This window comes from Candidatus Tisiphia endosymbiont of Stenodema calcarata (genome assembly GCF_964030695.1).
GTDB lineage: Bacteria > Pseudomonadota > Alphaproteobacteria > Rickettsiales > Rickettsiaceae > Tisiphia.
In genome coordinates this window covers 922,740-980,410 of the sequence record NZ_OZ034911.1, presented here as the reverse complement: position 1 = coordinate 980,410, position 57,671 = coordinate 922,740, and the positions used below count along the sequence as shown (strand labels likewise).

Here is a 57,671-nt window from a genome sequence, read left to right as displayed (position 1 = left end):
TTATAAGGCTTAAGCCGTCTATTAGCGAGCGAACGTATGTGAGCGTGGCAATCCATGAAGCTTGTCAATTGCTTCGTCGACCTACGGTCTTCTTGCTAATAGACGGTTTATTTCTTTCCTTTAAAGGGACGATTTTAACTTATCTCCCTAGCTATTAGTCTTCCTATTACCATAAATGTCAAGAAAAACTTATGGGTAATAGTAAGCTGCTTACGCAGGGATTGACACCCTAGGCTATTAAACCGATGTCTTATACCAATTCCCGAGATTAATTTCTTTTGGTAATTTGTACGTGATACCGGTACTCAAATCCTCACGTACGTCTTTGTACGCTGCGGTTTTGTGCTTCCTTTGTCTCCTTCAAATTCCTCAGAATAAATTAATTTTGGGAATTGGTATTACATCAACACTTGAGGTTAGGTAGCGAAATTTCAACCAATAAACCACCTAAAATTTTACTATCCTGCAAGGATATTGTTCCATTATGATCAATGATTATTTCTTTAGTAATAGCAAGACCAAGTCCAACATTACCTGAATTATTAAGTGGGCGTGACTTATCTGAACGATAAAATGCTTTAAACACTAATAATTTCTCTGCATCCTTTATGCCAATACCATTATCTTCAATTTTTATTATGGCATTAGTAGAACTAGAATATACAGTAATTCTTATTTTTGTAGAATATTTTATAGCATTACTTATTACGTTAGATATTGCACGTTCAAAGTTGATAGGCTTGATTTGTGCTATTATCTGCTCTGTTGCAAGCAGCTCAATATTGGCAACAGACCATTTATTTATGATAGTAGACAGCCAAGAAGATAACTCAATTATTTGAGCTTCTTCACCATTTTCACCCTTAGCAAAGTCAAGGTATGATTTTATCATTTGTTGCATGGTAAGTATATCTTCCTTAAGACCTTCTGTTTCTTCAGATTTGTTCATTAACTCCAGTTGTAATTTCATTCTAGTTAAAGGAGTACATAAATCATGTGAAATCATAGCTAACATTCTAGTTCTTTTAGTGATTTGTTTTTCAATTCTTTCTTTCATTTTAAGAAAAGCAATACCAGCCTTTTTAATTTCTTTTGCACCAGAAGGTTTAAATGTTGGTAATCTTGTAATTCCTTGTCCGAATTGATCAGCAGCATCTGCAAGAGTTAAAATGGAGTTAATTTGCTTTTTAGAGAAGATTAAGGAAACAGAAAGTAGTAAAATAGTTAAGAAGATTAACCATAGAACAAAAATGTAAGCAGTTGGATTCATCAATAATTTTGCGGGGAAAGTTATTTTTAGTAAACCATCGGTTAATTGGAGTAATACTTCAATTCTTTTTGAATCATTAATCTTTACTATATTTTTCTTATTAATTTTTACGTTAATAATATTTTTAAAAATCTCTAATTCTTCACTAATTCTAGGTTGTTTGCGTGGCAAGTTTAATTCTTGATGAAACTGATACGACAAATTTAAATAATTTGTCTCTGTTGTGTTTTTTTCTAATAGATTATTGTCGTTTTGTTCAAGAAGGGAAATAATTTCATTAGCAATAATATTGCTAGTATAATAAGAAACATTATACCAGTGACGATCATAGAACAAAAACACTGCTAGAATTTGTCCTATTAATGTTGGAACAATAATAATGAGAACAAATCTAGCCAGTAAAGTTTGTGGTATAAGTTTATGTATAAATAGCATAACCGCTATTCCGTATGGTTTTTAGATATTTTGGTTCTTTAGGGTCATCTTCAATCTTACTTCTTATTCTGACAATTTGTACGTCAATAGAACGAGGGCTAAGCCCTCCCATTATTTTTGACAACTCATCACGTTTCATTTCTTGTCCATTGTGTTTTAATAATACTTCTAGCAATTTTTGTTCTGTAGAACTCAATTGTACAGGTTGATTATTTTTTATAAATTCCTTTGATTCTAAATTATAATAATTATTGCCGAATCGCTTGATTTTATCTTGTTTTTTATAATTATTGTAGCTATTTAATAGGTTATTAATCCTGAGTAATAATTCTTTCGGTTCGAAAGGTTTGGTCAGATAATCAGATGCACCGGATTCTAATCCCTTGATACGATCACTTGGTTGTGATAGTGCAGTTAGCATAACAATTGGTATAAGGTTTTTACTTGATCTTATAGTATGGGCAAAATCAAGTCCTGTAACATTCGGCAACATAACGTCTAGAATAATTAAGTCATAGATAGAGGATTTTAATAGTTCCTCAGCTTCTTGGACAGAAGCTGCTGTTGATACTAAAAAGTCGTTTTTATACAAAAACTGTTTTAAAAGTTTTTGTATTCTAGTATCATCATCGACTACAAGAATGTGAGGCTTAGGGCTTTGCATAAATAAAATTTCGGTATTTATAAGTAGTGAAAATATATTAACTTAATAATGGAAGGTTGACAATGATAATAACACAAGAAAATATAATTGTAGAAGAGCGACCTAGAAACCTTAAACAATTATCAAGTTATATTTGGATTAATGGTAATTTTATTGCTTGGCAAGAAGCTAACATACATGTTCTTACTCATAGTTTACATTATTCTGGTGGAGTTTTTGAGGGAGAAAAAGCCTATGATGGAAAAATTTTTAAATTAGAAGAACATACACAGCGTTTGATAGAATCGGCACAAACTTTAGCTATGGAAATACCATATAGTTTTGAAGATATTATAAAAGCTCATCACTTACTTATAGAAAAAAATAATATTAAAGATGCGTATGTTCGTCCTTTAATTTGGTATGGTAGTGAATCTCTTAATCTAACTAATGTAAATTTATCGGTTAATTTATTAATTGCTGCTGTTCCATCAACTCCTAGACCTTCTGATGATTTAAGTTTGCATATTGCACGTTGGCGGAAATGCCATCCAAACTCACTACCGCCACAGTGTAAATCATCAGGACATTACAATATGATGATAGTATGCCAAAAAGAAGCTAAGTCTTTGGGTTATAGTGATGCAGTTCTATTAGATTGGCGAGGATTTATTGCTGAATGTACTACTACAAATATCTTTTTTGTAAAAGGAGAGCAATTATTTACACCGATAGCTGATAGTTTTTTAAATGGCATAACGCGTCAAACAGTTATAAAACTTGCTAAAGAGTTAAATCTTGAGGTCAAGGAAGAGTACATAACTCTAGATAGGTTAGGGGAGTTTAATGAATGTTTTATGACTGGTACAGCTGCAGAAGTTAAGGGGATTAAATCGATTAACCGGGGTGATCAAAATATTATCTTTGAAGATAGTAAAATTACTAATTTGTTAAAAAAAGAATATAATAGCTTAGTGCGTAAATAAATAGTGATATAATGGAATTGATGCGATGAACAATAATATATTTAAAGGTCTTATTACAGCCATTATAACCCCGTTTAAGGATAATAAATTAGATTTTGTTTCTTTGGAGAAAATACTTAACTATCAAATTGATAATAAAGTTGATGGAGTAGTGATTGCTGGTTCTACTGGTGAGGGGCCTAGCTTAAGTTTACAGGAATATCAATCTTTGTTAGAAATAGCTGTAGAAATTACTAAAAACCGTACCCAAATAATAGCAGGTTGTTCCGCTATTACTACCAGTATAGCTATAGATATGATAAAAATATGTACAAAAATTCCTGTTGATGGGCTTATGTGTAGTATTCCTTCTTACGTAAAACCCATGCAAGAAGGAATTTATTTACATTTTGAAGCTATACATAATGCTTCTATAGATAGGGCAAGTAATTTGCCCATAATGCTGTATTCAGTACCTAGTAGAACTGTGGTTGACTTTTCAGATGACACGATAGTTAGGCTCAGTAAACTACCACGTATTGTAGCTTTTAAAGATGCAGGTAATGATTTAGAACGTCCTTTGAGAATTAAGGCTGCTGTAAGCAAAGATTTTAACTTATTGTGTGGTAATGATGGAATAGCGTTATCTTATAATGCTCAATCAGGAGTAGGGTGCGTTTCTGTTGCCTCTAATATAGCACCTAGTTTGTGCAAGAAATTACAGGATAATTGTCATGCTGGTAATTATAAAGAAGCTCTGCGAATAGAGCAGCAGTTACTACCCTTATATAAAGCATTATTTGCAGAAACAAACCCTATACCAGTGAAATATGCAGCGTGCAGATTAGGATTATGTTCTAACGAGTTAAGGCTTCCTTTAACTTCAGCGTTGAAAGTTACTGAGGAAAAAGTAAATAAAGCTATGGACTATGTCGGAATATAAGAAAATAATAGCACAAAATAAAAAAGCATATTTCAATTACTTTATTGAAGAAAAAATTGAAGCTGGCATAATATTAACCGGAAGTGAAGTTAAATCGCTGCGTCAAGGAAAAGCTAGTATAGAAGATAGTCATGCAGAAAATTCTGCAAATGAAGTGTTTTTATATAATTGCCATATTGCGGAATATGACAAAGCTAACAGATTTAATCATTCGACTAGAAGGACTCGTAAGTTGCTTCTTAATTCTAGTGAAATAAAGAAAATAATTGGTAAAATTCGCCTAAAAGGCTACACTCTTGTTGCTCTTTCTTTATATTTCAATAAAAAAAATAAAGTAAAAGTTGAGTTAGGCATAGCAAAAGGTAAAAAATTACATGATAAAAGACAGTCTATTAAAGAACAAGATTGGAAGAGGGATCAGGGGCGGATTATGCGTGCGAAGTAGGGTGTAATATATTTTTATGCAACACTATAGTTTTATTAACAAATTAGCCAAGTTAGATTTTATAGATGAGATTTGGCTCTTTGGCTCACGTATGCGAGGTGATAATCAAGAGAGGTCTGATATTGATATTGCGATCTTATGCCCAAATGCGAGTAGGCAAGATTGGGATATTGTTCTTGAAATAGTAGATAATGCCAATACTTTACTCAAAATTGATTGCATAAGATTTAATACACTTAATGAAAACGATGCACTTAGAAATAACATTTTGAAATTTAAAAAACTGTTATATAGCAAAAATGGGAATTTTATGGACAAAATATTATGGGCAGATTATTTTTATTCCCTAAGAGATGCACTTTTACGACTAAACGATGTATTAACGCATCAAGATTTAGAGAAAATAGAATATATGCAAGATGCTGCAATTCAAAGATTTGAGTTTGTAATAGAGCTGTATTGGAAAGTATTGAAGAAAATTTTAGCATATGAAAAAATTGAAAGTACTACTCCTCGTGATGTTCTACGTAAATCATTTCAGTTCAAATTAATAGACCAAGAAGAATTGTGGCTATCTATGCTGGGTGATCGAAATAATACATCGCATGTTTACAAATGGCAAGATGCAAGAAAAGTTTTTGAGAATATCAAAATTTATTACCCAGTTCTTTGGGAGACTTACCAAAAACTAGCACAGCACCTTAACTTCTTAGAGCCTAAAGCACCCATTATACTTCCATATAAACAAATAGGTAAAGTTAATGACAATAACTCCTGACTACATAATTGAAAGAAAGCAAAATAAATTAAAATTAAGGCTGTGGAAGTTAGCAACAATTTTAATGTTTATAGTTTTAATTGTTGTGATGATTAAGAAATTTGATTTGTCAAGTTCTGAATATGTAACTACTAATAGTAACTATATAGCTGCAGTTTCAATAGAAGATATAATTTTTGAGGATACAAAACGTGATAAAAGATTGGAAAAAATCATTGATGATGATAAGATTAATGCTCTAATTGTTAATGTCAATTCTCCTGGTGGAACTGTGGTTGGATCAGAGAAAATTTACAATATACTCAGAAAAATATCAGCAAAAAAACCGGTAGTGATTGTTATGGGTACATTGGCAGCGAGTGGAGGATATTTGATATCATTAGGAGGGGATTACATAATTAGTCATAATGGAACGATTACTGGCTCAATTGGTGTGATTCTCCAAACTCTAGAAGTCACAGATTTAGCAAAGACACTAGGTATTACCTTCAATAATTTTAAATCCGGGGAATTAAAAGCCGCTCCTAATCCTACTGAGAAAGTTACAGAAGCTGTTCGTCAGGCTATAATGTCTAATGTACAGGATACTTATGATTATTTTATTGAACTCGTTGCTTTAAGAAGGGGATTAGCAATTGAAGAAGTTAAAAAAATAGCTGATGGTCGGATATATTCTGGTCGCCAAGCTTTGAAACTAAAACTTGTTGATGCTGTGGGTTCTGAGGATGATGCGATTAAATGGTTACAGGAAGTCAAAAAAATTGATAAAGATTTGAAGGTAAAAGAATTTAAAATAAAACCGAAATCAAAATTTCTTGAAATTATTATGGAGGATTTTGATAGTGTTTTACCAAGTTTTTTTAAAAATAAATTTCAAGGGATAAAAGCAATTTTTTAATTTATGGCAAGAAAGTCTGATTTAGTGGATAAAATATCTAAGGAACTTAATTATCTTTCTAAGGAAGATATAAAAGATTCTATAGATTTGGTATTTGATTATTTACAGTCTAGCCTCGCTGAGCAAAATCGTATTGAAATTAGAGGCTTCGGTAGCTTCTCAATTAGGGAGCGGAAATTTCCCAATAGTGAGCGGTCATATAAAACTGTCTATTATCGTGGACATCGCTAGGCTTTTGGAAAAGGGAGGGAATAATTCTTATCCCGAATTCGCGTTCTCATGTTATACTATGAGCCAAAGCCAACTTCCTAGCCTCTGCTGATTTACCAGTATAAACTATATTTTGGTAATTAAGTTTGATAGCGGTAAATAAAGCTGCGTGATCGTTTCCTACATTAACAATAATTTTTACGATTTGGGGAAATTCTTCAATTAGTTTTTTAAAAATATAATCCCACACTAGCATACCATAATATCTCGTGCTACCACTTTTGTTAGTTAAAATAACCGGATTATGGAATTTGGATAAGAACTCTCGTGCATCGCTTAAGTTTTCTATTGTGTAAGTTATTGGGTTTGGCATATTTTTTGACTTTTTACTTACTCAAATTAGACTGTAATCAACGTCTACATCTAATTCTTTAACCCAAGTTGCCAATTAATTTAACGTTTGAGGTTAATTTGTAACATTAAAACACTCAATAAAAACTATATTTTTTAGAAATATGTTTGTATTGAAAATGTTTTAGTATCGCGTCTCACATGGCATAGCACCCTACATTTTTTGTATAACCGTCATCGCAAGACACCGTTAGATGCCGTGGCGATCTAGGAACAGCGAAGCTGTTTTTTTAGAGTAACACTTCGCGTATCCTAGATTGCTGCGTCGCCGCTTTTTCGCGACTCCTCACAATGACGTTGAAGAATTTTGTGTGTATTACCTAGCCCATTAACTTAGCAATAGTTTTATTAGCTTCTTCTAGCTCCTGTTTAGTATTTACTCCAAGCACTATGTCGTGGTCTGAAGATAGCAAATATGATACTTTTTCTCCACTATCCTTAGCTATTTTTACAAGGGCGGTCAAATATAACTCTTTTGATCTATCAACCTTACCTAAAAAAATAGTAGGTAGATATTTTTTTAATATACCAGCTTCAAAAGCCATAATACCAGAATTACAAATTGTTATAGCTTGTTCTTCACTCGTTGCTTCTTTAAATTCCACAATTTTTAAAAAATTTCCTAGTTCATCAGTAACTATTCGTCCATATTGCCCCGGGTTATCACGTCTAAAGCATAACGTTGTAATGGCTGAATTTGTAGAAATTAGGTGGTCTAATAAATCGTTAATAATATTTGCGGTGATTAAAGGATTATCTCCGTAAAGCACTGCTACAATTTTATTGTCATCAACTAAGTCTAAAGCCGTATATACCGCATGAGCAGTACCCAATCGTTCTAGCTGCAATGCAAATTTACAAACCTCTTTATAAGAAGAAATATATTTTTCTAATTGCAATGAGTGAACTAAGATAACATCGTTAGTCACTTTTTTGGCATTTGTTAGCACCCTATCAAGCATAGGTCTACCACCAACTTCATGCATTACTTTTGGTAACGAAGATTCCATTCTTCTACCATTACCAGCAGCTAGAACAATAATTTGGCAATCCATATTAAATATCCTTCATAGCTTGATAAATTGCATCAGATAATTCATAATTACCAAAAACTTTTTGTACGTCATCGCTTTCTTCTAAAAGATCCACTAATTTTAATAGCTTCTCTGCCTTATCTTTATCTTCTATAATCATGATATTCTGAGGAATCCAACCGATATAGGATTCCTCAGGAGGTCCATATTTATTAGTCAAAGATTCAAGAGTTTGTACAAAATCCTCAATATCTGTATAGATTAAATACGCATCTTCTTCAGAAATCACATCTTTTGCCCCAGCCTCTAGGCTACTTTCCAATATAGATTCTGCCGATGTTAATTCCACTGGGTATTGTATTACTCCAAGATGGTCAAACATATAACTGCTACTTCCAGTCTCACCTAAATTACCACCAAATTTAGTAAAAGCCGACCTAATTTCAGCAGCTGTGCGATTTTTATTGTCAGTTAAAGCCTCTACTATTATTGCAATACCACCCGGAGCAAAGCCTTCATATCTAATCTCTGTATAATGTTCGTTATTATTCGAATCACTTGCTGCACTTATTGCCTTATCTATTCGATCCTTTGGCAAATTCTGACTGCGTGCTGCAGCTATGCTACTCCGCAGGCGTGGATTATTGCTTACATCAATTCCCATTTTAGCAGCAGTGATAATTTCTCTAATTAGCTTAGTAAAAACTTTCGCCCTTTTCTTATCTTGCGTACCTTTTCGATGCTGAATATTTTTAAATTTTGAATGACCTGCCATATTGTAATCTTAAATCATTTGAGTATATACTCGATGAAAATCAAGAATTGCGTTGTCGTCTTCAGGGTTCTTCGGTGCTCACGTACTAAATGTACGCTCCGCTCCTCGACCCTTTGACTCCTAGCACTTCATGATTTTGATCTTCGTCTATTAACTCTTCATTTACGAGTAGTATACTTATTAGTAGGTCGAATCGTATCAGAAGGCAGCTTAAAGTCAATGATAAATTCCTCAAGTTTTTGCACTATACCCTATTTTTTACTTTAATAAAACTATATATCGTCTTATATTGTCTAACTATAGCATATAGAATCAAACCCACTAATACCAAATATGAAAAAATTTGTAATTTTATATCTTTTATTTGCTCACAATTGCTTAGCCTCAGAACCTCAGGCGTGGCAAATGTTGTTACAAACTCCAGCAAGCCCTCTGATGGAAGAGCTTCACGGATTTCACAATTTCCTACTGTTAATATCAGGAGGAATAGTTGTCTTTATTACCATTTTACTAGTCTATGTTTGTATTAGATTTAATGCAAAAGCCAACCCTATTCCAGCAAAATTTTCTCATAATATCTTAATTGAAGTTATTTGGACGATAATCCCTATAATAATTTTAGTTATTATTGCCATACCATCATTTCGTATTTTACGTTTTGCAGAAAAAATTCCTGAAATAGATATGACTGTTAAGGTCGTGGGCTATCAGTGGTATTGGCATTATATATACCCTGATCACGATAATATCGAATTTGATAGTTATTTAATTACCGATGAAAAATTAAAACTTGGTCAAAAACGCTTATTAGATGTCGATAACCGTATTATCATACCAGAAAATACTACTGTGAAATTTCTAATTACGGCGGGAGACGTCATACATAGTTTTGCAGTACCAGCGTTAGGTATAAAGATCGATGCGGTTCCTGGAAGAATCAATGAAACTTGGACTAAAATTAGCAAAAAAGGCGTGTATTATGGTCAATGTTCAGAACTTTGCGGTGTTAATCACGGTTTTATGCCGATTGCCATTGAAGTGGTAAGTAAGGAAGAATTTCAAAACTGGTTGATTATGGCAAAATCAAAATTTTCTATGGATATGAAGACTAACAAAAAATTAGCCTTAAAATCAATTAAATAAAGGAGTTACTATGGTACATTTCAACAAGCATTATCCACATCTTTACGCAAAACAGGTTAAAGAAACCGTATTTTTAAAACATTTTATTCACAATCCTAACATAATGGTAGGTGATTATACTTACTATCATGATAACCAGCACCCCGAATATTTTGAGCGTAATAATATCATAGGATGCCATGAGTGTAAATTAATTATAGGTAAGTTTTGTTCTATCGCCATGAGAACCATTTTCATCATGGATGATGTGAATCACCCAATGGATGGCTTTTCTACTTATCCATTTTTTATTTTCGAGAATTGGAACAATTATACGCCAACTCTTGATAAAAGAAGAAATACCGTAGTTGGTAATGATGTGTGGTTTGGTACGAATGCAGTCATTATGCCAGGAGTAACAATAGGAGATGGAGCAATTATCGGAGCATATGCAGTGGTTACCAAGGATGTACCCCCCTACTCTATCGTTGCAGGTAATCCTAGTAAAATTATTAGAAAAAGATTCTCCGATGATATAATCAATGAGTTAGTACAAATAAAATGGTGGGATTGGGATTATGATAAAATTACTAGAAATATCAAGGTCATAGTAGGGGCAGATATTAATCAACTTAAAGAATGTAAATAGTACCCATTATGACACTTAAAGATCAAGCCTCTACTAGACCTCTTGCAGAAGTAATATCTGATCATCACGAAACCCCTACGGGTTTACAAAGATGGATTTTTTCCACTAATCACAAAGATATTGGCGTAATGTATATTATATTTGCCATATTTGCTGGGCTTGTTGGTGGATTATTTTCTGTTATTTTTAGGTTAGAACTAGCAGTACCCGGCGGGCATCTACTAGGTGGTAATTATCAGCTATACAATGTATTAATTACCGCTCATGCTATAATTATGGTATTTTTCATGATTATGCCAGCTTTATTTGGCGGATTTGGTAATTACTTCATACCAATTTTAATAGATGCCCCGGATATGGCTTTTCCCAGGCTAAATAATATAAGTTTTTGGCTACTTGTCCCTGCTTTTATATTATTAATGCTGTCAGGTTTGGTTGATGGAGGAGCTGGTACTGGTTGGACATTTTATCCTCCTCTAAGTAGTCTAGTAGGACATCCTGGGGCTGCTGTGGATATGGCTATTTTAAGCTTACATCTTACAGGGCTTTCCTCCATTCTTGGTTCAATTAATATGATTGTCACTATCTTTAATATGAGAACTGATGGTATGGGGTTATTTGAAATGCCCTTATTTGTTTGGTCAATTTTGGTTACTGCCTTCTTGTTGATACTGGCAATTCCTGTGTTAGGGGGTGCAATAACCATGTTACTGACTGATCGAAATTTTGGTACTACTTTTTTTAAGCCTGATGGTGGCGGAGATCCAGTATTATTTCAGCATTTATTTTGGTTCTTTGGTCATCCAGAAGTATATATTGTAGTATTGCCGGGATTTGGTATAGTCAGTCAGGTCATCTCTACTTTCTCCCGTAAGCCAATATTCGGTTATTTTGGTATGGTGGTAGCTATGGTAATTATCGGATTTGTTGGTTTTATAGTTTGGGCTCATCATATGTTTACGGTTGGGCTTTCGTACAATGCATTAATCTATTTTACTGCTGGTACGATGATTATTGCTGTACCTACTGGTATCAAAATCTTTAGCTGGATTGCCACAATGTGGGGAGGATCAATTACTTTTGAAACTCCTATGTTATTTTCCATAGGGTTTATCTTGCTATTTACTATTGGCGGAGTTACTGGCATAATATTATCAAATTCAGCAATCGACAGAATTTTACATGATACATATTATGTGGTAGCACATTTCCATTACACTATGTCGCTTGGGGCGTTATTTACTGCATTTGCTGGGTTCTATTATTGGTTTGGTAAAATGTCAGGACGGCAATATCCTGAAATGATGGGCAAAATTCATTTTTGCATTACCTTTATCGGTGTTAATTTAACATTTTTCCCTCAACATTTTCTAGGATTAGCTGGTATGCCAAGAAGAATACCGGATTATCCTGATGCTTTTGCCGGTTGGAATATGGTTTCATCTATCGGAGCTAGTATTTCATTTGTTGCAGCTCTTTATTTTGTATTTATTGTTATTTATACTCTGAAATATGGGAAAAAATGCCCAAATAATCCTTGGGGTGATGGGGCAGATACTCTTGAATGGACAATCTCCTCTCCACCACCATTTCATACTTTTGAAACATCACATAAAGGAAAATAATTTTATGAATGAATATATCTATTGTGGCTTTTGGCGAAGATCTATTGCTGTAGTTTTGGATCGAATTTTAATTATTTTTTTTCTAATTTGTGTGACTATGATACTAGTAAGTGACTCTCTACTAGACGGTGCAGTAATAGCCGAGGCACTAGCCTATTCTTCCATTCCGACATTAATAATGCTATCATTAACAATTATATATGAGGCAATATTTGAGTCATCTTCAATGCAAGCAACTCTTGGCGGTTATATATTGGGCATGAAGATCATAAACGAGGATGGTACACGAATAAGCTTTTTAAAAGCGTTGATTAGATTTATTATATTAGCACTAATAAGTAGTACTGTAATATTAGGGATTATAAGTATTGTCTGCATGATATGTACTGATGAAAAAAAGTGTTTACATGACATAATTTGTGGCACTCGCATGGTAAGGCGATAAGGTTAGTATGATACAGAAAAAACCAGTAATAGGAATCACTCTAGATTTGGCTAATAATTCTGAAAAATATGCCTATGCTACTTTTCCTTGGTATGCAATTAGGCAAAATTATGCAGATAGCGTGATAAAAGTTGGGGGAATCCCCTTAATGCTACCCTATCAATATGATACAATTGAAGTGATGCTGTCAATTATCGATGGACTAATTATTCCCGGCGGTGATGAGGATATTCACCCTAAATTTTATGGTCAAGAATTCACTTGTGATAGAACAGCTACCAACGACCAACGGGATAATTTTGAGTTACTACTTACCCAAAAAGCTCTAGAAAAGAATATGCCCTTCCTTGGAATATGTCGTGGTATGCAGATGTTAAATGTAGTATGCGGTGGCAACCTTATCCAGCATATACCTGATTACATAAAGTCACAAGCCGGAGTAGCTACGGTTATTAACCACGAGCAACCTGCCCCCAAACATACATTATCGCATTCTATAACGATAGAACCAAACACTATTCTTGCAAACTTATCGGGAAATAAGCGAACTTGTATGGTTAATTCGAGCCACCATCAAGCAATAGGAAAAATAGGCGAGGGACTCCGAGTTGCAGCGACAGCACCGGACGGGATAATTGAAGCAATTGAGTCAATAAATCACAAATTTGTTATAGGAGTAGAATGGCATCCTGAATATTTAAACCCTAATGATTTAAATTTATTTAAAGGATTGATCGAAGCTATAGCTAAGCCGAAAAAGTTTTAGCCAAAGAACCGTTTATTAGCGAGGGAGACGATGAAATCGCCGACGGGGCAATCTCATGAAGTAATATCTGCCTTTGTTAGGCAGCCTCTAGGTGATTTGAGTACTACTTCACAAGATTGCCACGTCACCGCTTCTTGCAGCGGCTTCTTGCAATGACGGTTTAAGCATTACAACAGCATTTCGCTAATAGACGATTTTTTAACTTTCAACAGTTATGGGATGACATCGAGACTGTTAAAATAGACTTCTTTCGAAACTCTACTTCTGCTGGTGATTTGTACGTCGATGCGGTACTCGAATCCTCACGTACATTAGAGTACGCTGCGGGTCGAGGTTCCGCGTCTCCTTCAAATCCCTCAGCATAAGCGAGTTTCGAAAGAAGTCTAATGATCTCTTACATAGAATGAGGTAAAATCTAGGGAATTAACTAGAACCTAGCATAAACCGATTTAAAAATTCAAAATCTTCAGTTTCTAGACATAAAATTTCTGGTAAATGGACTCGAGCAGTAAAGTTATTATTTATATACCCTTTGCCTTTCAAGTGTTGGCGTTGTGGCACGATGGGACTTCGCGTAGGAACAAAGGTTTGACTACGCCTAGTCCGCTCACCACTCGTACACCTAGCCAACTCTTGAAATTCATCTTGTATACTTACTTTAAGCAATAAAATTATTCTTGTATTACTACGTTCAGGGCTAATACGCTTTTTAAGCAAATCAACGATTTGACATAGTTCATAATGATTTTGTGGATAGAGTTTTATCTCTAGTCGTTCTTCATTCATTATATCGTCAATAGTTGTGAAGCTTTTAGCGATTAACCTTGTTCCCCCAGCATCCTTAAACAAATCACAGTGTGCTACAACTAAACATTGAATGTCAAGTAAGTGAACGAAATTTTTAAGTATTTCTTCACTATAAATAGTTAATTCGAAAATACCAAATTGATCGGATAGTTGTAAGGTTACAAACCTTCCACGAGATGACATACGTGAATCTTTTTTTTGTATTACCCCAGCTATCCTTATCTGCCTACTAGAAGTAGAACCACTATCATTTTGTAAGTCAAGTGATGTTGCAATATTAAGCCTAGCTAGCAAATCTTGATATCTTGATAATGGATGTAGCGTAATGAATAGTCCTAATACTTCAAATTCATAAGAAGAGACAGTATTATTATCAAGTGGTTCTGCTTCAATTAACACTTGTTGACTTGCAGAATTTACTTTAATCAGGCTAAATTGATCAGAAACTTTTTCTGCATGATAGGAAGAGGCATAAGCTAAAAGTTTAGCGATACTTAACAATAACTGATTACGATTAGAGTGTAACGTATCAAAACACCCAGCTTTAATAAGATTCTCTAATAATTTTCGATTAATAGATTTAAGCGGTAGCCTCTCAATAAAATCTATAATATTTTTAAACTTACCATTTTTAACTCTTTCTTCTGCTAATATTTTGCCAAAAGTAGCTGTGACACTTTTGATAGCACCTAGGGCATAGATGATAAATGTCTTTCCTTCTTCATGAGTAGTACTAAAATAACCAGTGGAAAGATTGATATTAGGAGGAATAATAGTAATGTTGTTATTTCTAGCTTCTTGCATGAATAGATTGATTTTATCATGATTATTTAATTCAAGATTTAAGCAAGCTACCAAAAATTCGGCTGGAAAATTTGCTTTCAGATAGGCGGTTTGATAAGATATTACACCATAAGCTGATGCGTGTGCTTTATTAAAGCCATAGCTAGCAAATTTAGCCACTGTTGTAAAAATAGACTCTGCTTGCTGGCGTGAAATATTGTTAGCTATCGCACCTTTAATAAAAGTTTCTTCTTGCTCTGCCATTTCAGATTTTATTTTTTTGCCCATGGCTTTACGAAGTAAATCTGCTCCACCTAAGCTATAGCCAGCAATTACTTTGGCAATTTCTAAGACCTGTTCCTGATATATAACAACTCCATAAGTCTCTTCTAAAATTGGTTTAAGCATCTCATGCAAGTAATCTGGTAGCTGCAAACCGTGCTTACAAGCAATATAAGTTGGGATATTATCCATAGGACCAGGGCGATATAATGCTCCTAACGCTATTATATCTTGGATGGAGTCAGGTTTAAGACGTCTTAAAGCATCCTGCATTCCACTACTTTCAAACTGGAAAACACCGGTAGCTCTACCACTACACAGCAGTTCATAAGTTTTTTGATCATCAAATAGCATATTACTAAAATCAATATTTATGTCTTGCTGTTTTAATAATTCTAGACATTTAGTAATAACAGTCAGAGTTTGCAGACCTAAAAAATCAAATTTAATTAAACCAGCAATCTCAGCATATTTCATGGAATATTGTACTACCAACATATCCGAATTTAGGTCTTTATAAACTGGTAATATTTCTACTAAATCTTTGCCAGCTATAACGATTCCCGCTGCATGTGTAGAAGCATGCCTGTTAAGTCCCTCAAGCACTAAGGATGTATCCAATACTTGTTTTATTAGCTCATCTTGACCATCTAAATTATATAGACCGTTGCCATGGGCGGCGTTGTTCAACTCCTTTACTTCCTTTATAGCCTGATTTAATGTAACAGGAGTAACAGCATTAAATGGCACAAGCTCAGTTAGATATTCGGCATATTTATAAGGCAAGCCAAGAACTCGTGATACATCTTTGATAACGGCTTTTGCCTGCATCTTACCAAAAGTGATGATTTGACCAACTTTATTATCTCCGTATTTAGAACGTACATAATTAATAACTTCTTCTCGTCGTTCTTGACAAAAATCAATATCAAAATCTGGCATTGATATACGTTCAGGGTTCAAAAAACGCTCAAATAGTAGACCAAATTTAATAGGATCAAGATCAGTGATAAGAAGACTCCAGGCAACTATTGATCCCGCCCCAGAGCCTCTACCAGGTCCTACCATAATACCTTGCTCTTTACTCCATTTTATGAAGTCAGAGACTATAAGAAAATAGCCAGCAAAATCCATTCGACAAATAATATCTAGTTCATAATTAAGACGAGTTAGATATTGTTGTTTAATATCTTGCTGTTTATCTATGGCAATATTCTCCCATTTAAATTTTGTATCAAGTCTTGATAGTAACCCTGCTGTGGAGTTTTGCTTAATTAGATCTATTTCATTAATATCTAGACTAGAGAAATTTGGTAACATTAGTGGATTAGCATGTGCCATAAAGTGGCATCTTTGGGCTAAATGGACGGTATTTTGTACAGCATTAGGTAAATCACTAAAAAGTTCTAGCATTTCTTTTGGTGATTTAAAATAACATCCAGTACTAACCTTTTTACGATTCTCCTCTTCTTTGCTAACACCAGCAGATATACATAATAATACATCATGTGCATCATGCATGTTAACATCGCTAAACAATACTTTGTTGGTAGCAATTAGTGGAATACCAAGGTCATCGGCTATTTTTATATAATTTGCTTCTATAGATTGTTCTATTGCTAAATTATGCCGCATAATCTCAAAATAGAAACGATCACCAAAAATGCTTTGTAGCTTAGTGGTCCAAAAAATGGCTAATTCTTCGTTTCCATCAATCAGGCTTTTGCCAATTATCCCATCAGTATAACCGGATAAGATAATAAGCCCTTCATGGTACTTAACTAAATCATCAAAAGTAATATGATTACAAATTTTGCGATCATTTTCAGTGAAACTAGCACTAACTGCTTTTAGTAAATTTTTGTAACCTACCTCATCTTTAGCAATCAGCACCATTTCACAAAAATTATCTTTAGTAAAAGCAACGTTTACAATTGTCCCATTTATAGGTTGCACCCCCGCCCTGCAGCTACTCAAAGCAAACTCTAGTGAGCCAAATAAGTTACCCTTATCTGCTAAACAAATCGCTGGCATTTTGTGTAATTGTGCCAGCTCTACTATACGATCAATTGTTAAGGCACTCTCAAGAAATGAGTATGAGCTTTGTACTCTTAAGTGAATAAAATCAAACTTCATATTGCGTACCAATAGTATAATATTTAAACCCAAGAGATTTGAGCATATCTCCGTTAAGAATATGCCTGAAATCAATAATTATAGGAGATTTAACTTGATGGCGAATAAGCGACCAATCTAAATCTTTAAACTCCGACCATTCGGTTGCCACTACAATTATATCACTATTTTGGCAAGCACTAAGTGCTGAATCGGCAAAAAATATATTTTTTAGCTCTTTTTTAGCATTATCCATACCTATTGGATCGAATGCCCTGATATTAGCTCCTTTATCAACTAGGATTTTGATGATTTTAATGGCAGGGCTGCTTCTAATATCATCTGTACCAGCCTTATAAGTAAGACCCAATACAGTAATATTTTTATTAGTCAAATTATCATTTATGATATAATGAATCCTATCCGCCATGTCATAGACCCTCTGATCATTACTACTTATAACAGAATTAACTATTTGTAAGTTACATTGATAATGCCCTGCTATTTGTGAAAGTGCTAAGATATCCTTAGGAAAACATGAACCACCAAATCCAGGTCCAGCATTTAAACATTCTTTACCTATTCTCTTGTCGAGTCCCATAGCAATCGAAAGTTCTTTGATATTTGCTCCAGTTCTTTCACATAAATTTGCCATTTCATTAATAAAAGCAATCTTTGTTGCTAAGAAAGCATTTGAGGCATATTTGGTAAGTTCTGCAGTAACCAAATCAGTACATATAAGAGATATATTCTTTGTAGTCAAAGGCAAGTATATCTTTTTTAATAAATCTTCTGCGTGTTTATTATTTGTGCCAATTAATATTCTATCAGGGTTTAAAAAGTCATCTACAGCAGTACCTTCTCTAAGAAATTCAGGATTTGAGGCAACAGGAAATTTAAGATTTCTTTTTTTTAAATAATCAATAATTTGGTTACATGTTGTTGGAGGTACAGTTGATTTAATAACAATCAAACAATCATCGTTGATCCATTCACATAAATTATCTATAGCAGTAAAAATATATTGTAAATCTGCCTCCCCTGAAGGTAGTGGTGGTGTTCCTACTGTAATAAATACCGCTTGGGCATTTCTTAATTCAGCCGAGTAGCTGGCTGTAAACTTCAACTTACTAGACTTTACTAATGGCGGTAGGTACTTGGCTAATTTTGGTTCATAAATTGGTAAAATATTTTTTTTAAGCTGATCGATTTTAGAAATATCGGTATCTAAGCAAGTAACGTCGTGTCCTAGGTAACTCATCATTACGCCAGATACTAATCCAACGTAACCAGTGCCTATAAAATGAAGTCTAATATTCATAAATAATTTTCAAATTTTTTTCAGTATATACTTAGTGCAACAAGTTTGTTGTGCTATATTGCTGCAAAGTATATATTAACTGATCAAGTACTAAATAACAAGATGATGCTCATTAAAAGATTTTTTATTAACCTAAGCATAATAGTTTGCACAATTGTAGTAATTTTAACTTTATTAATATTAAGTAGTAGTAAGGGATATTTAGATAAGCCAATTAAGAAGATAATAGAATTTTACCTTGATAAAAAAGCTATGAAAATACGGATTAAGAACTTACAAGTAAGAAATAATATTCTATCAATCGATAAAATCTTTATGGATTTAGCAAATAACGCCCAAGGTGAAATTACTAATTTCAAAATCAGTTTTATTATTAGTTCTCTTTCGAAACTTGCTTATGCTGAGGAATTTAAAGAAGCCACGGAACGCAGAACCGCAGCGTACTTAGATGTACGTGAGGATTCGAGTACCGGAGCGACGAATAAATTACCAGCAGAAGTAGAGTTTCGAAAGAGAACTATTGATGATATAACAACCAAGCCTTTTATTCTTAGTACTATTGATATAGATAGTTTTTCCTTAATCTCTAAAGATAATCAACCAGTAATAAATGCTCAAATATCTGCTAGATCCATTGTGGATTTTTTTAAAAATAAGATTGAAACACAGTTAAACTTAGGTCCTATAAAAAATATTTCTTTGCTTGATAGTTATGGTGAAAAATTACCTGATGGTGAAGGATTTTGTTCCTATAACAGTAAAATTTCTAGAGCTTCTAAGAAATCGATCAATTGCAAACTAGAGTTTGGTGATAAAGCCTATCTATTATTCAATAGTGTATTGGATGGTAGCATAATTCAAGCAACTGGTAATGCTCAGAATATTCCTATAATGATTTATCAAATTGTTGAGAAAATTATTCCTGATAATCAAGTAATTTTATTTCTACAGGAATATATGAAAGGTGGTTATATTAGAAATGGAGAATTTAATTTTAATTTTGATAAAAATTCTTTAGAAAAGAATATTTCCCTAGAAACTGCATTGAAGGCCAAGCTGCATGTTGTAGATCTTGAATATCAATATGATAAGGACTATCCCCCTTTACGAAAAATTGATACTGATGTTACTATATCTGGGCTATCTGTTAAGTTCATATTAAATCAAGCATATAGTAGTAATAGTCTTATTTCGGGTGGGATAATAACTTTTGATTGGCAAGGGATGGATAAATCAAATTTTATCGTTAATGCTAATGCTAAGGGAAGTGTTAACGATTTAATTGATTTCATATCAAGTGAGGATTATAACAAGGTAAAAAAACAAGGGATCGATCTTAAAAAGATTACTGGAATTGCTAATTCAAAAATTGGCATAATAATACCGATTAGCCCAGTTATCAAAAATACTTATGACATTTCTACAATAATAACGGGAGTAAATGGCAAAGCATTTAGTGACAATGTCATATTAAAAAATGCTAAAATAACTGGAACATTTAATGGCGATAAGGTAAATTTGATCGGTATAGGTAAAATTAATGGTTATGACAGTAATTTACTTATCGATGTTAATGTCACTGATAATAACCAAGATGATTATCAGAATCTATTAAAAGTAAAAACTACCATTGTGGGTAATAACCAAAAGGTTGGTATATTAAAGTTAATCTCAGGTAATAGTGTCCTAGATTTTGAATATAAAGAGCAAAAAGATGGGAAAAGCTTCATTAAAGCCAATACTAACCTCAAAAACTTAGAATTTTATATTGATAAAATATCTATACATAAAAAACTTGGTAGTGAAGCTAACTTTACTTTAACTGGCAAGTTATATAATAACCTAAATGGTGATATTGATTTTAATCTTTCGGGAGAAAATAACTTAAAAATAGTTGGTAAGGTTAAAGTAGCAGAAGATAAGTATGATGTTACTTTACCTGTAATAAAGTATAATACGACTGATCTAGTGGGGAATTTGCTTTTAGGTAAAGATAGCTTGAATGCTAAAATTCAGGGAAGACAACTAGATTTGTCTGAATCTAATATGATGCAATTCTTAGAGAAAGAAGGAGATGCAAAAAATATTCATTTAACAGTTGATGTAGATAGGGTAAGGTTAAAAAATAATATAATGCTTGATAAGCTTAATTTACAAATTGATTGTAATAAAATAAAATGTTTTTCTGGTTCTTTAAATTCAAAAATTGGTACTAGATCTTTTAAAATGCTACTTACAGATAAAAAAGATCTAGAACAATGGATAGTTACCTGTGATAATGCTGGAGCTTTATTTAGAGGTATTGGTATGTATAATAAAATGAAATCTGGTATTATAAATCTGACACTTGATACAAAAAGATATGATGCCAAAAAGGGAGAAGTGATACCAATCGTAGATGGAACATTTGATATCAAGCACTTTGTTACTACCGATGTGCCTTTTCTTACTAGAATGGTATCGGTTGTTTCTTTCCCAGGTTTTATGAGTTTTATATTAAATAATAAGGATATCATGTTTAGGAACATGACAGGTAGATTTAGTTATATAGGTAATACCATAAATATTGCTGATACATCAGCTACCGGACCATTTTTTGATTTTACAATGCAAGGTACAATTGATACTAATAAACATCAAATGAAGCTTAAAGGTAATGTAATACCTTCTTTCTTTTTTGCAAGTAACGTTATCACTAAAGTACCAATAATTGGTAAAATATTTTCAAAGGTTGTGCCTTACTCTATGGAGATGAAGTATAAGGAGTAATAGTCCCTATGTCATCAACCCACAACTGTCGAAAGTTTATAAACACCTATACCACAGCGTCATTGCGAGCGTAAGCGAAGCAATCTATATGACAAGCTTCATGGATTGCCACGCTCACATACGTTCGCTCGCTAATAGACGGTTTAAGCCTTACAACAGTGATTCGCTAATAGACGATTTTTTAACTTTCAACAGTTGATGACATCTGAAGGTGCAGGGATTGACATATGAAGACACGGTAATGTTACATCGAATCTAGGTTACTTAAGTCAAACTTAAAGTAACTTTAATAGCTTTTTCAATATTAATAATCTCAGTTTTATTCAACTGTTCTATAAACTCTCCCAATCTAGATTTATCTATGGTTCTAATTTGATCAGTTAACGCTTTTGCAGTTTTGTTGTTAACTGTAACTCTTACTTCAAAAGGAAAAATATTATTAATATTTGAGGTAATGGGGATAATTATTACTCTACTAGATATTTTATTCTGAATATTATTAGATATAACTATTGCAGGTCTTGTTTTTTGAATTTCAGTTCCAATTGTTGGATCAAGATTTACCCAATAAATATTGCCTCGTATTATTTCTTTATTTTTTACTAATGTCATCTATTGCATCCCACTCTTTTAGCAAATTTTGACGTTCATTATCTTGCTCTGCATCTTTATATGCCAAAGTAAGTTCCAGTTCCTTTTTTTCTAATTCTTTAGCAATAGCATTGCTTACAAAGTTACTAATTTTTTTAGAAGGAATCATATATTTTAATTTATCATATAAGGTCTCGTTTAAACTAATACTCATCGTTCTCATAAAATTAACTTCATTATTGTATAATAGTTATTGTACAATACAATACAATACAATACAATATGAAAACTTGAGTATTTTCTAACTAGCGTTTATACTGTTGCTATTTAGAGTTATAGGTATACTCGATGAAAATCAAGAATTGCGTTGTCGTCTTCAGGGATCTTCGGTGCTCACGTACTAAATGTACGCTCCGCTCCTCGACCCTTTGACTCCTAGCACTTCATGATTTTGATCTTCGTCTATCAACTCTTCATTTACGAGCAGTATATACTCTTCTACTTTGAAGAATTGTTTTTTGAAAATATCATGGATTCGCATGCGTAACTATACTATATGTACGCTACGCCTGCTCACCATTCATTTTCAAATCCAATTCTTCAAATTATTTGAGTATACTATATCCTGAATTTATTTCAGGATATAGATTACACCTAATAGATAATTTATGACAAAAACAAAGCAGGAAATTTATAATAGTAGACCTACTTCTCCTCATTTGACGATATATAAAAAGCAGATAAGCACCGTTTTGTCTATTTTGCATCGTATAACAGGGATAGGCTTATTTTTTGGACTATCAATATTGTCGTGGTGCTTTATTTTACTAGCTTTTAGCAAATTTGATCCTGAATATTTACAGTGCTTTAAATGTAATTTACTTAGAATTCCTCTAATATTCATAAGTTTTGCATGGTTTTATCATTTATGTAATGGGGTGCGTCACTTAATTTGGGATAGTGGGCATTGCTTTTCAATAAGGGCTATTAACTTCACAGGTTGGTTTGTGGTAGTAGCTTCGATATTGATGACGTTAGTTTTTTGGTTGTTAATTTAACTTATGGCCTCTATATGAATAATAATTTAAGGACAGATTTGGCAAAAGCTAAAGGGGTTGGTTCGGCAAAAAGTGGTTCGAGTCACTGGTTGCATCAAAGAATAACAGCTATTATTTTGGCAATTTGTTCTATTTGGCTAATATTTTTTATTAAATATACTACTGGAGAGGGTTTTACTCATTTTGTTAGTATTTTACAAAGACCTTACAATATTGTCCCTTTAGGAATATTGCTTATTACCGCTTTCTATCATTCAATGCTTGGTATGTGTGTGGTAATTGAAGATTATATTAGTTGTATTAAGCTTCGCACAGGGTTAATTATATTACTTAAAATATTTTGCATTATAACGATTGCATTCTTAGTGGTAGCATTATTTTATGTTATAGTAATCTGATGGATTAATAAAAATAATCTTATGAAAACCACATTACCTAAACGTTCATTAGTTATTAAAGAAAGATTAGACATTATTGTCCAAGAAATTCTAGCTTCTGGAAGATCAAAAATAGCAATGATAATTTTATTTGGCTCCTATGCTAGAGGTGATTGGGTACAAGATCTATCCTCAAGGGAGTATTATCAGAGTGATATAGATCTGTTATTGGTCTTAAAGAAAAGAAAATATGCTGGATATCAAGCTATTAACTTAAAACATAATATAGAAAAAAGATTAGAAAGAAAATTCCCAATAGATATTAATACAGACCGATTAGTGGCCATGACACAACCATCCGTGACACTAATAGTTGAGTCTATCCACTTTGTAAATGACCAACTTGAAAAAGGTAAGTATTTTTTTCGTGATATTAGAACAGAAGGAATTCTACTATATGATAGTGATGAATTTGTACTATCGGAAGCTAAGGACTTGCCATGGCACGATCGCAGACCAATAGCTGCAGAAGAATATGAAAATTGGTTTGGTAGAGGAAAAAAACTATTTATTGGAATCAAGGCTTTTTTTGAAGATGACAATTATCGCGAATCAGCTTTTTTGCTTCATCAAGCTACTGAGAGTTTTTATAATGCTATTTTGTTAGTATTTGATGGTTATAAACCTAAATTACATGATTTATTAGAACTAAACCAAAGCGCACGGATTTTTTATCATGACCTTTGTCGAATATTTCCATATGAAAGTGAAGAGCAAAAAGAATGTTTTACATTACTTCGTGATGCTTATGTTAGAGCAAGATATGACAAAAACTACAAGATAACTAAGGAACAGTTGCTTTATTTGATCGACCGGGTAGAGAAATTGCAAAAAATTACTGAAAAAATTTGTTTGGAAAAGCTTAGTCAAGAATAAATATATGATATATTCTGTAACAAAAGGAATTTATATAAATGTCTAAATCTTATAATATTATCCACCATGAATTTGATGTAGTGGTAGTTGGAGCAGGTGGAGCTGGTCTTAGGGCTACTTTTGGTATGGCAAAAGAGGGCTTAAATACTGCTTGCATTAGCAAGGTTTTCCCAACTAGAAGTCATACTGTGGCTGCCCAAGGTGGCATTAGTGCTTCTCTTGGTAATATGGGGCAAGATGATTGGCGTTGGCACATGTACGATACAGTAAAAGGCTCGGATTGGTTGGGTGATCAAGACGCAATTGAGTATATGTGTAAACATGCAGCTGCAGCAGTGCTAGAGCTTGAGCATTATGGAGTACCTTTTTCTCGAACAGAAGAAGGCAAAATTTATCAACGCCCCTTTGGTGGCATGACAACAAATTATGGTAAGGGACAAGCAGCTCAAAGGACTTGTGCTGCAGCAGATCGTACTGGTCATGCAATATTACATACTTTATATCAACAGGCTTTAAAAAATAAAGCCCAATTTTTTATCGAATATTTTGCCCTTGATTTATTAATGAATAATGGAGAATGTGTAGGGGTAGTTGCTTGGAATCTTGATGACGGAACAATTCACTGTTTCCATGCTCACTTAGTGGTACTAGCTACTGGCGGGTATGGTAGAGCTTATTTTTCTGCGACAAGTGCTCACACTTGCACTGGTGATGGAGGTGGTATGGCAGCAAGAAGTTCTATTGCCTTGCAAGATATGGAATTTGTCCAATTCCACCCAACTGGTATATATGGGGCTGGTTGCTTAATTACCGAAGGTGCTAGAGGAGAAGGTGGGTATTTAGTAAATTCTAATGGAGAGCGATTTATGGAACGATATGCTCCCGCTGCTAAGGATCTTGCTTCAAGAGATGTAGTATCAAGAGCTATTACTATGGAAATCAGAGAGGGTAGGGGGGTAGGTGAGCATAAAGATCATGTATTCTTACATTTAGATCATTTGCCGCCGGAAATTCTTCACGAACGTTTGCCCGGTATTTCAGAGACTGCTAAAATTTTTGCTGGTATTGATGTAACCCTTCAGCCAATACCTGTATTACCAACAGTGCATTATAATATGGGGGGAATACCAACAAATTACCATGGTCAGGTGATTGATAAAGGTCAGGATAATCATAATAAGATTATTCCTGGGTTAATGTCAATTGGTGAAGCTGCTTGTGTTTCAGTACACGGAGCCAATCGCTTGGGATCAAACTCTCTGCTTGATTTAGTAGTATTTGGTAGAGCCGCAGCACAAAAAGCTGCTGAAATTGTTAAAGTAGGGCAAAAGCATAAAAGCTTGCCGGAGTCTATATTAGATAAAATAATTAGCAGATTTGATAATATACGTCATGCTAAAGGAGGTCTACCAGTAGCTGACTTAAGACTTAAAATGCAAAAAATCATGCAAAATCATGCAGCGGTATTTAGAACTCAAGAGGTTCTAGATGAAGGAATAGAAATGATTGATCAGGCAAGAAAAGAATATGCAAATATTCAGGTCAATGATAGATCATTAATATGGAACAGCGACTTGGTTGAAGCATTAGAACTAGCTAATTTATTAGATCAAGCGGTAATTACTGTACATTCTGCAGCGGCTAGAAAAGAAAGTAGGGGGGCTCATTCTAGGGAAGATTACCCAGAGCGTAATGATGAAGCATGGATGAAACATACACTTGCTTGGATTGATGAGCAAGGTAAGGTGAAGTTAGATTACAAACCTGTAATTCTTACAACTTTGACAGATGAAGTAGATAGCATTGTGCCAGCTAAACGAGTTTATTAAGAATATGCTAAATTCACTAAAATTATGCCAAGCTTTAAATGAAAAAATATGTCATGATTTTGCAGGATCAATAGGTGCTATAGATAACGCCATTGGGTTAATAAAAACTATAGAGTATCAAGAGAAAGCTACTAAACTGGTTCAGGATAGTACAAATAGACTTATGAGATATTTACAGTTTTATCGTTATTTATACTCTCTAGCTTCTGAGGGGAACAAAATTGCTATTGCAGAAATTAATAGATTAAGTACTGATTTTTTAAAATCAAAAAATCATAATATTGAACTAGTGTTCACAAGGTTAATCAGCACAAATATCGATGACAATATAGCTCAGATTATTATGTGTTTAATTGTTACAGCATCTAGCAATATATACAGAGATGCTGTTATTAAGGTTGAACTAGAGATGCAAAATGACAATTTCACTGGTATAAAAATTGTAGTAACAGCTCCAAACCTCAGGCTTGATCAGGGTAGAGCAGATATTTTGCTTGGAAACAGAACTATTGATGATGTAAGTATAGAAAATGTTCATGAATATTACACTTACTACTTAATTACGGAATATGGTTATAAATTAGCTATTACTCCATCAACCGATTCAGTGGAGTATATATACTCAAATGATTTGAAGAATTGGATTTGAAAATGAATGGTGAGCATGCTAGGCGTACATATAGTATAGTTACGCATGCGAATCTATGATATTTTCAAAAAACAATTCTTCAAAGCAGAAGAGTATACTCGTTGGAAATCTCTATTAGCAATTACATAGATAGAACCAGTGTTAAGGTAGTTGCGATGAGCTGCCACTTAATATAAAATTCCAACGATTTAAGAACCTTAATGCTTAATTGTTCTTGGTCCACAGATACATGTCATATTGTTTACAATATTCAAGCATATCAACGGTATTAGAATGGTGTATGCCAAACTCCTTAATTTGTGGCTTGCCAAAAAATTTATAATTATATAAATCTTTACTTTTACAGCCAGCTCTTGCTCCATGATTATACAAATAACTTACTTGAGCAACATTTTTACTTCTACTTCCATATAAATAATGATATATAACAAACGCTTTTTTATAAGATTCTATTGCTTGCTTAAGGCTATCTTGGGCAAACAAGATATCACCTTGTACTACATAACTTACTGCTAAGCTCGGATTTTTAGAATAATTTGTTCTCTCAGGGGTTAAGTTTTCCTGTACTAACAATATAGAAATAGCATTATTAATGTATTCATAAGCTTTATCTATTTTACCTAAACCTAATTGACTTCTTGCCATTTCTATATAAATATCTGCAAATATTTTATTATCCTTATGCTTTAGGGGCTTATGTATATCATATAGCTGTTGAGCTTGAGTATAAGCTTCTTGATATCTACCAAGATAATTCAATATATTTATTTTATATATATATATATATAGCTCCATAATGAGTAGGTCATCAATATGCAATCCATTTTTTATAAGTAGTGCAGTAGCTTCACCTTCCAAGTCTAAAGATTCTTTATATTTGCCTTGTAGCCAACATAATACACTTTTTATATAATCTATTGCAGACATATCAGCTTCTTGTATTATTCCTTGTTTTGCTAATTTTTCCATCTCTTTAAGAAATTCTTTAGCTAGTTTTATTTCACCTAAAAATATATAAGCTGTAGATGTATAAACAAAAAAATTAAATTTACAGGAATAAGTAGCTTCATCGTTATCAAGCTTGTCTAAAATATTTAATGATTTAGTAATATAAGAAATCGCTGTTTCAAAATTCCTGAATATCACAATATGACACACTCCTATTAGTCCTAAGTACTTAGCATAATAAAATTTTTGAGTTTCAGACATTTTCCACAATTTAAATTCTTTATCTTTTTGATTAAACCAATCAAACATTTGTTGTGCTTTGCTGGCATTATGAAGGTTGATATACAGAGAGAATAACTCAGCCTTTAAGGTAAGTATTGAGTATAGATTAATATTATATTTCTCAGAGTTTTTTAAAAGAATTTCTAAGTTTTCTAGTATAGTCTTGGCTCTTTTCCACACATATCCTGAATAAGACCCTTTAAATTTAGGTAATTTGCTAATCATATTTTCTAAATATATTTTATTATTATCACCATTTAGTTCCATTATTTTATTGCTAACTATATCATGCATTTCAAAAATAGGGTTATCTTTGTTAGGATCAATATTACTGATTAGCATAGATTTAGATAATTGATATATATCATCATCTAAAGTATCTTTATGATCAGTAATGGTGCTAAGAAGCTGTTTCGAGAAGCTTTGGTTATTTAATAAAGCTATTTTATTCAACAACTTTATTGCACTTGGTTTTAATTCTTGAATAACCATGTTAATATTCGTTGCTATTTTATCAGTCGATTGATAAATTTTCTTTTTATATTCCTCTTTATCTAAACCTTTAACTTTGTTAAGTAATTGAGCTCCTTGCACTATCAATATTGGATAACCACTAAAAGATTGCGTTAAAAATTCGATATTATTGCTATTTTTATTGTCTAATAAGTTATTAGCTAAAGCTACAATAGTAGACACATCAAGTAGGGGCATTGCTATAATATTAGATAACTTTTCATTATCTTGCGAACAAAACACGACCTGACCATTATGCTCCCAATCAATTAAATCTTGTACTTTCTTATTTTCATTAACTTTTAAATTATCAAACACCAATAACCACTTATTAGTAGCAGTTAAATATGATATTACTTCTTTTTTTGCTAAAGCAACTTCTTCAGATATATTAGTTTGTTTAACCATATTGAGTTGTTTTGCTAATTTAACAAATTGTTCATCAAAATCAAGGTTACAATCAAAAAACCAAATTAGATCATAATTATTTTTATTCTCATAACTATACATCCTAATCAGTTGAGTTTTACCTATACCACTAATACCAACTATACTTGCTTGTCTATATTTACTTAAATGTTCATCAAGGATTTTAAGTTGTTGCTCATGATTGACAAAATAACTAACTGGGGTGATTAAATTAGATACTTGTTTTTGAGCAAAAGTATTACTATAAATAATTAGTAATATGAATAATGTTAAAAATTTTTTCATATAATGAAACTGTTGAAAAATAAATTATGCCCTAACGGTACGTATAAAACATATTATACGAATAACTATAAAGAATAAGCAAAAATAACGCAACTTCAGTTTGAATATTAATAATAAAAATCATTAAAAAGTAGGAAAGTTTGTTTGCTAATTCTGAACCTAAATTCCACTAGCCTAGTATCAGTATTATGCAATCTAAATTATTTTCAACTTAACTTACGCGAATTAGGGATAAGAATTAACTAATTCTTATCCCTAATTGGGGTAACTTGATGGTGGTTGAATAAGGGCTAGATTCCGCATCAAGGCTAGGATGATATTTTTATACGAATGATAACTTTTGATTGCAGGAGGTAATTTATGCAGTAAGGATTACACCTGTGAGACTATCTTGTATAGTTCACTTAATAAAGTTGCAAATTCAATTTGCTCAAAACCTTTCCTAGGGATGACTATCATTGCCCAACTATTTTGTTTGAATTTTGATTCCTTGCTTAGCAGTCTAACTAAATGCCTAATGCGTCTTTTGATTTTATTACGAATAACAGCGTTTCCTAACTTTTTTCCGACTTTCATGCCAAAAAGTAATGTATTTGACGAATTATATAAAATCTCACTAGATTTCTTACATAGGTTGTCAATATTACCTTTTACATTTAGTTTTGCAAAGAGTTTAGTAGAATTCTTTGCTATTATTGTGATAAAATAAGGACTATGGAACTTTTTTCCTAACTTATTAACTAGGTCAAATTCTTTCTGATTTTTTAGGGATGAGATAAGCACTTACTACGCTGATAATTTTTTTCTGCCTTTTGCTCGGCGTTTCCTTAAAATTTCTCTACCGCCGACAGTTGCCATTCTTGCCCTAAATCCATGTCTTCTTTTTCTTACTAAATTGCTAGGTTGAAATGTACGTTTCATAAATTCATATCCAATACGAAATAATATATTTCTTTATAGTCAGATAATGTTAAACTGTCAACTTAAATAACATTATTTAAAACTAGGGTATAGCTATATTTCTCTCTTATTATCTTTAGTCTTTAAAAGATCTTGTTTTAATTTTAAGTTATTATTTTTACTAATAATAGATCTATAAACTTGCAGATTTTCCAAAACACGTTGAGCATAATTTCTAGTTTCATAATATGGTATTAGTTCAATCCAATCAATTATTTGTCGTAAATTTTTAAAGTCACGAGGATCACCAAACAGATTAATCCATCTTGTGATTCTACAAGGACCAGCATTATAAGCTGCAATGGCTAAAAGATAATTACCATTATATAGTTGTAAGTATTCTTTAAAATGATTAGTACCTAGCATAATATTATATTTAGGGTCAGTAGTTAATTTTTTAATATGACATTTACAGCCAATAGATTTAGCAATATCACAAGTTTGTCTTTCTAAAACTTGCATTAGACCCTTAGCGTTGGCTGTACTAATTACGTATTGATTAAAAACCGATTCCTGTCTCATAATACTGTATGTTAAAGCTGGTTCTAGGGGGCTATTTTTTACTGCCTTAGTATAAGGGGTAGGGAAAGCATAATCCTTAATAAAAGTATGATATTGACAAGCAGTTTTTGCTACCTCTACTGTATGATAAGTATTGCCCCTTGTACTAATTATATCGGTAATTAATAAAATCTCAGAGGGTTTTGATGATTTTTCAATAGCCGTTTTAGCATATAACAGAGCTAAATCATGTTTACCATATTTAATTAGATATTTTATGGCTCTAATAATTTCACTATTTTCATTATTATGCTTAGTGGAGGTAGGCTTTTGTGGTAAAATAGGGTGATGCCTGTTAATTTCTATATTAGCCAATTGCCCATAAAAAGTATAAGAATATTTACTCGCCATATGATAAAATTTATTCGCTTGCTCTTTATCCCCTTTGGCTTCGTAGGTTCTAGCTAACCAATATTGCCCCCTTGATACGCTTAATGGCTTGGCTGCAACTTTCATAAATTTGTTAAAATGACTTAAAGCAATGTCAGGCTTATGCAAAAATCTAAGGGCAAGCCAGCCACTAAGCCATTCTGCTTCTCTTACATGTTCGGGATCAACAGTAATTGGCATGCTAATTATCTTATAACTACTAGCAAAATCTTTCTGATCAATAAATTCTCTAGCATAATAAGATTGCACACGAGTCCAACAGGCGGAATGTATTTTATCTTGCTTTACTTTTTTAAATAGAGCAATAGTTTGGCTGGTAGGAATCTGTTGTTTCTTGGAATCCAAATAGTGAAATAATAAAGCTGGGGTATAATATTTTTCTGATACTTCTTGAAACAGTTTCTCACTATCACTGGATTTATTTAATATAGCAATTTGAGCAATAAAATTTTGTTTATAGCCATTACTCACATAATGCATATATTTTTTTGCACTACACGTGTTCCCTGCCCATAAATATTCATCCATTTTTTTTACATGATCTTCTTCACACAATATATTTTTGAAATTACTCAAATAGTTGCTTTCTTCTGCTTGCGTGAAGACCCCATAAATCCAACCATTTTTTATAATCTTTGCTAATTTTTGTGGATCTTTTATTAATTTTCTACTGGCTAAAGCATAAAATTTATAGCCTAAGGCAGTAATTGGTTCGTTTTCACTAAACCAGTTTACAATTAAAGCTTGGTCTGTGTCATAGTTTAAATATTGTTCTGCCATCTCTTTTAGTTTATCGACTTGTGGCCAGTGGGGATTGTTTTGTATAAATTTTATTATCTCTTCAAAGCTATTTTTCTTATAATTCGGGTCTAAGAATCTTTGAGACATAATAATTTTGATTAAGGCTTTATCTTTTGAAGACTTCGCCATCTTCTCACAATCTTGCCATGCTTTTTTGTCTAAATGTATAAAAGTTTCTTTAATACAGTCTAATGCCATTGACTCTGATATTAATAAATTTAGAATGATTAAAACTATTGACAGTATTGTTGGAATTCTCATAATCGGCAGTGGATAAATTAAATTATTATGGTATTATTATGAATAGAGCATTTGTCTTTCCAGGTCAAGGGTCACAAATAGTTGGTATGGGAAAAGAATTCTACGATAACTTTCAAGTGGCAAAAGAAACATTTGAAATTGTTGATAATACTCTTGGAAGAAAATTAAGTCATATTATTTTTAATGGACCAAGTGAAGATTTAACTTTGACTATCAATGCTCAACCAGCACTAATGGCAGTGTCTATGGCAATATTGAATGTCATTAAACAACAAACAAATAGAAATATTACTAACCTGTGTTTATATGTTGCAGGTCATTCTTTAGGAGAATATAGTGCATTATGTGCAGCGGAAAGTATAGATATACAAGTAACTACCCAATTGCTAGCAATACGTAGTAAGTCTATGCAAGAGGCTTATCCAGTAGGTGAAGGTTCAATGGCGGCGTGTATAGGTATTCCTCTAGAAAAGCTTGAAAAGATCGTAAAAGAGTTTACTAACCTTGATATAGCCAACGATAATATAGACGGACAAATAGTCATCAGTGGTGAAACTATAGCAGTGGAGCAGGTAATATCTATCGTAAAAGATTTGGGCTATAAAGCTATTAAATTGAATGTAAGTAGTCCTTTTCATTGTAGTTTGATGAAGTCAGCAGAAGAGCAAATGGCAAAGGCTTTAGACGAAGTAGTAATTAATAAACCGTTTGTTCCGGTGGTGCAAAATGTTACAGCCAAACCAACAACTAACCCTATAGAGATAAAACAAAACTTAATTTCCCAAATTTGCGGTAGGGTGAGGTGGTGCCAAACTTTAAACGAATTGGAAAATCTGAAAATAGAGCAAATAGTTGAAATAGGTGCAGGTAAGGTTCTGACGAACATGCTAAAGAAAACTGACCATAAATTTGATTTGATTAATGTTTCGAGTCTTGTAGAATTAGAAAAATTTTTAAAAATTGTGTGATTATGGTATTAGTGCTAAGACAAAAATCTGCTATGATCTCAATTAAATTAAAAAAATAAGATAATATAATAATGGCAACGCAAGCAAATACTAAATTTCCTATAAAGATTGATAAGAAACGAGATGATTTACTGACTAATTTTGGCAAAGCAGTTCTAAAAGATAGATACTTACTAGCCGGAGAGGGGTTTCAAGATCTATTTGCTAGAGTAGCTAGCTATTATGCTGATAATGCAGAGTCAGCCCAGCAATTATATGAGTACATAAGCAAGTTGTGGTTTATGCCAGCTACACCGGTTCTTAGTAACGGTGGAACTGACAGAGGGATGCCTATCTCTTGTTTTTTAAATGAAACAGATGATAGTTTAGAAGGTATTGTAGATCTTTGGACTGAGAATGTTTGGTTAGCCTCACGTGGTGGTGGTATAGGAAGCTATTGGGGCAATGTTCGTTCTATTAATGAGGCAATTAAAGGCAAAGGTACTTCTTCTGGCATTATTCCATTTGTCAAGGTTGTTGATTCTATGACTTTAGCTATTTCTCAAGGGTCAATTAGACGTGGCAGTGCTGCTATATATTTACCAATTGATCACCCTGAAATTGAGGAATTCATAGATTTAAGACGCCATACTGGTGGTGATACTAATCGTAAAGCTTTAAATATGCATCACGGCATAGCTGTAACAGATGCATTTATGCAAGCAGTTGAGAGTGATGAAAATTTTCCATTAATCAGCCCTGCTACTAAAAAAGTTGTACGTGAAGTTAAGGCTAGAGATTTGTGGGTTAAGTTACTAACTACTAGAATAGAAACTGGAGAACCCTATATTTTATTTATTGATACTGTCAATAAATATATTCCGCAGCATCATAAAAAACTTGGGTTACAGGTAAAAACTTCTAATCTTTGTAGCGAGATTACCCTGCCAACTGGCACTGATCATTTGGGTAAGGTTAGAACCGCTGTGTGTTGTTTGTCTTCTGTAAATTTAGAATATTTTGATGATTGGCAAAATGACCCCGAGTTTATTCCTACTGTAATGCGTTTTTTAGATAATGTACTTGAAGATTTTATTACTAAAGCACCTAGTACCATGGAGCGAGCTAAATATTCAGCAATGCGTGAACGTAGCGTAGGGTTAGGTGTTATGGGTTTTCACTCATTCCTACAATTAAAGGATGTACCAATAGAGTCGGTAATGGCAAAGGTTTGGAATAATCAAATATTTGAACATATTCATAAAGAAGTTGATAAAGCTTCAGTAGTTCTATCTGATGAACGTGGTGCTTGCCTCGATGCAGCTGAAGTAGATATTAACGAACGGTTTAGTAATAAAACAGCTATTGCTCCTACGGCATCAATCTCTATTATTGCTGGCAATAGTTCGCCTGGAATTGAACCATTTGCTGCTAATAGTTTTGTCCAAAAGACTCTTACTGGATCTTTTAATGTACGTAACAAATATTTAGAAAAGCTGTTAAGCACCAAAGGTTTTAATAATGAGCAGGTTTGGTCATCAATTGCAACTCATGAAGGCTCAGTTCAACATCTAACCTTTTTATCCAACCATGAAAAAGATGTTTTCAGAACTGCTTATGAGATTGATCAAAATTGGCTTATTGATCTAGCAGCAGATAGGACACCACATATTTCACAATCTCAATCTCTAAATGTTTTCTTAGCAGGTAATGTAAGTAAGATGTATTTAAATAATATCCATTTTAGAGCTTGGAAAAAAGGGGTTAAGAGTTTATATTATTGTAGATCAACCTCAATTCAAAGAGCTGATAAAGTATCACACGATGTCAAGAAAGCGGATTTTCAAGATATTGAAAGAGATAATAAGAAAAAACGAGAAAAAGAAGTTGTGTCTTATGATGAATGTTTATCCTGTCAGTAATGAATATACGCGAATTCGGGATAAGAATTTGTCAATTCTTATCCCAAATTCGGTGAAATTATACCTACGGTCTCCACAACTGTTGAAAGTTAAAAAATCGTCTATTAGCGAAGCACTGTTGTAAGGCTTAAACCGTCATTGCGAGCGTAAGCGAAACAATCTATAGATAAATGATGTTACTGGATTGCTTCGTCGGCCTTACAGCCTCCTCGCAATAACGCATAGGAAAGCTGTATTTACTAACTTTCAACAGTTGTGCTACGGTCTCCTCGCTAATAGACGTTTTATAGTAGTATACTTAAAAAGGAAATATAATATGTCTTTACTTAATGCCAGTCCAATCTACAAACCATTTTCTTATCCATGGGCTTATGAAGCGTGGCATATTCAACAACGAATTCATTGGTTACCAGAGGAAGTGCCGCTAGCTGATGATCTAAAAGACTGGAAATATAATTTAAGTCCAGGAGAAAAACATTTATTAACTCAAATATTTCGTTTCTTTACTCAAGCTGATATTGAAGTAAATAATTGTTATATGAAACATTACTCTAGGGTATTTAAGCCAACGGAAGTACTGATGATGTTATCAGCGTTTTCTAATATGGAAACAATTCATATTGCTGCTTATTCTCATCTGCTTGATACCGTAGGTATGCCAGAAACTGAATATTCAGCATTTCTCAAATATAGAGAAATGAAAGATAAATACGACTATATGCAGCGTTTCGGTGTAGAAACTAAAGAAGATATTGCTACTACTTTAGCAGTATTTGGAGCATTTACTGAAGGATTACAACTATTTGCTTCATTTGTTATTTTACTTAATTTTCCTCGTTTTAATAAAATGAAAGGTATGGGGCAAATTATTAGTTGGTCAGTAAGGGATGAGACGTTACATACTGATTCTATCATTATGTTATTTAAAACTTTTATTAGAGAAAACCCTGAAGTATGGACTGAAGAGCTTCGTAGCCGTCTTTATGAAGCGTGTGCTACTATTGTGCATTTTGAAGATGCCTTTATTGAACTGGCGTTTGAAGTTGGTGGTATTGAAGGGCTGACAGCTAGAGAAGTAAGACAATATATTCGTTATATTGCCGATCGCAGATTAATGCAGCTTGGGCTTAAAGAGATTTATTTAATTGATACTAATCCGTTGCCTTGGCTTGATGAAATCTTAAACGGTGCTGAACATACTAATTTCTTTGAAGGAAGGGTGACCGAATATACCAAAGCTGCAACTACTGGATCGTGGGAAGATGTATTTGCTGAGATGGATGATAGGAAGAGTGGTACGACTTCTTAATGTGTTCTTGCTGGATTATTAGGTTTTCTACTAATGCGTGATACGTGGTCTACCATATTTGGGGGTTTTGGTGTTGGGACTTTAGCTTTAGGTAAAATCTTTTCCTCCTTAGGTGGTTTGTTAATTGTTGTGTCAAAATCGCTAAATAAACTTGTCTGAGTTTGAGGATTTATTTTTAGCAGGATCACCAGTAATAACGTTTTTTATATAAGACAGGATGAATCGACCGCAATTTATATTATCAGCTATTTTTTGATGACCTAGATATGATGATTTAAAGGTAACTCTATCTTTTCCAAATGTTTCTTCTAGTGAGTCTCTAATTGGTTTTAGTGGGTAGAAACGGCTAAGCCATCCTTTGGAATCCTGATGATGAGATGTTATATTGCCAGCATTATCTTTATTAAGTTCTAAATATGTGAAGTGTTTCCTTGTCAGAAGTCCAAAAAAATATTTGTTAGACTGACAAATAGGAATTATTGCTTTCTTCCAGTTAGGATTTTGGTTTAATACTCCAAGTGTATCCTTTAATGGGGCTGCAGTTGTTGTAAGCGTACTACCTTTTTGAGCCTCATGAGATGGGACAGTGATATAATTATTGTCATTTTTAAGATAATAATTGATTTTATTCTCAGGATTACCCGGATTTTCATACGTCTCTGCTGATAGTGTATATCCTTGCTTTCTAGATAAATCTTTCAAGACATTATATACCTGAGTAGGCTTATATGCCATGTATGGCTCAATTTCTTTCCGATCTTTCATTTCATTCCCTATAATATTCTATGGATATATATTAGTGGTAAATAAAATAATAGTATATTAAAATGACTGCAAAAAAATAAATGTTTTATAGATAGATGTTTTTAACATCATTTGAGTGTTAAAACAATTTTTGTTATTAGTGCAAGATATAAATAATAGTATAATAGAATATAATTGGGAGAATAAAATAATTATGAGTATTGAAATTATAGTTCCATCTCTTGGAGAGTCTGTATCAGAAGCGGCTATTGCTAAATGGCATAAAAAACAAGGAGATGTAGTAAAAGTGGATGAGCTACTTTTAGAACTTGAGACAGAGAAAGTTACGTTAGCAGTACATGCACTTTCCTCTGGTGTAATAAGCAAAATACTTAAGAATGAGGGCGATACAGTATATGTGGGTGAGAGCGTAGGACAAATTACCGAAGGAGCAATTTCTAGTGTAGCTTCACCTAGTACACTAGACAAAGAGATACAACAACAACCTGCAAGTATAAACAAGATTGATGTTCCGCCCTCGGTGCAAAGATTAGTGAGCGAAAATAAACTGCAATTAGCTGACATAAAAGGTACTGGTCGAGAAGGCAGAGTGACCAAGGGAGATGTACTAGAGTTCATAAATACCCCGCCTGCAAAAGAAACAGAATTACCTGTTATAAACAATGTTATAGCCAATGTTGTACGGGCAAATGAAGGGATGGTTGAGCGTGTTAAAATGTCACGTCTTCGTAAAACTATAGCAGATCGTTTGAAACAATCACAAAATACTGCAGCTATTCTAACTACTTTTAATGAAATTGATATGTTGAAAGTTATTAATTTGCGTATGCAGTATCGTGAAGAGTTTGAGAAGAAGCATGGCGTTAAGCTGGGATTTATGTCATTTTTTGTAAAAGCTACTATTGAAGCTCTTAAAGCAGTTCCATCGGTAAACGCCGAGATAGAAGGGGATGAGATTCTGTATAAGAATTATTATGATATTGGTGTTGCAGTAGGGACAGAGCAAGGTCTAGTAGTGCCAATAGTTAGGCAGGCTGACAAATTGAGTTTTGCTAAGGTTGAGAAAGAAATTGCTGGTTTGGGTAAAAAGGCTAGAGAAGGAAAATTATCTATGTCTGATTTATCAGGTGGAACATTTACCATTTCAAATGGCGGTGTTTATGGATCACTATTATCAACTCCGATTATTAACCCTCCTCAATCCGGTATTTTAGGCCTTCACAAGACCGAAGAAAGACCAGTAGTGGTTAATGGTAAGATAGAAATACGTCCCATGATGTACATTGCTTTATCTTATGATCATCGTATTATTGATGGCAAAGAAGCAGTTACTTTTCTTGTAAAAATAAAGGGATTGATTGAGAATCCTGAGAAATTGTTATTAAATCTTTAATACAAAGAAGGAGTATAAGTTATGGTGAAAAATAAACCTGTTTTCTATGATCTCGCTGTTAAGATTGAAAAATTTCGTCCTACTAGCGAGGATATAAAGGATTATATCACAGCTCAGCATGCAGTTTTGGCAGATGATCCCAAGGGAGGTTTAAGCCTTAACCAGTATTTAAAGGAAAAATATTTTTCAGATAATAATGTAGTAGTAGCAGATTTATCAGATAGGACTTTTAGTAGATCTGATAATGTAATAGACCTAAGCGGAGGAGATTTTACTGGTTGTATATTTAAAAATACTACTTTTACAGGATGTAATTTAGCTGATGCGGTGTTTTGTGATGTTGATTTTGACAATGCTTATTTCGAAGATACTGTCTTAAGAAGCGTAGATTTCAGAGGAGCTGACCTTGCTAATTGTAGGTTTTCTGATAGCTATAAAGGATACTCTCAAACAGATAAATCGAAAGATATTGATGGTATAAAATTTAGTACTACTCATGTTTTAGGTAGGAAATATGCTGATATAAAAAGTACTTCGGTACGAGAAAAAGAACAACAAGATCTTATAGATAATAAAAAAACAGAATTAGACAATGCATATAAGAGCTTGAGTTATCCACAAGCTATATTGGTTAAGGCGGGATTTAAAACTAAAAACCAGGAATATGATAGGTTACAAGAAGAACTAACGTTAATGACTGAGAAAAAGACATTTCCTAAAAAAGATAATCCAATGCACGAAACATTTAAGAATATTTTTGGTAGTAGGTGTAGTTTTGATCCAGCTTACATACGTGGGTCAACTAAGAGTCAGAGAGATGGAGAAGTACAATATGTGCGTCTTACTCGCAATGATGTAGTGGAGTATTTAGAAATAAGGAAAAGCAATAAGGATTTAAGTTTAAATGATTTTGCTAAAACCAAATTAGAGCCATCGAAGATAAAATTAACAGCAAGAATTGTTGCAGATTGTTCACCTAAAGTTAGTGCTTCTTTCATGAGGGGAGCTGTTGTTAACAATAATGCATTGCCTGGCAGAGTTGATTTATCTGGTTTAGATTTCTCAGGAGCAGACTTGCGGGGTGCTGTATTTGCAGGAGCTGATTTATCTAGAGCTATTTTTAAGGAAGCTAATATTAGTGAAGCGAGTTTTGAGAGTGCAGAACTTGTAGGAGCTAATTTTTTAGGCTCTAAAGCAGATAACGCGAATTTTTTTAATAGTAATTTAAGTCAGGCAGTCGTTGATAATAGTCAGTTTACACATGCTTTTATGGCTCGTTCTAATGGTCAAGAGGTTGTGATAAATAACTCCAACTTTGATTATGCGAATATAAAAAATGGTAAATGGAATAACGCAAAATTGACTGATTCAACATTTAATCAGGCAGATTTGCAAGGTATTTCTTTAATCTCAGCAGATTTACGAAGAATACAAATGCAGCATGCAATATTAGATAAAGCTGTTTTAACAGAGTGTCAAATTATAGAGAGTGATTTGTCTAATGCTTTGATGGAAAAGGCTGAAGCACATAAAGCAAAATTTAAAGATACTATATTGCAGAACATAGAAGCAAAAGGATTAGATTTGTCGGATGCTGAGTTAAGTGGTTTGACTAAGCTGGATGGAGCGAATTTAGAAGCAGCTATTCTAAGAAGGATTAATGCTGAAGGAGTGAATTTTATTAATGCCAATCTAAATATGGTGGAAGCACAAAAGGCGAATTTCAGAAATGCAATTTTAGAAGGAGTAGAGGTCAAATTTGCTAACTTAACAGAGGCGGTTTTGGAAGGAGCGAAGGCTAAAGGAATCAATGCAAGTTATAGTATACTAAAAAAAGTTCATGCACAAAAGGCTGATTTCTCGAATAGCATAATGAGGAGTATTGACGCTCAGGAAGGTGATTTTACCGAAGTAATATTCATGAATGGTGATCTTACAAAATCAAAATTGCAGCAAGCGATATTGGAAAAAGTACAAGCAGAAAAGGTTAAGTTAGAAGGGGTTAATTTACGTGCGGCAAAGTTAGCTAAGGCTGATTTGTCTAAAGCTATGGTCGATATTGATACTGATATTGTGGACGTAAATTTGATTGGTTTACAAGGCACATTCATTCAGAATGGTCAAGAAATTATCCCGCAGAAGTTTCAAGAAGAGCAAAAACAATTGGAGCAAGTAAAAAAAGAGGAGCAATTAGAATTAACATTAGAGAATTTACCTCACATCGCTGTAGGTTTATTAAAAGAGACAGGGACATTTCTTCTTGATATTGCTACTATAGTACCTTCAGCTATTAGGAATCCGCTGGATACAAAGAAGCTATTATATGATGAGCTATATGCTGATTTCCTGAAATTTCAAGAAGTGAGTGAAAAATTATTAAGTGATAAGTTGCTAATTGAAGAAAGGCAAAAATTACAAAAAGAACAAGTAGAGCATGTATCTAATCTAATCAAAGGAGCTGGTTCAGTGGTTGATATATATATTCCTGCTCTGAATGAAGCACGATCTGATCTATTAAAAGATCAGATCGCTCAGCGTGTTTTGTTGCCAGTTTTAGGAGCTGTGTTAAATCCCGCTCCAATGATTTCACCTACAGAAGCTAGTAGAGTTAATCCTGATATATTTGATGGAGTAGATAAAAATTTTATTAGAAGGATAGTGCCGTTGGTGCTAAAATTAGGAGGTGGCATATTAGAAGGAGAATCAAATAAAAAAGTACAAGAAATTTATAAGAATCTAATAATTTCTAACAAAAATTCAGGGAGTGATATCATTAAAAATGCTTTGGAAATCTTCATTAACCCTAAAGTAGCAGAAGTAGTTAAGAAAGATTTAGTTGAGTTTTTACGTGATCCAGCTAATCAAAAGGAAATTACCAAAATTGCTGAGAATGTTCTAGACGATAAATTTACTAGATTTGTGTCAAAAGAATTTTTTAGGGATACTGTATCACTGGCAACTAATGCAAGTAGCACGATATTAGAGCATACTCCTGAAATGGTCATGATCTATGAGTTCTATATGAAACATCAAGATTTGGGCTTGGAATTATTGACTAATAAAAATTTATCTCCAACTCGAAAAGAAGAAATAATAGGAACGCAAAAAGCCATGATATTGTCTATTTTAGATAATACTAGTAAGGTTGTTCAAGATCTAGCTCCTGCCTTAAAATCAACTCTACCACAATATTTTTCTGATAATAAAAAGAATATTTTAGAATTTTTGGATAAAACAGAAGTGCAGCAAAATATAAGATATCTTGGTCTGAATCCTAAATTTGTACGTGATGCAACAGCAGCAACTATTCCATTTATTGTTGATGTTTTACCGATAATAGCAGAACTTACTGAAAATTGTTTAGCAGACAAAGAGGGGTTAGAGCGAATCATTGAGCAAACTAAAGATGTTATGAACGTACCTGAATCCAAACAAGCAGAAAAAGTTGGTAAATTAGTAAACTCTCTTATTAAGTTTAATAAGGATAATCCTAAGGTTAAAGAAGTTTTTCAAGAAAAAATACCTGAGCTTTTAATAAAACATGCTAAAGACCTTGGTCCTGTGGTTGAGAAATTTTTAAACGAAACCGAGATGGGTAAAAAACTAAAACTAAAAGGTGAAGCAATTGTTAAAGCGCTAGGGGATCATGCTAAGGAAGTAGGAACAATAACGGCTTCATATAAGAAGGGAGAATATAGTGCAATGGTTCGTCCATTGATTAATTTGTTATCTGATACAAAAGTTCTAAGTTTAGCTGTAGGAGCTACTGTTAACCTTTGGAAGTATAATTTTCAAAAACATTTTGTGTCTAATTCAACACGTGAAAAAGTAATTGGTGAAAAAATGAACCAAATTATTGAAGATGTCTTGCCAAATCCTCTTGTGATAGCTAAGTCGGACAAGAAAATAGATTTATCTTCCATCTTTCAGGAGCAGGCTGAGAAATATAGTCGAAATAATTCATCTGACTATTCACCGATACTTGATTATTCCTTAAATAATAAAGATTTGAGAGGATTATCTTTTGAAAAAGTAGATATGAAATTAGATGATTTTGAAATTAAAGGATTTAATTTTAATGAAGTGACATTAGGAAAATGTTCTCTGAAAAATGCTGAATTGAAAGAATGCTCTTTTAAGAGAGTTACTTTTAAAGAACATATAGATTTTGAAGGAGCTACCATTGATGGTAATACTTTAACTACACTTCTTCCGGAAATTAAAAAATATAATAAAAAACATCCGGAAAAAACAATGAATTTAGATAATATAAGAGTTGTTGGGAATATAAGCGAAGAAGTTAAATCAAATCCTTTGCTAAAAAATGTAGATTTGCATAAAGCTACTATAAAAAAAATAGAAGTTGTTCCACCAGTACCTAAAGCAAGTCAAACAATATCGTCAAATGAACATAGAGAAAGATATGATAGAAATGCTAACAAAGAAAGACAAACAAATCTGTTAATCAGATAAAATAATGTTTGACATTGTTCTGAATAATCGGTATAAAACTTCACACAGGGCAAAAATCCTGTAGCTGTTTGAAAAGTTGATAAAACTGAAAACTAAATACCTACTACGATAATAAAAATTTATGATCGTGAGTGGATACTGTAAAATAGCAGAATTAGTTCTGTACACATCGTACAATCTCAAGCTTTAAAAGAATCAAAGTAAATAAAATAAGAGCATTTGGTGGATGCCTTGGCACTAGAAGGCGATGAAGGACGTAATACGCTGCGATAAGCTTCGGGGAGCTGCGAATAAGCTTTGATCCGAAGATTTCCGAATGGGGAAACCCACCTGCTTAGCAGGTATCGTATAGTGAATACATAGCTATGCGAAGCAAACCCAGTGAACTGAAATATCTCAGTAGCTGGAGGAAAGGACATCAACCGAGACTCCGTTAGTAGTGACGAGCGAACGCGGACTAGGCCAGTGGCTTCAGAATAAAAACTAGAACAACATGGAAAGGTTGGCCATAGAGGGTGATAGCCCCTTATAGGTAAAAAGTTTTGGAGTCCTTGAGTAAGGCGGGACACGTGAAATCCTGTTTGAACATAGGGGGACCACCCTCTAAGCCTAAGTACTCTCTAGTGACCGATAGTGAACAAGTACCGTGAGGGAAAGGTGAAAAGAACCCCGATAAGGGGAGTGAAATAGACCTGAAACCGAATGCTTACAAGCAGTCGGAGCAGACATTGAGTTTTAAAGCTCGTTTATATGTTCTGTGACGGCGTACCTTTTGTATAATGGGTCAGCGACTTAGTTTATCTAGCAAGCTTAAGCCGTTAGGTGTAGGCGTAGCGAAAGCGAGTCTGAATAGGGCGACTTTAGTTAGATGAATTAGACCCGAAACCGAGTGATCTAGCCATGGCCAGGTTGAAGGTGGAGTAATATCCGCTGAAGGACCGAACCCACTACTGTTGAAAAAGTAGGGGATGAGTTGTGGCTAGGGGTGAAAGGCCAATCAAACTCGGATATAGCTGGTTCTCCGCGAAATCTATTTAGGTAGAGCGTTATAGCGATTACCGTCGAAGGTAGAGCACTGGATGAGCTAGGGGGTCCTACAGACTTACCAAACTCAACCAAACTCCGAATGTCGACGAGTACAGCATAGCAGACAGACTGTGGGTGCTAAGGTCCATAGTCGAGAGGGAAAAAGCCCAGACCGCCATCTAAGGTCCCTAAATCATGACTAAGTGTTAAAGGATGTGAGAAAACCAAAACAACTAGGATGTTGGCTTAGAAGCAGCCATCATTTAAAGAAAGCGTAATAGCTCACTAGTCTAAATAAGTTTTCTTGCGCCAACAATGTAACGGGGCTCAAGTCATGTACCGAAGATGCGGATTTGTACTTTAATAGTGCAAATGGTAGCGGAGCGTTCCGTAGGCCTGTGAAGGTGAACTGTGAAGTTTGCTGGAGGTATCGGAAGTGAGAATGCTGACATAAGTAGCGATAAAGAATGTGAGAAACATTCTCGCCGAAAGTCCAAGGGTTTCTGCGTAAAGTTAATCTGCGCAGGCTTAGTCGGCCCCTAAGGTGAGGCTGAAAGGCGTAATCGATGGGAATCAGGTTAATATTCCTGAACCTGAGGGATGTGACGGAGATAGTAAATTGTATACGCTTATTGGATTGCGTGTGCAGTGAATATTTTCCAGGAAATAACACCCTCATTAAAGACCGTACCCTAAACCGACACAGGTGGACAGGTAGAGTATACCTAGGCGCTTGAGAGAACGATGCTGAAGGAACTAGGCAAATTGCATCTGTAACTTCGGGAGAAGGATGACCTGTAAATGGGCAACCATTTATAGGTGGCACAAACTAGGGGGTAGCGACTGTTTATTAAAAACACAGGGCTCTGCAAAGTCAATAGACGAAGTATAGGGTCTGACGCCTGCCCAGTGCTGGAAGATTAAGAGGAGGGGTGCAAGCTCTGAATTGAAGTCCCAGTGAACGGCGGCCGTAACTATGACGGTCCTAAGGTAGCGAAATTCCTTGTCGGGTAAGTTCCGACCCGCACGAATGGCGTAACGATTTCCCCGCTGTCTCCAGTATCGACTCAGCGAAATTGAATTCTCCGTGAAGATGCGGAGTTCCCGCGGTTAGACGGAAAGACCCCGTGAACCTTTACTATAGCTTTGCACTGGTATTAGGAATTAGATGTGCAGGATAGGTGGGAGACTATGAAGTGGTGGCGCAAGCCACTGTGGAGTCACCCTTGAGATACCACCCTTTTGATTCTTGATATCTAACCGCGATCCTTGAATCAGGATCCGAGACAATGCATGGTGGGTAGTTTGACTGGGGCGGTCGCCTCCCAAAGAGTAACGGAGGCGCGCGATGGTTAGCTCAGGTTGGTCGGAAATCAACTGTTAGAGTGCAATGGCATAAGCTAGCCTGACTGCGAGTCTGACAAGACGAGCAGAGACGAAAGTCGGTCATAGTGATCTGGTGGTCCCGAGTGGAAGGGCCATCACTCAACGAATAAAAGGTACTCCGGGGATAACAGGCTGATGATTTCCAAGCGTCCATAGCGACGAAATCGTTTGGCACCTCGATGTCGGCTCATCACATCCTGGGGCTGGAGAAGGTCCCAAGGGTTCGGCTGTTCGCCGATTAAAGTGGTACGTGAGCTGGGTTTAGAACGTCGTGAGACAGTTTGGTCCCTATCTGCCGTGGGTGTAGGAAGTTTGAGAGGATCTGCCTTTAGTACGAGAGGACCGAGGTGGACGTACCTCTGGTGGACCAGTTGTCGCGCCAGCGGCATAGCTGGGTAGCTAAGTACGGAAGGGATAACCGCTGAATGCATCTAAGCGGGAAACCCACCTCAAAACTAGACTTCCCTATCAGAGCCGTGGAAGACCACCACGTTGATAGGCCAGGTGTGGAAGCACGGTAACGTGTGTAGCTAACTGGTACTAATAGCTCGATTGTTTTACTTTGCTGAGGTTGTACTTGTGTACAGCATTAATTCTGCAAGAAACATAAAAAGGTTTTCAGTTTTATCAACAACTCAAATTTTAGACCTATTTTGAAATTAGGGTTCTATGAATAAATGTCTAAAAAAGTCTATTATACAAAAAAATTTGTATTGCTAGCTTGGTGGTTATAGCACGAGTGAAACACCCGATCCCATACCGAACTCGAACGTGAAACCTCGTAGTGCTGATGGTACTATGCCCTGAGGCATGGGAGAGTAAGTTGCTGCCAAGCTTGCAATGCAAATTTTTTATGAAGACCATATACACTCAAATGATTCTACGAATTGGATTTGAAAATGAGGGGTAAACTAAAGTAATACGTGAGTTCCTGATGTTTTTAAAAAACAATTCTTAAAAGCATAAGAGTATACAAATTGTCATTAGACATTTGTTTTGTGTTCCAATTCTCCAAATCATTTAACTACTCTTGCAAGCAAGTCTTTTAAAAAGTAAGTTTTAAAAAATCAACTAAATTATCTACTAACAATAATCCATATTATTTGATAAAATTAGAACAAAAAGAAGGAGGTAATATGAACAATATTAACACTAAGTTTTACATACTACTAGTAATACTACTTGGTATATTCACTTATTCATTAAATCTTTTTAATAAAATATCTCAGTGTTCTTTAGTATTTGTATTTTTAGCTGTAACTGCAAATATCATATCTGAACTATATGGTAGGAAAAAAGCTTGGATTGCTGTAACGTTGTGTATAATAGTAAGCTTTTGTTTGTTATGGGACTTCAATTATTATATTCATGGTCGTGTTATTAATGGAATTATACTTGTATCTTTTGTATCTATATTGTTATCAACATATTGTAGTACAAGTGTATTTGTACAACTCAAGTCAACATGTTCTTTGAATACAAGAAATTTTGCTGGTTTAATGATGGGTGCGGTTGTAGATGGCATTGTGATGTCAGGATTTTTTGTAAATATATTCTCTACAAGTAGAGTTTTGTCGATGTTTTTAAAAGAAGTATTATTTAAATGTGCATATTCATTAACAGTTTATATATGTATATTTTTGGGGTCATTTTTAGTCCAAAAAGTATATTGCAATAATAGGAGTACCCGCGAACTGAAGAATTTTTGAGTAAGAAATATAGCTGAGTATACTGCTATGATTTCAAGAGTTGGTAGACGATGTAATCAAAATCATGATAGTAGCGGGAATTACCGAGGGACTAGGTTGGTGAGTACCGCTAGATAATAACGATGCAATTCTTGATTTTCTATTCTAGAGTATATATACTCAAATGATATTAAAGGGTGTTGGCAAAGTAGTAATAAAGTAAAATTATCGTCATATTTTGAGAATATATTATATAATTTTACTTTTTTACTTATTTTGTTGGCAATTTAACTAAAGAATTACTTAAAAATTTGCTTTATATAGCATTTATATGACTTTGCTAACATCCTATATACCTAACCCAATGATCTCTTAGCTAAAAGCGATGTCATTTCCACTTTTGCAGGAATGACATCGATAGTAGTTAAGATTATATTTATACCAACTATTGGTACGGTTCTTAAATTGCCCTGATCAAATCTAACGGAATTAACTATATCATAACTTATTTAAACAGGAATAATGTGTATAAATTTATAGACTTGTTTTGCGGTATTGGTGGATTTAGGATTGCTTTAGAAGGAAAAGGAATGGAGTGTGTTTTTTCTTCAGATATAGATAAGGATATTCAAGAAACTTATGTAAAAAATTTCGGAGAAAGACCTTATGGCGATTTAAATGAAATCTCAGAAAAAAAAATACCAAAACACGATATTCTATGTGCAGGTTTTCCTTGTCAACCCTTTAGTATTTCTGGTAAGCAATTGGGATTAAAAGGCAGTAACGGAAGATTATTTTATGAAATAATTAGAATCGCCCAATATCATAAACCATATGTTTTATTGCTTGAGAACGTCAAAAATATAATTAATATTGATAATGGATCGGTAATTAAAACAATAGATATAAAATTGGATGAAATTGGTTATAAAGTTTATAGGCATATTCTAAATTCTTCTTTTTTTGGTATACCTCAATCAAGAGAAAGGGTTTATTTTGTTTGTTTACGTAAAGATTACGATAATGATCTAAAATTTAAATATTTACCGCCAAAAGAAACTTTTGCAAAAGTTTATTTGGATGATATTTTAGAAGAAAAAGTTGATGATAGTTTATATATTAAAAGAGATGACATAGTAATAGATGGCAATAAAGAAATTGAAAGAAATTTAAGACCTCTAAGAATTGGTTATGTTAATAAAGGCGGTCAAGGAGAAAGAATCTATAGCCCCTTGGGACATGCAATAACTCTTTCCGCTTTTGGTGGAGGAGTAGGTGCAAGAACTGGCTTATATTTAATTAATAATAGAATTAGACGATTATCAGTTAATGAATGTAAAAACTTAATGGGATTTCCAAAAAATCACCATGTTATAGAAGGGATAAAAGGTTATCAACAGCTTGGCAATGCTGTTATACCAAAGATGATTAGTAATATTTATGATTCAATTGGAATATCATAATTATGAATAGAAATGCTTATATAGGAAAAAATGTTGAGGTTCTGTTTAAAAATAGCATAGGAGATCATCAAAAAATCATACAAAAAATTCAAGAAAACTTTAAAATACAAGGAAACTTCATAACTGCGATTTGTAGTGGAGTACATAATGAAAAAGTAGATGTAAAAATGGAATTTTCTTGTGGGAGAAATATTGATGCCAATATAAAGGCTTTTAAGACTGGTTTAAATCAACTAACAAGAACCACACCTGAAAAGTTCTGCGAAAAATTTAATTTGGATTGCTTAACGTGGTTGCAAAATCTACTTGTTGAAAAAGCCAAAAGAGGAGCTACAAAATATGATTTTTTTCCAAAAAGTGAAAAAGAGAAAGCAGTATTAATATTTAAACCTATTGTAAAAGATATAGTGGAATGGTCTATGTCTTATAAAAAATCTCGAGAAATACTAGTACTATACGATAGACAAGAAAGTATTATGCATATTTATTCAATGAAAAATATTTTAAAACATTTAAAATATGACATATCTTTTACATCTAAAGGTGGTAATTTGCTTATTGGTAATTTGATAACTTTTAAAAGAAAAGGGGGAAATGGTAAGTTATGTTCGCATAAAATAAAAACCGACCCAACTCACCCAGGTAATAACATTCAATTGCAACTGAGAATGTATGAATTTATAAAAGAAATGAAAAATTATGAGTTAGGTAATTACGTTATCTAAATTTAAATCCCTTAAAGTGAAAATTACTTGGAAAAAATAAAATATTTATTAGAATGATCGCGGTAGGAATCACCGGTAGTTATGCTTCAGGGAAAACTTTTGTCTTAAATTATTTAGCTAATCTAGGATTTATAACTTTTTCTGCTGACGAATATGTTAAGAACCTATACGAAGAGTCAGAAATACAAAATATGGTTCTTAACTTACTACCTGATCTAAAAAGCTTTGATAAAAGAAAAATTGCAGAGCTAATCTATGCTAATGATTCAGCAAGAAACAAACTGCAAAATTTTATTCATCCATTTGTAGTGGAAAGTTTGTTTCTTTTTAAACAGCAAAATAGTAAATCAGAGATTACATTTGCTGAGATACCATTACTTTTTGAAGCTGGATTTGATCAATATTTTGATTTTTATGTTACAACATTCTGCTCAGAAGAATCTAGATTAAAACGTGCAATGTCTAGAGAGGCTTTTAATTTAACAGCTTATAATAAAATAGCACAAATTCAATTGCCACAACAGATTAAAATAGAAAAAGCAGATTTTGTTATTAATACTGATGTTAATCTAGTAGATTTAGATAAACAAATAACTCAACTAATAAAAAAATTAAAATGCAGCAATTAAGAGAAGTAATTTTAGATACTGAGACAACTGGTTTAGATCCCAAAAGTGGTCACCGAATTGTTGAAATTGGTGCTATTGAGATGGTTAATAAAGTTCTAACCGGCAAACATTTTCATTTTTATATTAATCCAAAGCGAGATATGCCGACGGAAGCTTATCGAATACATGGCATATCGGGGGAATTTTTAAAAGACAAACCACTTTTTGAAGAAATTGTTGACGACTTCCTAGGGTTTATTAACAATAGCAGGCTTATTATACATAATGCAGCATTCGATATTAAGTTTATTAATTATGAGTTATCTCTGCTTAAAAGACCTTCTACAGAGTATTTAGAACTTTCCAATGTTACCGATACTCTTGCTTTAGCTCGGAAGATGTTTCCTGGAATGAAAGCTAATCTTGACGCATTATGTAAAAGATATAAAATTGACAATTCTTCACGTAAGTTGCATGGGGCACTTAAAGATGCGGCATTACTGGCAGAAGTTTATGTTGAACTTACTGGAGGTAGGCAAATAAGTTTCAATATTAATAGCCAAAAGGCACAAAATATAGACGAGTTAGTGGTTCAAACTACTATGACAAATAAAAAAAATACTATAGTTATCAAACCAACTAAGGAAGAGTTACAAAAACATAAAGAGTTTTTGTCAAAAATTCTTTCTCCAATTTGGTTGTAGAACCAGTGTGTGAAAGTGAGAATGACATATATACTCTTCTGCTTTGAAGAATTGGTTTCGTAAAACTGCGTGGTATTCGCGTACTCACGTCTCATCTTCTAGACAAAAAAGTGCTTAAAACACCTAAAGAATGAGGTTTATAAGGATTTTGCTATAAAATTTGTAGTCATGTAAATGATATTTTTTATTTGACAATGCTGGAATTTAGAGATATAATCTCTTTCATGTATATTACAACTGTTCCAAATAGAAATTCTCGTCCTGCAATATTGCTTCGTACTTCCTATCGCGAAAACGGAAAAGTATTAAATAAAACCATAGCTAATCTAACTAATTGGGATGAGTTACGTATTGAAGCTTTTAAGAAGATGCTTAAAGGTGAATTTGATGGTTTAGATGGAATGCCTGAAGTTGGCGAAAGTTTTGGGACTATTTTTCTACTAAAAAGAATTGCTGATGAAACTGGTATTACTAAGGCTCTTGGCACTAGAAGCAAAGAGGCTCTATTGAGTTTATTTTTGATTTTAGCACGCTTTGCTCACCAAGGGTCTAGACTTTCCAGCGTGAAATGGGCGAAATCGCATGCGATATCTGATGTATTATCTGTCGATTCATTTGATGAAAACCATTTATATCAGGCTCTAGAATGGTTAGAAGAGAACCAAGAAAAGATCGAATTAAAATTATTTAAAACTTATCAAAAGAAAAATAACAAGCCGCCTGTTATGCTTTTATATGACGTCACTTCCAGCTATTTCGAAGGAACAGAGAATGAACTTGCGGAATATGGGTACAATCGGGATAAAAAGAAGGGTAAAAAGCAAATAGTGATTGGTCTATTAACTGATGATCATGGCGAACCTTTGGCTGTTAGAGTTTTTAAGGGTAATAGTGCTGATCCTTCTACCATTTATGAGCAGATTGAGCTAGTAAAATCTAATGGTATTAAGAATATCGTCTTTGTTGGTGATAAAGGAATGATTAAGGGGACAGGCAAAGAAGCCCTGACCAAAGAAGGGTGGGACTATATTACAACCTTAAGTAAAGTTGAGATTGAAAGCTTAGAGAAAAGCGGAGTTTTGCAATATAGTTTTTTTGAAGAACAGCTATGCGAAGTAACCAATAATGGCAAAAGATATATTTTAAGGAAAAATGGTTCTATAGCCCGAAAAGTTGAGTTTGATAGGAATAACCGAGTTGAAAAATTGGTTGCAAAGATTGAAGAGCGTAATATATATGTATCAACCCATAAGAAAGCAAAGCTAGAACTTGGTTTAAATAATATTCAAAAAATTACCAAAGAATGGCGGATAGATAAATTTATCAACCTAAAATTAGATGGCAACCAAATAGTGGTTGAAATTGATCAAGATAAGAAAAAAGAGTTGTTTGCTCTTGATGGTTGTTATGCGATTGAAACACAGATTGAAATTAAACTGATGAGTAAAGAATTGGTTGATAAAGCTTACCATAATTTACATGAAGTAGAATCGAATTTTAGCAGTATGAAGACAGGATTACTCGAAGTAAGACCGATCTTTTTAAGGAAAAGCAACAGAACGAAGGGACATGTATTTGTTTGTATGTTGGCATTAAAAATATGGCACTATATGAAAAATAAGTTGAAACAAGGTTGTGGCGTAACCAAGGATGGTAAATATAATGTGACCATTGAGGAAGCATTAAGAGAGCTGGATAAAGTATGTTTTTTATATTACACAATCAAGGGTTGCAAAGTTGCAAGATTACCAAAATTAAGCGAGTTTCAACAAAATTTATTCAATTTATTTGATTTAACGATGCCCCAAATGACAAAATCTGCAAAATGATAAGATGTAGTCAGTAACAAAAATTTAATTTTCTGTCCCACACACCGCATGACAACTTACTTCTATAGCATAATTTTTGCTCATATTTATCTCGAAGATGAGTAGCCCCCTAAACATATATTTTATTTTTAACCAGTAGGAGTAGATATATGAAATACAGGGTTATTAAAGTCATTTTTTTTGGTCTCATAATACTTCTGATAAATATCTCCATAGCAAGCTGGATTAAAAGTTAAAAAGAATATCCTGCGTTGATTCGGAGAATTATTTTTTTCAGATTTATGCGGAATAAAAGAATCAAAAAAAACTATATCACCTCTTTTCATCTCAATTTTTTGCCACCGAAACTTATCTGCCACTTCATTTATTATATCACCATTATTTTGACCACACTGATAAAAATCAAAAATAGGAAAACTACCAAACTTAGTTTTTATTGTAGTAAAATTTTGCATTACTTTTTGATAATCATAGGCTACTTCTAGGCACCCATTTTGGATAGTGGAATCATCTAAAGCGATAGCTGCTGTTACAAAGTAATTTATTTTAAAATACATATACGCTGCAATGTCTTGGTGAGGACCAAATTCTCCTCACCCTGGAAGTTTTAAATTGCACTTATCTTTAAACAATAAAAATGGTTCCTTCATTATACCACTAATAACATCTTGAACCATATTTGTTATGTTATCCTTAAAAGTTTTAGAATATCCCGATAGGTATTCTATCCTACATATGGACAACGGAGAAGAAACCTCTGGTACAACTATAAGTTCATCGATATTTTCTTTATAATATTTTTCCAAAGAACTATCCATTTCGTAGACATTCTTCAATAACAATTTTCCTTTATCAAAAAATTGCTTATATTCTATGTCTAATATCTCTAATTCTAAATGAGACAGTTGCCTATGATACACAATGTATCCATCATTCTGCAAATTTATCTGTTGGTTCATAACACTATCCTATATATATTAATTAATGCTGTTAACATGTTTTCAGTCTTTCTATTGCTAGATTAAATTCACTATCTGTTGTACACAATACTAAGTGGATGTACTCATGACTATTTGGATCATACACAGCAATTATCTTTTATCTAAATTTCCAAAAAAATAAAAAATATTTATCTAAATAACAAAACAACGTTTTTGTTGAATAAGTTTATGGCACACTTCAAGTAGTTTACGCATGCACGCAACTATAGCAACCTTTTTAGGTTTAAAATTGTTAACAAGCCTATCATATAAAGCTTTTAAATATTGAAAACTATTTTTGACACCATTTTTCCCCGCCAATACCGCCATGTATAAAGCATCTCGTGGTATTTTCCTGCCACCTCTAATAAATCTTCGTCCTTGCTTATTACCACTATCACGAGCATAAGGAGCTATCCCCACAATTGCTGACAATTCGTTACTACTATAATTTTTATTTCCTAATTCAGGTAAAAAACTAATTAGTTTTTTAGCTACGCATTTACCAATACCAGGCACACTCTCTAATATTTTTACCTTCTCTTTCAACTCTTCTGATTCATCTATTACCTCATTTAATTTCTTATCAAGCTCAGCTATTTCATTCTGTAAAAATTTAATGAGTTTTTCTATACTCTCTTTATCAATGCCATCAATACTATGATGTAGCCTCTTCTTTTCATTGCTAAGCATTAATACTAAATCTTCTCGCCTTTGCTGACATCTCTTCAAAGTCTCTGATTCAACTTGATATAAATAATTAGCTGTAAGTTGCATCTTATCGCCATAATATGCTAATTTAAATGCGTCCTTCTTATCAGTTTTACACAAATTCACCGATTTACTAAATGAATTAAAACTATAGGTATTGACCTTATGTATCTGTTGCTTATTATTATACAATTCTTGGCAAATCTCTGCTTCATAACCTCCAGTAGGCTCACATACTATTATCTTAATTTCTTGCTCTTTTATTAATTTTATCAGTTCTTCATGCCCTAACTTATCATTGGAAAAACGATTATATATCGGTTTATTGTTAGACTCATATAAACATATATCTAACCATTTTTTACTTACATCTAGACCTATTATTTTACTCATGATATAATCTCCTTCATCTTATTGTGCAAGGCTGCTGCTTCCAGCACCTTCTGCAATTTGTTCAAAGCAAACCTTGTAAGAGGGTACTTATTCTGTGCACGATTATTTCAATCAAGAACCTATCAAGTCACCCTCTTACAATTACTTATATCATAATTTAAAGATATAAGAGCCTAGAACAACAGCTACTTTTTTTGATCAAACAAATATTTAGCAACAGCTTCACTAACTACTGAATTAGCCTTATATTCATGTGGAAGTCTGTTATACAATTTCCGAAACGTTCGGAAATAGAAACATAGCCCCATGAGGCTTCCTATCCCAAGAAAAACCATTTTTTACCCCAAGTGTAGTTATTGCATTTTCTGCTCTCAAATGTATAAGCTCCGAATTTTTAATCAACCACTCATTAGCTCCAGTATCTGAAATCAACCTTTTAGCTATTTTTTCATATTGAATATTAACTCTAAGGTATAAGTAATTATGGGCTTTTGTTGCGAGATTTATGACTTCTTCATTGGCTATCATCCACCCTATTCTTAAACCTAGAAGCCCAAATTTTTTAAAAAAACTATTGATAAGAATATATCTTTTTGATAAAGAGTGAATCGCCCTAGCTGGGATATGGCTTCTTCCATAATCCATAGTATCATAAACTTCATCATGCACTAACCAAGAATTAGTTTTCTTTAGATAGTCACCAATAACCCTCCATTCTTCCTTATCTACAATATATCCAGTAGGATTTTTGGTAAATTTACTATTATTATTTTACTTGAGTAAAATTCAGACAGCTGTTCTTTGCCACTTTCTAGAGTATTCTTCTCAAATGTAGTGGAAGGACGATGTATATAAACGGGCTTTCTTCCTAACGTCATTATAGTACGTTTATAGAGCATATATGAAGGATCAGAAATAACTACACTATCTCCTATCTCAGTAAGACAAAGTATGGACAAAACAATGGCTTCTACTCCACCGTGTGTTATTATAATTTCGGTTTTTGGATATACTTCCAAATTATAGCGACTTAGATACCAGTGCAATATAGATTCCCATAATTCCATAGAGCCTTTTGAATCCTCATACTTTTTTGCAGAATCAAGAGAAGCAGTTTTGTTAAGGTCTATATCCACAATGTCTAGCAACAGACAGTCTAAGAGACCAAAATTTGGTTCACCAAAACTTAAGTTTGTAATATTAGGATCACATTTTGCTCTCAATGAGATTTCTTTTGAGGCATAAACATCCATAGACGAAAGTACAAAATTTAAAGTATTATCCATAAATTTCTTTCTATAATGTATAGTCAAATTACAAACTATATAAACATAATTTATATAGTTTAGTACGGCAAGACAAGTAGTATTCCAATAAAAAGTAATAAAATTCCTATTATTTTGAGAGGATAAATAGGTTCTTTCAAGATACAAACACCAAGTAAAAACGAAAAAATTATTCCAGTTTGTCTCAATGCTGGTATATAACTCGAGTTGTTAGAATAATACATTGCCATTAATACAAGAGAATAAGTAAAATATATCCCTAGTCCAGTTAATAATGCATTTTTAAAGCTTTCCTTGATCACTTTCTTTGTTTTTTTTCGATTAATATCATAAAAGAAAATTACTACCCCCAACCATGATGATATACTAATGCCACGAAGAAATGTATACATAATAGATATTTTAACAGAATCCATATTTGAAGAATTAGTTTTTAAGCAACTCAGGTTGTTTGTATCAATTAAATGATAAGCAGAGGAACACATTCCTACTAATATTGCATAAAGATAAGACTGATCTTTAAATGATTTGCTATTAGGTAAACTCATAGGTTTTGTTAGAGGTATCATTAAACATCCTAATATTATAACTAAACAACCTATAATGTAAGTATTATTAATTAAATGAGAGAAAAATATTATGTTAAAAGAAGCGACTACTAAAACAATGGTGGCTCTTGCTAATGGATAAACTACAGATATATCTCCGTTTTTATAAGCCTTTGCTAGGTAATAAAAATACATAGCTTCAAATAACCCAGAAAGGAGGATGCTCACATATATTACACAAGAGAAATATTTCAACACAGTCCAATATATTAATATTGGTGATAAACATAGAAAACCAAAGGTATTAGCAATAAAAAAGAACTCTTTTGAAGGAACTTCTTCACATTTGCTAATAAAATTCCATGTAGCATGTACCATTGAAGAGAAAATAATAATTGTTGTAACTAAAAACATAACTACTCTACTGAAGTTAATATACTACCTTCTTGGGGACCATTCAAAAGCAGGGGGCAAAGCTAAATTTGAATTAGAAATCTACGCCAAATCATTGGACTTATATCTTTAAGATGTACTTATAAATTGGTAAATCTTAGTATTGTCAGACATATAAAAGCAATTTATCAGTTACATCAAATAGGGTGAAATATGTTTCAGGTGTTATAGATTCATTTTGTAATATATTTTTATAAAAAGCTAGGCATATTTTTATGGAAGCATCTCCTATGTTGTTCGCATACAAATGTATTGAAGTGACAGAGTTATTGTGCCAAAAAATATCATGGTAGCCAAATTTCTTTTGATACTAATTATCTTTCAAAATAGAATTAATAATTTAATTCCAACTAATGATAGACCTAATACTAAATTATACCATGATACCATGTTAATTCTATTTTGAAAGATAATCAGTATGACTTAATGTACGTAATATAGTACATTATTAGAGTACACATTTCTGTAGTTTAATTAATGAGAATACATTATGGCTATTTACACTAGCACTCAAGCACGAGCTAAACTATTTAATCTTATTGACGAGACAAATAAAACGCATGAACCTATCTATATGAAGGGAAAACGTAATAATGCAGTAATCATATCAGAAGAAGATTACGAAGGATTGCAAGAAACTTTGGCTGTTTATTCTGTACCTAGATTAGTGGAATCAATACTTGAATCTAGTAACGAACCAC

Annotated in this window: 49 protein-coding genes, 2 rRNA genes and 1 pseudogene (1 of these 52 only partly in view); 32 read left to right on the top strand and 20 right to left on the bottom strand. The window is 33.3% G+C overall.

Annotation, left to right across the window (positions count from 1 at the left end):
- Nucleotides 1-403: 403 nt before the first annotated feature.
- Nucleotides 404-1,705, bottom strand: coding sequence for a sensor histidine kinase (locus tag ACQH1W_RS04500; RefSeq protein WP_341762842.1), 1,302 nt, complete (start codon nt 1,703-1,705; stop codon nt 404-406).
- Nucleotides 1,689-2,369, bottom strand: a complete 681-nt coding sequence (locus ACQH1W_RS04495) for a response regulator transcription factor (protein ID WP_341762841.1) — start codon at nt 2,367-2,369, stop codon at nt 1,689-1,691. The genes ACQH1W_RS04500 and ACQH1W_RS04495 overlap by 17 nt, the downstream gene beginning before the upstream one ends.
- A 62-nt stretch (nt 2,370-2,431) precedes the next feature.
- On the opposite strand from ACQH1W_RS04495, the gene ACQH1W_RS04490 reads away from it, so the two are divergent.
- The 6 genes from ACQH1W_RS04490 to ACQH1W_RS04465 are packed head-to-tail and all read left to right on the top strand — an operon-like array spanning nt 2,432 to nt 6,608.
- Entirely contained in the window at nt 2,432-3,334 is a 903-nt protein-coding gene (locus tag ACQH1W_RS04490; RefSeq protein WP_341762840.1) for a branched-chain amino acid transaminase, read from the top strand.
- Between the two features lie 25 nt (nt 3,335-3,359).
- A complete protein-coding gene (dapA, locus tag ACQH1W_RS04485) occupies nt 3,360-4,256 on the top strand; it encodes a 4-hydroxy-tetrahydrodipicolinate synthase (RefSeq protein ID WP_375332593.1) in 897 nt (298 codons plus the stop codon).
- The gene (gene smpB / locus ACQH1W_RS04480; RefSeq protein ID WP_341758213.1) at nt 4,243-4,701 is read left to right on the top strand and encodes an SsrA-binding protein SmpB; all 459 of its coding nucleotides are present in this window, start codon (nt 4,243-4,245) and stop codon (nt 4,699-4,701) included. The genes dapA and smpB overlap by 14 nt, the downstream gene beginning before the upstream one ends.
- 16 nt (nt 4,702-4,717) lie before the next feature.
- A complete protein-coding gene (locus tag ACQH1W_RS04475; RefSeq protein WP_375332592.1) occupies nt 4,718-5,479 on the top strand; it encodes an HI0074 family nucleotidyltransferase substrate-binding subunit in 762 nt (253 codons plus the stop codon).
- A complete protein-coding gene (gene sppA / locus ACQH1W_RS04470) occupies nt 5,463-6,377 on the top strand; it encodes a signal peptide peptidase SppA (protein ID WP_375332591.1) in 915 nt (304 codons plus the stop codon). Before ACQH1W_RS04475 ends, sppA begins: the two co-directional genes overlap by 17 nt.
- Nucleotides 6,378-6,380: 3 nt before the next feature.
- A complete protein-coding gene (locus ACQH1W_RS04465) occupies nt 6,381-6,608 on the top strand; it encodes an HU family DNA-binding protein (RefSeq protein WP_341761935.1) in 228 nt (75 codons plus the stop codon).
- Nucleotides 6,609-6,654: 46 nt separating this feature from the next.
- On the opposite strand, the gene ACQH1W_RS04460 is transcribed toward ACQH1W_RS04465, so the two are convergent.
- From ACQH1W_RS04460 to ACQH1W_RS04450, 3 genes are all read right to left on the bottom strand, one after another.
- A complete protein-coding gene (locus tag ACQH1W_RS04460; RefSeq protein ID WP_375332590.1) occupies nt 6,655-6,960 on the bottom strand; it encodes a hypothetical protein in 306 nt (101 codons plus the stop codon).
- A 358-nt stretch (nt 6,961-7,318) separates the two neighbouring features.
- Nucleotides 7,319-8,053, bottom strand: a complete 735-nt coding sequence (locus ACQH1W_RS04455; RefSeq protein WP_375332589.1) for a sugar phosphate nucleotidyltransferase — start codon at nt 8,051-8,053, stop codon at nt 7,319-7,321.
- Between the two features lies 1 nt (nt 8,054).
- A complete protein-coding gene (locus ACQH1W_RS04450) occupies nt 8,055-8,807 on the bottom strand; it encodes a YebC/PmpR family DNA-binding transcriptional regulator (RefSeq protein ID WP_375332588.1) in 753 nt (250 codons plus the stop codon).
- A gap of 333 nt (nt 8,808-9,140) precedes the next feature.
- Here ACQH1W_RS04450 and coxB point away from each other — a divergent pair, with 333 nt between their 5' ends.
- From coxB to ACQH1W_RS04420, 6 genes are read left to right on the top strand one after another with little or no spacing between them, the layout of a single operon-like run.
- Nucleotides 9,141-9,950, top strand: coding sequence for a cytochrome c oxidase subunit II (coxB, locus tag ACQH1W_RS04445; RefSeq protein WP_375332587.1), 810 nt, complete (start codon nt 9,141-9,143; stop codon nt 9,948-9,950).
- 10 nt (nt 9,951-9,960) lie between these two features.
- The gene (locus tag ACQH1W_RS04440; RefSeq protein WP_341762834.1) at nt 9,961-10,578 is read left to right on the top strand and encodes a CatB-related O-acetyltransferase; all 618 of its coding nucleotides are present in this window, start codon (nt 9,961-9,963) and stop codon (nt 10,576-10,578) included.
- A gap of 8 nt (nt 10,579-10,586) precedes the next feature.
- Entirely contained in the window at nt 10,587-12,203 is a 1,617-nt protein-coding gene (gene ctaD, locus ACQH1W_RS04435) for a cytochrome c oxidase subunit I (RefSeq protein ID WP_375332585.1), read from the top strand.
- Between the two features lie 4 nt (nt 12,204-12,207).
- Nucleotides 12,208-12,648, top strand: a complete 441-nt coding sequence (locus tag ACQH1W_RS04430) for an RDD family protein (protein WP_375332584.1) — start codon at nt 12,208-12,210, stop codon at nt 12,646-12,648.
- A gap of 10 nt (nt 12,649-12,658) precedes the next feature.
- Nucleotides 12,659-13,414: a gamma-glutamyl-gamma-aminobutyrate hydrolase family protein gene (locus tag ACQH1W_RS04425; RefSeq protein ID WP_375333233.1), complete on the top strand. Its 756-nt coding sequence runs from the start codon at nt 12,659-12,661 to the stop codon at nt 13,412-13,414.
- A 30-nt stretch (nt 13,415-13,444) separates the two neighbouring features.
- Nucleotides 13,445-13,570 carry a hypothetical protein gene (locus ACQH1W_RS04420; protein ID WP_425360955.1) on the top strand — a complete coding sequence of 42 codons (126 nt, stop codon included), beginning with the start codon at nt 13,445-13,447 and terminating at the stop codon, nt 13,568-13,570.
- Nucleotides 13,571-14,080: 510 nt separating this feature from the next.
- Here the strand turns inward: ACQH1W_RS04420 and dnaE are convergent.
- A pseudogene (gene dnaE, locus ACQH1W_RS04415) lies at nt 14,081-17,422 on the bottom strand (DNA polymerase III subunit alpha); the annotation flags it as partial.
- Nucleotides 17,412-18,716 (bottom strand): UDP-glucose dehydrogenase family protein, encoded by a 1,305-nt coding sequence (locus ACQH1W_RS04410; protein WP_425361203.1) that lies wholly within the window; start codon nt 18,714-18,716, stop codon nt 17,412-17,414. The pseudogene dnaE and the gene ACQH1W_RS04410, both read right to left, overlap by 11 nt.
- Nucleotides 18,717-18,824: 108 nt before the next feature.
- On the opposite strand from ACQH1W_RS04410, the gene ACQH1W_RS04405 reads away from it, so the two are divergent.
- The gene (locus ACQH1W_RS04405) at nt 18,825-21,491 is read left to right on the top strand and encodes a palindromic element RPE1 domain-containing protein (protein WP_425360954.1); all 2,667 of its coding nucleotides are present in this window, start codon (nt 18,825-18,827) and stop codon (nt 21,489-21,491) included.
- A 264-nt stretch (nt 21,492-21,755) separates the two neighbouring features.
- On the opposite strand, the gene ACQH1W_RS04400 is transcribed toward ACQH1W_RS04405, so the two are convergent.
- Both ACQH1W_RS04400 and ACQH1W_RS04395 read right to left on the bottom strand, forming a co-directional pair.
- Nucleotides 21,756-22,103, bottom strand: coding sequence for a type II toxin-antitoxin system PemK/MazF family toxin (locus tag ACQH1W_RS04400; RefSeq protein ID WP_341748052.1), 348 nt, complete (start codon nt 22,101-22,103; stop codon nt 21,756-21,758).
- Nucleotides 22,084-22,296: a hypothetical protein gene (locus ACQH1W_RS04395; RefSeq protein WP_341748051.1), complete on the bottom strand. Its 213-nt coding sequence runs from the start codon at nt 22,294-22,296 to the stop codon at nt 22,084-22,086. Before ACQH1W_RS04395 ends, ACQH1W_RS04400 begins: the two co-directional genes overlap by 20 nt.
- Before the next feature lie 454 nt (nt 22,297-22,750).
- Between ACQH1W_RS04395 and sdhC the strand changes: the two genes are divergently transcribed.
- The 5 genes from sdhC to ACQH1W_RS04370 are packed head-to-tail and all read left to right on the top strand — an operon-like array spanning nt 22,751 to nt 26,931.
- Nucleotides 22,751-23,140, top strand: coding sequence for a succinate dehydrogenase, cytochrome b556 subunit (gene sdhC / locus ACQH1W_RS04390; protein WP_375332580.1), 390 nt, complete (start codon nt 22,751-22,753; stop codon nt 23,138-23,140).
- 14 nt (nt 23,141-23,154) lie between these two features.
- Nucleotides 23,155-23,538, top strand: coding sequence for a succinate dehydrogenase, hydrophobic membrane anchor protein (gene sdhD / locus ACQH1W_RS04385; RefSeq protein ID WP_425360953.1), 384 nt, complete (start codon nt 23,155-23,157; stop codon nt 23,536-23,538).
- Between the two features lie 21 nt (nt 23,539-23,559).
- On the top strand, nt 23,560-24,453 hold the full coding sequence (locus tag ACQH1W_RS04380; RefSeq protein ID WP_341762826.1) for a HEPN domain-containing protein: 894 nt from the start codon (nt 23,560-23,562) through the stop codon (nt 24,451-24,453).
- A gap of 38 nt (nt 24,454-24,491) precedes the next feature.
- The gene (gene sdhA, locus ACQH1W_RS04375; protein WP_375332579.1) at nt 24,492-26,282 is read left to right on the top strand and encodes a succinate dehydrogenase flavoprotein subunit; all 1,791 of its coding nucleotides are present in this window, start codon (nt 24,492-24,494) and stop codon (nt 26,280-26,282) included.
- Between the two features lie 4 nt (nt 26,283-26,286).
- A complete protein-coding gene (locus tag ACQH1W_RS04370; RefSeq protein WP_375332578.1) occupies nt 26,287-26,931 on the top strand; it encodes a histidine phosphotransferase family protein in 645 nt (214 codons plus the stop codon).
- Nucleotides 26,932-27,135: 204 nt separating this feature from the next.
- On the opposite strand, the gene ACQH1W_RS04365 is transcribed toward ACQH1W_RS04370, so the two are convergent.
- The 4 genes from ACQH1W_RS04365 to ACQH1W_RS04350 all read right to left on the bottom strand — a co-directional run bounded on the left by ACQH1W_RS04365 (nt 27,136) and on the right by ACQH1W_RS04350 (nt 32,364).
- Nucleotides 27,136-29,388, bottom strand: coding sequence for a tetratricopeptide repeat protein (locus ACQH1W_RS04365; protein ID WP_425360952.1), 2,253 nt, complete (start codon nt 29,386-29,388; stop codon nt 27,136-27,138).
- Between the two features lie 372 nt (nt 29,389-29,760).
- A complete protein-coding gene (gene rnpA, locus ACQH1W_RS04360) occupies nt 29,761-30,171 on the bottom strand; it encodes a ribonuclease P protein component (RefSeq protein WP_341748130.1) in 411 nt (136 codons plus the stop codon).
- Between the two features lie 3 nt (nt 30,172-30,174).
- A complete protein-coding gene (gene rpmH, locus ACQH1W_RS04355) occupies nt 30,175-30,309 on the bottom strand; it encodes a 50S ribosomal protein L34 (protein WP_341748129.1) in 135 nt (44 codons plus the stop codon).
- Nucleotides 30,310-30,402: 93 nt separating this feature from the next.
- Nucleotides 30,403-32,364 (bottom strand): lytic transglycosylase domain-containing protein, encoded by a 1,962-nt coding sequence (locus ACQH1W_RS04350; protein ID WP_375333230.1) that lies wholly within the window; start codon nt 32,362-32,364, stop codon nt 30,403-30,405.
- Between the two features lie 35 nt (nt 32,365-32,399).
- Here ACQH1W_RS04350 and fabD point away from each other — a divergent pair, with 35 nt between their 5' ends.
- From fabD to ACQH1W_RS04335, 3 genes are all read left to right on the top strand, one after another.
- Nucleotides 32,400-33,329, top strand: a complete 930-nt coding sequence (gene fabD, locus ACQH1W_RS04345) for an ACP S-malonyltransferase (protein WP_375332575.1) — start codon at nt 32,400-32,402, stop codon at nt 33,327-33,329.
- A 71-nt stretch (nt 33,330-33,400) separates the two neighbouring features.
- A complete protein-coding gene (locus ACQH1W_RS04340) occupies nt 33,401-35,230 on the top strand; it encodes a ribonucleoside-diphosphate reductase subunit alpha (RefSeq protein ID WP_375332574.1) in 1,830 nt (609 codons plus the stop codon).
- A 316-nt stretch (nt 35,231-35,546) separates the two neighbouring features.
- Nucleotides 35,547-36,539, top strand: coding sequence for a ribonucleotide-diphosphate reductase subunit beta (locus ACQH1W_RS04335; protein WP_342278953.1), 993 nt, complete (start codon nt 35,547-35,549; stop codon nt 36,537-36,539).
- A gap of 141 nt (nt 36,540-36,680) precedes the next feature.
- Here the strand turns inward: ACQH1W_RS04335 and ACQH1W_RS04330 are convergent, their stop codons facing one another.
- Nucleotides 36,681-37,304, bottom strand: coding sequence for a hypothetical protein (locus ACQH1W_RS04330; RefSeq protein ID WP_425360951.1), 624 nt, complete (start codon nt 37,302-37,304; stop codon nt 36,681-36,683).
- Between the two features lie 193 nt (nt 37,305-37,497).
- Between ACQH1W_RS04330 and odhB the strand changes: the two genes are divergently transcribed.
- From odhB to ACQH1W_RS04280, 10 genes are all read left to right on the top strand, one after another.
- Nucleotides 37,498-38,697 (top strand): 2-oxoglutarate dehydrogenase complex dihydrolipoyllysine-residue succinyltransferase, encoded by a 1,200-nt coding sequence (gene odhB / locus ACQH1W_RS04325; protein WP_425361202.1) that lies wholly within the window; start codon nt 37,498-37,500, stop codon nt 38,695-38,697.
- A gap of 21 nt (nt 38,698-38,718) precedes the next feature.
- Complete coding sequence (locus ACQH1W_RS04320) at nt 38,719-43,170, top strand: pentapeptide repeat-containing protein (RefSeq protein WP_425360950.1); 4,452 nt, start codon at nt 38,719-38,721, stop codon at nt 43,168-43,170.
- A gap of 198 nt (nt 43,171-43,368) precedes the next feature.
- Nucleotides 43,369-46,147 (top strand): 23S ribosomal RNA (locus tag ACQH1W_RS04315).
- 155 nt (nt 46,148-46,302) lie between these two features.
- A 5S ribosomal RNA gene (gene rrf / locus ACQH1W_RS04310) occupies nt 46,303-46,417 on the top strand.
- Between the two features lie 268 nt (nt 46,418-46,685).
- Nucleotides 46,686-47,291: a VUT family protein gene (locus tag ACQH1W_RS04305; RefSeq protein WP_425360949.1), complete on the top strand. Its 606-nt coding sequence runs from the start codon at nt 46,686-46,688 to the stop codon at nt 47,289-47,291.
- Nucleotides 47,292-47,794: 503 nt separating this feature from the next.
- Complete coding sequence (locus ACQH1W_RS04300; protein ID WP_341751424.1) at nt 47,795-48,733, top strand: DNA cytosine methyltransferase; 939 nt, start codon at nt 47,795-47,797, stop codon at nt 48,731-48,733.
- A 2-nt stretch (nt 48,734-48,735) separates the two neighbouring features.
- On the top strand, nt 48,736-49,458 hold the full coding sequence (locus tag ACQH1W_RS04295) for a hypothetical protein (RefSeq protein ID WP_341762813.1): 723 nt from the start codon (nt 48,736-48,738) through the stop codon (nt 49,456-49,458).
- A 53-nt stretch (nt 49,459-49,511) separates the two neighbouring features.
- Entirely contained in the window at nt 49,512-50,087 is a 576-nt protein-coding gene (gene coaE, locus ACQH1W_RS04290; protein ID WP_341762812.1) for a dephospho-CoA kinase, read from the top strand.
- On the top strand, nt 50,075-50,770 hold the full coding sequence (dnaQ, locus tag ACQH1W_RS04285; RefSeq protein WP_375332571.1) for a DNA polymerase III subunit epsilon: 696 nt from the start codon (nt 50,075-50,077) through the stop codon (nt 50,768-50,770). Before coaE ends, dnaQ begins: the two co-directional genes overlap by 13 nt.
- Before the next feature lie 224 nt (nt 50,771-50,994).
- Nucleotides 50,995-52,599, top strand: coding sequence for an IS1634 family transposase (locus ACQH1W_RS04280; protein ID WP_425361201.1), 1,605 nt, complete (start codon nt 50,995-50,997; stop codon nt 52,597-52,599).
- Between the two features lie 128 nt (nt 52,600-52,727).
- On the opposite strand, the gene ACQH1W_RS04275 is transcribed toward ACQH1W_RS04280, so the two are convergent.
- The 6 genes from ACQH1W_RS04275 to ACQH1W_RS04250 form a co-directional block, all read right to left on the bottom strand.
- Nucleotides 52,728-53,156 carry a phytanoyl-CoA dioxygenase family protein gene (locus ACQH1W_RS04275; protein WP_425360948.1) on the bottom strand — a complete coding sequence of 143 codons (429 nt, stop codon included), beginning with the start codon at nt 53,154-53,156 and terminating at the stop codon, nt 52,728-52,730.
- Between the two features lie 36 nt (nt 53,157-53,192).
- The gene (locus tag ACQH1W_RS04270) at nt 53,193-53,558 is read right to left on the bottom strand and encodes a hypothetical protein (RefSeq protein ID WP_425360947.1); all 366 of its coding nucleotides are present in this window, start codon (nt 53,556-53,558) and stop codon (nt 53,193-53,195) included.
- A 174-nt stretch (nt 53,559-53,732) separates the two neighbouring features.
- Nucleotides 53,733-54,683, bottom strand: a complete 951-nt coding sequence (locus ACQH1W_RS04265; protein WP_341760977.1) for an IS110 family transposase — start codon at nt 54,681-54,683, stop codon at nt 53,733-53,735.
- Between the two features lie 264 nt (nt 54,684-54,947).
- Entirely contained in the window at nt 54,948-55,388 is a 441-nt protein-coding gene (locus ACQH1W_RS04260) for an aminotransferase class I/II-fold pyridoxal phosphate-dependent enzyme (protein WP_425361200.1), read from the bottom strand.
- A gap of 20 nt (nt 55,389-55,408) precedes the next feature.
- The gene (locus ACQH1W_RS04255; RefSeq protein ID WP_375332567.1) at nt 55,409-55,969 is read right to left on the bottom strand and encodes an aminotransferase class I/II-fold pyridoxal phosphate-dependent enzyme; all 561 of its coding nucleotides are present in this window, start codon (nt 55,967-55,969) and stop codon (nt 55,409-55,411) included.
- A 59-nt stretch (nt 55,970-56,028) separates the two neighbouring features.
- Nucleotides 56,029-56,931: an EamA family transporter gene (locus ACQH1W_RS04250; protein ID WP_375332566.1), complete on the bottom strand. Its 903-nt coding sequence runs from the start codon at nt 56,929-56,931 to the stop codon at nt 56,029-56,031.
- Nucleotides 56,932-57,460: 529 nt separating this feature from the next.
- On the opposite strand from ACQH1W_RS04250, the gene ACQH1W_RS04245 reads away from it, so the two are divergent.
- A protein-coding gene (locus ACQH1W_RS04245) for a type II toxin-antitoxin system Phd/YefM family antitoxin (protein ID WP_425360946.1) crosses the window boundary here: on the top strand, nt 57,461-57,671 show its 5' portion. Its footprint extends 41 nt past the window's final position; 211 of the gene's 252 nt are visible here — the first part of the coding sequence; it begins with the start codon at nt 57,461-57,463; the stop codon falls past the right edge of the window.

What these genes read in the sequence shown, in the direction of transcription:
- ACQH1W_RS04475 (WP_375332592.1), top strand. Translation starts at nt 4,718, where the DNA reads ATGCAACACTATAGTTTTATTAACAAATTAGCCAAGTTAGATTTTATA.
- sdhA (WP_375332579.1), top strand. Translation starts at nt 24,492, where the DNA reads ATGTCTAAATCTTATAATATTATCCACCATGAATTTGATGTAGTGGTA.
- ACQH1W_RS04440 (WP_341762834.1), top strand. Translation starts at nt 9,961, where the DNA reads ATGGTACATTTCAACAAGCATTATCCACATCTTTACGCAAAACAGGTT.
- sdhC (WP_375332580.1), top strand. Translation starts at nt 22,751, where the DNA reads ATGACAAAAACAAAGCAGGAAATTTATAATAGTAGACCTACTTCTCCT.
- ACQH1W_RS04455 (WP_375332589.1), bottom strand. Translation starts at nt 8,053, where the DNA reads ATGGATTGCCAAATTATTGTTCTAGCTGCTGGTAATGGTAGAAGAATG.
- rpmH (WP_341748129.1), bottom strand. Translation starts at nt 30,309, where the DNA reads ATGAAACGTACATTTCAACCTAGCAATTTAGTAAGAAAAAGAAGACAT.
- ACQH1W_RS04400 (WP_341748052.1), bottom strand. Translation starts at nt 22,103, where the DNA reads ATGACATTAGTAAAAAATAAAGAAATAATACGAGGCAATATTTATTGG.
- ACQH1W_RS04460 (WP_375332590.1), bottom strand. Translation starts at nt 6,960, where the DNA reads ATGCCAAACCCAATAACTTACACAATAGAAAACTTAAGCGATGCACGA.
- ACQH1W_RS04465 (WP_341761935.1), top strand. Translation starts at nt 6,381, where the DNA reads ATGGCAAGAAAGTCTGATTTAGTGGATAAAATATCTAAGGAACTTAAT.
- smpB (WP_341758213.1), top strand. Translation starts at nt 4,243, where the DNA reads ATGTCGGAATATAAGAAAATAATAGCACAAAATAAAAAAGCATATTTC.
- ACQH1W_RS04490 (WP_341762840.1), top strand. Translation starts at nt 2,432, where the DNA reads ATGATAATAACACAAGAAAATATAATTGTAGAAGAGCGACCTAGAAAC.
- coxB (WP_375332587.1), top strand. Translation starts at nt 9,141, where the DNA reads ATGAAAAAATTTGTAATTTTATATCTTTTATTTGCTCACAATTGCTTA.
- dapA (WP_375332593.1), top strand. Translation starts at nt 3,360, where the DNA reads ATGAACAATAATATATTTAAAGGTCTTATTACAGCCATTATAACCCCG.
- ACQH1W_RS04500 (WP_341762842.1), bottom strand. Translation starts at nt 1,705, where the DNA reads ATGCTATTTATACATAAACTTATACCACAAACTTTACTGGCTAGATTT.
- ctaD (WP_375332585.1), top strand. Translation starts at nt 10,587, where the DNA reads ATGACACTTAAAGATCAAGCCTCTACTAGACCTCTTGCAGAAGTAATA.
- ACQH1W_RS04495 (WP_341762841.1), bottom strand. Translation starts at nt 2,369, where the DNA reads ATGCAAAGCCCTAAGCCTCACATTCTTGTAGTCGATGATGATACTAGA.
- ACQH1W_RS04335 (WP_342278953.1), top strand. Translation starts at nt 35,547, where the DNA reads ATGTCTTTACTTAATGCCAGTCCAATCTACAAACCATTTTCTTATCCA.
- dnaQ (WP_375332571.1), top strand. Translation starts at nt 50,075, where the DNA reads ATGCAGCAATTAAGAGAAGTAATTTTAGATACTGAGACAACTGGTTTA.
- odhB (WP_425361202.1), top strand. Translation starts at nt 37,498, where the DNA reads ATGAGTATTGAAATTATAGTTCCATCTCTTGGAGAGTCTGTATCAGAA.
- ACQH1W_RS04320 (WP_425360950.1), top strand. Translation starts at nt 38,719, where the DNA reads ATGGTGAAAAATAAACCTGTTTTCTATGATCTCGCTGTTAAGATTGAA.
- ACQH1W_RS04420 (WP_425360955.1), top strand. Translation starts at nt 13,445, where the DNA reads ATGAAATCGCCGACGGGGCAATCTCATGAAGTAATATCTGCCTTTGTT.
- ACQH1W_RS04330 (WP_425360951.1), bottom strand. Translation starts at nt 37,304, where the DNA reads ATGAAAGATCGGAAAGAAATTGAGCCATACATGGCATATAAGCCTACT.
- ACQH1W_RS04380 (WP_341762826.1), top strand. Translation starts at nt 23,560, where the DNA reads ATGAAAACCACATTACCTAAACGTTCATTAGTTATTAAAGAAAGATTA.
- ACQH1W_RS04365 (WP_425360952.1), bottom strand. Translation starts at nt 29,388, where the DNA reads ATGAAAAAATTTTTAACATTATTCATATTACTAATTATTTATAGTAAT.
- sppA (WP_375332591.1), top strand. Translation starts at nt 5,463, where the DNA reads ATGACAATAACTCCTGACTACATAATTGAAAGAAAGCAAAATAAATTA.
- sdhD (WP_425360953.1), top strand. Translation starts at nt 23,155, where the DNA reads ATGAATAATAATTTAAGGACAGATTTGGCAAAAGCTAAAGGGGTTGGT.
- coaE (WP_341762812.1), top strand. Translation starts at nt 49,512, where the DNA reads ATGATCGCGGTAGGAATCACCGGTAGTTATGCTTCAGGGAAAACTTTT.
- ACQH1W_RS04370 (WP_375332578.1), top strand. Translation starts at nt 26,287, where the DNA reads ATGCTAAATTCACTAAAATTATGCCAAGCTTTAAATGAAAAAATATGT.
- ACQH1W_RS04270 (WP_425360947.1), bottom strand. Translation starts at nt 53,558, where the DNA reads ATGAACCAACAGATAAATTTGCAGAATGATGGATACATTGTGTATCAT.
- ACQH1W_RS04395 (WP_341748051.1), bottom strand. Translation starts at nt 22,296, where the DNA reads ATGAGTATTAGTTTAAACGAGACCTTATATGATAAATTAAAATATATG.
- ACQH1W_RS04280 (WP_425361201.1), top strand. Translation starts at nt 50,995, where the DNA reads ATGTATATTACAACTGTTCCAAATAGAAATTCTCGTCCTGCAATATTG.
- ACQH1W_RS04265 (WP_341760977.1), bottom strand. Translation starts at nt 54,683, where the DNA reads ATGAGTAAAATAATAGGTCTAGATGTAAGTAAAAAATGGTTAGATATA.
- ACQH1W_RS04340 (WP_375332574.1), top strand. Translation starts at nt 33,401, where the DNA reads ATGGCAACGCAAGCAAATACTAAATTTCCTATAAAGATTGATAAGAAA.
- ACQH1W_RS04275 (WP_425360948.1), bottom strand. Translation starts at nt 53,156, where the DNA reads ATGTATTTTAAAATAAATTACTTTGTAACAGCAGCTATCGCTTTAGAT.
- ACQH1W_RS04255 (WP_375332567.1), bottom strand. Translation starts at nt 55,969, where the DNA reads ATGGATAATACTTTAAATTTTGTACTTTCGTCTATGGATGTTTATGCC.
- ACQH1W_RS04450 (WP_375332588.1), bottom strand. Translation starts at nt 8,807, where the DNA reads ATGGCAGGTCATTCAAAATTTAAAAATATTCAGCATCGAAAAGGTACG.
- ACQH1W_RS04295 (WP_341762813.1), top strand. Translation starts at nt 48,736, where the DNA reads ATGAATAGAAATGCTTATATAGGAAAAAATGTTGAGGTTCTGTTTAAA.
- ACQH1W_RS04250 (WP_375332566.1), bottom strand. Translation starts at nt 56,931, where the DNA reads ATGTTTTTAGTTACAACAATTATTATTTTCTCTTCAATGGTACATGCT.
- fabD (WP_375332575.1), top strand. Translation starts at nt 32,400, where the DNA reads ATGAATAGAGCATTTGTCTTTCCAGGTCAAGGGTCACAAATAGTTGGT.
- ACQH1W_RS04430 (WP_375332584.1), top strand. Translation starts at nt 12,208, where the DNA reads ATGAATGAATATATCTATTGTGGCTTTTGGCGAAGATCTATTGCTGTA.
- ACQH1W_RS04405 (WP_425360954.1), top strand. Translation starts at nt 18,825, where the DNA reads ATGATGCTCATTAAAAGATTTTTTATTAACCTAAGCATAATAGTTTGC.